The following is a 52,157-nucleotide window of genomic DNA, read 5'->3' on the forward strand; positions in this document are numbered from 1 at the left end:
CCAGGCATTGGCAGCGAAACGCCTAAAGGAACTTACAGGTTGGATAACCCTAATAAAGCTTTTTACGACGACCGTAACAAACTGCTGGCTTATTTCCCGCTTAACCTCAAAGGGCAAAAGGTTTACAAGAACGCTCCCTTTGATGTTACCGAAAGCCGGCTGGATAATACCTTCTTCACCCGTTGGGATAGTATTAAAAATAATGTGATACTGAACTGGGCAGATGTTACTGATAAAGATGGCCAATACGGCATGGCCCTTTTTACCGACCATACCACCAGTTACGCACATGGTGAAGATTTCCCGCTGGCGCTCAATATCCAATACTCGGGCATGGGGCTTTGGGGCAGGGATCATCAAATAACCGGGCCAACCACTATCCACTACGCCCTCGTACCTCATACAGGTAAATGGGATAAAGCAGGCATCGAAGCAGAAAGCGCTAAATGGAACGAGCCATTGACGGTCGTTACGTCGCAAGGCCGACCAGTTGTTGCCGGCAGATCGCTGATACAAGTGCCCACCGGATACGAGATCTCTGCCGTAAATTTTGAAGGCGACGATATGCTGGTACGGTTATTCAATACAGGCGCGGGCAATGTTAAAAGTAAAGTGGTTTTCAATTGTAATGCTGATAAAGCTACGTTGGTGGAGTTGGATGGCAGGGTAGGGAAGACCCTGCAATTACAAAAAACAAAAGCAGGCGAACTGAGTACCGATATCGCTATGCCAAAGTTTGGCATCCGTACAATAAAACTGCTGAATGCAAGACGGTTTTAAGGCCATATAGTGTTGTAAGTACATCAGCAAAAAATAAGTTGGCTAAAATTTGCTAAATCGTTTTTTCTTATATAATATTGGGTTTATTTATAAACCATTTACCAAGTACAAGCCTGTATTTGTACGTTTTTAATTTTTAGATGATCGCGGGAGTAACGGTAATTACAAGCTAATTTAAGTAGTGTAATGAGTTATTTCTGCCAACCAATTATAGTACCCAACCATGTTTAAACCTGTAGTAAAATATTTTGCGTTCACCCTTGTGGCGAGTTTTGCGTTTATGCCGGTGCTGTGTGCCCAAAGCCCGGCATCGTATGTTAACCCTTTCATCGGCGCAAGCACCAGCACGGCCGACGCAGGTGTTTATCACGGCCTTGGCAAAACCTTCCCGGGGGCAGCTACACCTTATGGGATGGTGCAGTTGAGTCCGAATACCATTACCGGCGGCGATAACGGCTCGGGCTACAGCTATGAACATACCAGCATAGAGGGCTTTGCCTTTACACAAATGAGCGGCATAGGCTGGTACGGCGACTTGGGTAATTTCCTGGTAATGCCAACCACGGGCACACTAAAAACAAAGGCTGGCACCATTGCGCACCCTGAAGGCGGTTACCGGTCCATGTATGCTAAACCAAGCGAAAAATCATCGGCAGGTTACTATAGCGTGCAACTTACCGATAACAACATCAAGGCCGAAATGACCGCCGCGCCGCATAGCGGCATGTTGCGCTTCACTTTTCCGCAAAACAAGCTATCGCGCATTCAGATAGATTTGGCCCGCAGGGTAGGCGGTACCTCCACTTTGCAATATGTAAGAGTGGTAAATGCCAACACCATCGAAGGTTGGATGAAATGCACACCCGACGGCGGTGGCTGGGGCAACGGTGATGGCCATGCAGATTACACGATTTACTTCTACGCGCAATTTAGCAAGCCACTTAAGGATTACGGCGTTTGGAGCGCCGATATCCCGGATGACTGGACGCGTAAACGCGAAGAAGTTGGCAGCGATAAATACCAGGAACGGGTGGGTAAATCCGCTATCCTCAAAGGCATTAAAGAAAAACAAGGCAAACATTTGGGCTTTTATACAAACTTTGCCACAAGGGCAAAAGAGCAGGTGCTGATGAAATCGGGCATCTCCTTTGTAAGTATCGCCGGTGCAAAAGGCAACCTTGCCGCAGAAATTACCGACTGGGATTTTGACGCCCTCCACAAGCGTACGGTAGCCCTTTGGAACAAAGCATTGGCCAAAGTTGCTATACAGGGCGGCACGCTGGAGCAGAAAAAGGTATTCTACACCGCGCTGTACCACACCATGATAGACCCCCGCATCGTAAACGATGTAGATGGTCATTACCCCGGTGGCGATGGCAAGGCGCACTTAAACGCGGCCTTTAAAAAACGCACCATTTTTAGCGGCTGGGATGTTTTTCGCAGTCAGATGCCGCTGCAAACCATCATCAACCCCTCGCTGGTGAACGATGAGATCAACTCGCTGATTACCCTGGCAGGCGAAAAGAACAAAAACTACCTGGAGCGCTGGGAACTGCTCAACGCCTACAGCGGCTGCATGTTTGGCAACCCTGCCGTATCGGTGATAACCGATGCTTACGCTAAGGGCATCCGTAATTACGATGTAAATAAGGCGTACGAACTTTCAATAGGTTCTGTAGAAAAATTTGGCAATGGCGATAAGGGCTACACCTCTGGCGGTAACAGCATCGCTTTAACCTTGGAGTACGCCTATACCGAATGGTGCGCGTCGCAGCTGGCGCGCTGGTTAAAGCACCCGCAGGATGCCGCCAAATATGCGTCGCGAAGCAAAAGCTATAAAAATATATGGGATAAGGATAAGGGCTGGTTTCGCCCCCGCGAGGACGATGGCAGCTGGAAAGTCTGGCCGGATTCGGGCCGTTTAACGCAATGGTACGGTACCTTTGAAACCAACCCTTACCAGCAGGGCTGGTTTGTACCGCAGGATGTGGATGGCATGGTGCAACTGATGGGGGGCAAAGAAAAAGTATTAGCCGATTTGAACAAACTCTTCGCCAAAACGCCGGAGAACATGATGTGGAACGACTATTATAACCACGCCAACGAGCCTGTACACCATGTGCCGTTCCTGTACAACCGCCTTGGTCAGCCATGGCTTACACAGAAATGGACCCGCGAGATTTGTCGCCGCGCTTATAAAAACTCGGTAGAAGGTTTGGTAGGGAACGAGGATGTGGGACAAATGTCGGCTTGGTATGTGCTGGCAGCCAGCGGCTTGCACCCGGTTACGCCGGGTGATACCAGGCAGGAAATTACCAGCCCGGTGTTTGATAAGGTAACCTTAAAGCTCGATCCAAAATATGCTAAAGGACAGTTCTTCAGCATCATCGCCAAAAATAATTCAACAAAAAATATATACATACAAAGCGCTAAACTAAACGGCAAGTCCTACAGCAAATGCTGGCTGGATTTTAAAGACATCGCCGCAGGCGGAACGCTTGAACTAACCATGGGTGCCGAACCAAACAAAAGCTGGGGCACAAACTAAAACGATATGAAGAAAATTTATTTATTATTGGCAGGCATAGGTTTATATACGGGCGTTTTGGCCCAAACTGTGGCGCCATTTAAGGCGGGCGATAGGGTGGTCTTTGTGGGTAACAGCATTACCGATGGCGGGCATTACCATTCGTACATCTGGCTGTATTACATGACGCATTTCCCCAACCGCCGTATGCAATTTTTTAATGTAGGCATTGGCGGTGACGCCATAGGGCAAATGGCCGACAGGATTGATGCCGACGCGTTGAGCAAAAAGCCAACCGTGCTCACCCTCACCTGGGGCATGAACGATACCGGCTATTTTGAATGGTACCGCAAGGATGGGCAGACATTTATTGAAAACCGGCTGGCTGGTAACTACAAAATATACGCCGCGCTGGAAGATAAGCTGAAAAAACATACCGAGATCCGCAAGATCCTGATCCTGGGTTCGCCGTATGACGAAACCAGCAAGTTCACTACCAAAAATATCTACCCCGGTAAAGCTGCTGCTTTCTCTAAAGTGATAGATTATCAGAAGGCGAGTGCCGAAAAGAACAACTGGGGCTATGTGGATTTTTACCACCCGATGGATGCCATCAACAAACGCGAACAGTTAAAGGATACATCCTTTAGCCTTACGCCAAACGACCGTATCCACCCGGATAACGATGGGCATTTGGTAATGGCCTACCTGTTTTTGAAAACACAGGGACTGTCCAATGCCGTGGTGGCCGATGTTGCCATCAACGCGGCATCAAAAAGCATATCAAAAGCGGTAAACAGCAAGGTGTTAAATTTATCTGTAATTGCTAAATCGATATCTTTTAACTATTTAGCTAACTCCCTTCCTTATCCTTTAGATACCGTTCCACGTGGCTGGGGCAACCGAAAAAAGCAGTCGGAAGCACTTAAGGTGATCCCATTTACCAATGATTTTAACCGCGAAATGCTGACCGTAAAAAGCCTTGCAGCCGGCAAGTACGACCTGCTGATAGACGGTGAAAAAATGGGCAGCTGGAATGCGGACGACCTCGCCAACGGTATCAACATGGCCGAGATTACTACCACCCCGCAATACCAGCAAGCCATACAGGTGCGCGAACTAAACGAAGAGCGCTGGGAAATAGAGCGCCGTTTAAGGAATTATATGTGGATGGAATACGACTTTTTAAAAGAGAAGGGTCTGTTATATAAGGACAGTAACGCCGCTATGGATACGGTATCAAAATACGCCCGCACAAATATTTTTGTGAACGGCAACAAGGACAACTACAGCCGCGCCCGTTACAAAAGCCTGCGCGATGCCTGGCAGAAAGAGATGGATGTATTAACCGACCAGATCTACGCCATTAACAAACCGCAAACCCATCACATCGAGATAATCGCTTCAAAATAATACCAGCTAATAACATGAATACCAAAAGAATTATAACGTTACTGCTTATTTGCGCGGCATCGCTTGGCTTAAAAGCAACCGCTGCTACAATAGACACCGCCATTACGCACAGCGCGAGCATGAATAAGGATTTGAAGGCCGTAATTATTAAGCCTGCCGACTATTCAACCGCGCAAAAATACCCGGTGATGTACCTGCTGCATGGTTTTAGCGGCAATTATTCCGATTGGATAAAAAAGATCCCCGCCATTACTAAACTGGCCGATACCTATCATTTTATCATTGTTTGCCCCGATGGCGCTTTTGCCGGTTGGTATTTTGATAGCCCCGTGAATAAGGATTTTAGGTACGAAACCTACGTGGCTAACGAGTTGGTGAGCTATGTAGATAAACACTACGCCACCATTGCCAACCGTAAGGGGAGAGCCATTACCGGGCTAAGCATGGGCGGGCATGGTGCTTTGTTTTTAGCCTTTAAACACCAGAATGTTTTTGGTGCCGCGGGCAGCATGAGCGGTGTGGTAGATATCCGCCAGTTTGCGGATAGTTACGGTATTGAGGCGTTGCTGGGCAAGTACAGTGAGCATCCCGACGTATGGGAGCAGCACTGCGTGGTGAGCCTGCTTTACCTGGTAAAACCAAACGCCCTCGCGCTTACATTTGATTGCGGTTACGATGATGGCATGTACAGCGGCAACCAAGAACTGCACGAGAAATTACTGGAGCGCAAAATACCGCATGATTACACGGTGAAGCCCGGCGGCCATTCCTGGGAATATTGGGGTAACTCGATAACCTACCAGGGGCTGTTTTTTAGCAGGTATTTTAACGGTGAAAAGTAGGAGCGGGGAGTATTGTTAAAAACATTGATTATAACCCATTTAAAGCTTATTAAAATGTTAAATAATAGCGGGTTGGGATTGCAAATTATTAAAAATAAAAAAAACTTGAAAAAAGTTTGCTAAATCGTTTTTACAGCTTATATTAGCAGTATAAATTAATGCCAGAATTATAAACCAATTATTCGATCAGCAAACAGACCCTTAAAAATGTGTGTTTTCGTTCGATTTGCTAAAACGATTTTTCAATCCAAAAAAAAAATAAAATGCTGAAGCTTAGCCGCTTTGGTACATTAACCCTATAGTATGAAAAAAATTTACTTTCAGTCGGTTGTTTATTCTTCTCTCCTGCTGCTTTTCCTGTTGGCATCCTGTAAAAAGGATAGTTTCCTGGGGCAAACCACCACCTCAAACCTTACAGAAGAAACCGTATTTAAGGATAGCGCCAATACGGTGAGCTTCTTAGCGGGTATTTATACCAATGTGGGTTTCAGCGCGTCGGCCAGCAGGTTTACTTATGGTTTCGGTACGCCAAATGGCGGTATTGATGCCTCTTCAGACGAGGCGGAGGTGTTCAATTCCGGCGGTTCTACAGCGCTGGCGTGGGAGAGCGGAACCATTAACGCGGCAGTAGTTACCGATGATGCTTACAAAAAGCCGTATGTAAACATCCGCGCGGTAAACCAGTTGTTAAAAAACCTGCCCAAATCGCCCATCAACGCATTTGTTAAAACGCAAATGAAGGCCGAGGCCCGTTTCTTGAGGGCATGGTACTACGCCATTCTGTTGAAGCATTACGGCGGTATTCATTTGGTTGGCGACAGTATTTATAACTATACCGATAAGATCCCCGCAGCGCGTAACACCTACGAGGAGTGTGTGAATTATATTGTTGCAGAATGTAACGCCGCAGCGCTCGATCTGCCTACCACACAAAGCGGTGTAAACTATGGTCGTGCGTCAAAAGGCGCTTGTCTGGCTTTAAAATCAAGGGTGCTGCTTTATGCTGCCAGTCCGTTATTCAATGGCGAATCGCTTACCGGAAGTAAAAACGACGCTGTTTTAGGGTACACTTCTTTCAGCCGTGAGCGCTGGAAACTGGCCGAGGATGCCGCTGCCGCGGTAATAGGCCTTACTACTTATAATTTGTATGTTGATAATGGCACCAGCCCCGGCTTTGGCTTTCAATCCCTGTTCACACAGCGTTTCAACAGCGAGTATATTTTTCAATTTATGAGCTCGGCCGGCAATTACGACCTGGAGGCGTTGTTCCAACCGCCATCACGTACCGGGCAAAACGGAGCGTTCCCATTGCAGGGTTTGGTTGATGCCTTCCCGATGAGTAATGGCAAAGCCATCACCGATCCTACATCAGGTTACGACCCTCAAAAACCATATCTCAACCGCGATCCGCGCCTGGATTATACCGTTATCCGCGATCAGACACCTATTCAAAACAGGCTTTCGGCCGGGCTTTCCCCTGTAAATATTTACCAGGGTACGTTCAACGGCATATCTACCGGACCCGATGCCGTACATATTGGTACTTCAACAGGTTATTACACCAATAAAATGCTGGCGCCAAACGCGGTTGCTAATGATTTTACCCACCGTACAGATCGTGTTTTACCGTTGATACGCTACGCGGAGATCTTACTGAACTATGCCGAAGCTGCTAACGAATATGATGGCCCCACCAGCCAGGTTTATGCCGCAGTGCAGGCCATCCGCCAAAGGGCAGGTTTAAACCCTTACCAGTTACCTGCCGGTTTAAGCCAGGTAGCTATGCGCGACGTGATCCGCAACGAAAGGCGCATTGAGCTTGCTTTTGAAGAGCACCGTTTTTGGGATGTACGCCGCTGGAAGATAGCGGAAACAACCGATAACATCCAAACCATGGGGATGGAAGTTAACCGCAACGGTGCAGCCGTTACCTATACACAGTTTCCGGTGCGTAAACGCAACTTCCGTACGGCTATGTACCTGTGGCCGTTGCCGCAAAGCGAAGTGGCTAAATCCACAGATCTGATCCAAAACCCTGGTTATTAATAGGATACCAACATATAATATGAAAAAGATATATCAAATAAAAGCGCTGCTACTGGTTATGACGATTGCCGTATTAGCCACATCATGCAAAACCGAAAAGGTGCTGCCGCAAAAAGAAGCGTTGAAAGATATTACCGGCAGCTGGCAGGTGATAAAAGCCACCCGCAACGGTACCGATCTGACTTCGATCATCGATTTCAGCGCATTTAAAATAAACTTCGCTTCGGGTGGGTACACGCTGGTGAACAGGCTGCCTTTTTTGGTTAACCAGGATGGCGCCTTCGCGCTCGACGACCCGCAGTATCCATACAAAATAACTTTTACCGCCGCCGGGAAAACGCCGATAGCAACCGCGTTTACTTACCCTATAGTAAATGGCAAAAGGCAGCTGAGCTTAACCTTCAGCCCGGGCTGTACTAATAACTCTTATGTGTACGTACTTCAAAAAGTTAACTAACCACTGCCTTAAACCGAATACAGACAGATTATGAGAACATCATTACATATAAAAGGCAAAAATTTGTGGCGGGCATGCGCCTGCCTTATCCTGGGCATTGCACTGGCCTGCTGCGGCGAAGTAATTACCGGGGTAGACCAGCCCTCAACCGCTAAAGTTGGCGATATAGTGCCTATCACGGTGCATATTTCTATCCCTACGGCAGGTAACGGCGGGCCCGATTACCTGGTATTGGGTATACTGGTGCCAAAAGGCTGGAAAGCCGCGCAAAACACAACCATTACCTACACCAGCCCGCAAGGCGATGGCACCATGAGCCTGATACCGGATGGATCGCTGCCAAAAAACGGCGGAGGGTTAACCTGGTCGGCTTACATGAAGAAAACCTTTGGCAACGCGGGTAACCTCATAGATGATATGGAATGGGTAGCCTACCAAACCGATAAGGCTTACATCCACGAAGGCGGGCACACCATCAGCGGCGATCTGCTCATTAAAATGAAGGTAGCTGCCGATGGTAACAACACCCTTGTAAAATTAGGCTATGTAATTACCGATACCGGCAACGGCTTCATCAGCGATGGCAACGGGACATATTTCAGCCAAAAATCGACTGATTGTTTTGAAGTAACCGGCGGCACCGGCGACATTATAGATTTTTGTAACCCTCAGCTCACCATTGTTGATCCGCCGAAATCGCTTGATAATGATTTTGTTACGCTAACATTTGACGGCAACGTGGTAACCACCCCGCTTAGCGGCGCAAGTGAAGTTTACCTATGCGCGAAAGCCTATACCAGTGATGGCAAAGTCATTACCCTGTGCGAACAAACCGCCAAAACATTGATGAAACAAACATCGGCGACGAGTAAGCGGTACCAGCTTACGTTTTGGCCAAAATCGTTTTTTAACACAACAGACGCGCAAACCATAGTGAAGATGGAATACTTTGTCACCAACAAGGCCAACACCGAAAGTGTGGGCTATGGTAACACTAAAGAGCCATTTGTGTACACCTTTAAATGCGGATAATCAGCTTATAATATAAAACAGTTGGCGCCATCAAAGACCGAAGTGTGCCCACGTTAAACCGATATTTTAATTTTTGCCAACAATTTAAACTTTATACAATGGCTAATTGCTACTTAAATAAATATTTTACGGCTTTGGTTATACTGATGCTGGCACTGGCTACAAGCAGCCACGCCATGCAGCAGGATACCACCGCCAAGGGTAGTACCCGTCCGGGTATGGCCGGCGGGCTTGTGCTCGACGAGTACGGCAACCCCCTTAAAGGCGTAAAGGTTGCCGTAAAAGGCAAAGCCGATACCACCCGTACCGATAAGAACGGCCGGTTTGAGATAAGCACCGCAGCCAATAATACGCTGGTATTTAAAGCCCCTAATTATAATACCCGCGAAGCCACTTTTAAAGGCAGCGACCTAACCGTAAGGCTGGTAGATGCCTACATTAAAGCGCCATCGACCATTAACGTGCTGTACGGCACTGCCGCTGCTGATAAGAGTTTAGGGGCCATATCTACCATTTACACCAACCAGCTAACCAGCACACCCGCTACGCTTTACACTTACGCATTACCAGGGCAACTGGCGGGTTTATATACGCAGCAACGTGGCGGTTTTGCTATCCCACAAACCTCGGGGCAAACCGTTGGCGATTTTATTGGTAACGTGGTGTTGCACAACAACTACCAGGCAAATGATAATACCGAATTTTTCCTGAACCTGCGCGGCCAGTCGCCAATTACCATTATAGATGGAGTACAGCGTGAGATCTCCTCCCTCGATCCGGAAAGCATTGAATCTGTATCGGTTTTGAAGGATGGTTTATCCACCATTTTATTAGGCGTAAACAGCTCACGCGGTATCATCTTAATTACAACCAAACGTGCGCAGGCGGGTGCGCCGCGCATCTCTTTTACCGCGCAAACTGCATCGCAAACACCACTGGGCCTGCCAAATCCGCTGCCTGCATACCAATATGCTTATTTGTATAACGAGGCCTTGCAGAACGATGGTAAGCTGCCGATTTATAGCGCTACTGATTTTGCCGCATACCGCGATGGCAGCGACCCTACACGCCACCCGGATGTGAACTGGTACAAAACTATCCTCCGCAAAAACTCACCAATGACCAGCTATAAGCTGAATGTGAACGGCGGCAGCGAGATTGCCCGCTACAGCGTATCGTTGAACTATATGAACCAGGACGGCATGTTTAACACCGCGCCGGATGTAACTTACAACACCAATAACAACCTTAACCGCTACATCATCAATACCGATGTTACGGTAAATGTAACCAAGAAATTTGTGGTAGACCTGCAGATGTTCGGGCGCATTCAATCGCTAACACAACCGGGCTCGGGATATTCAAACATTTTAGGCGCTTTATACAGCACACCCGGCAACGCTTACCCGGTACGTAATCCCGATGGTTCTTTCGCGGGTACCACTACCTATACCAACAACCTTTTAGCGCAAACAGAGTATTCGGGCTACCAGCGCGCAAACGCCAACGACGTGCTGGCCAACCTCGATCTGACCTATGATATGAGCAGCATCACCAAGGGGTTGTCCGGCAAGGCAATGGGTAACCTGGCGCTATCATCACAAAGTTTGGTGAACAGATCATTACAAAACAATGTGTTTTTAATAAAGGCCGATGATTCTTACGCGGGCGTTGGCTCACCATCGCAGCAGCAGAATAACTTTAGCAGCGTATCCAGCGCGCGTTATTTTTACGGTCAGCTTGCTTTAAATTACGACCGTACTTTTGGTAAGCATAACTTCACCGGTAAGCTGATGTACGATACGCGGTCGATGAACCTTAACTTCGACTTAACCGCAACCACCACCAACGAAGCCCTGAAGGCTGGCTACAATTACGACGGAAAATACTTTATAGAAGGTGCCGTAAACCGCAGTGGTTACAGCCGCTACGCGCCGGGCAGGCAGTTTGGCGTGTTTTTCGCGGGCGGCCTGGGTTGGCAAATGGGTAAGGAAGATTTTATTAAAGATAACCTGAGCTTTATCTCCTCGTGGAAATGGCGTGCCACCTACGGCCGCAACGGTAACGGCAATGTAGACAACTATGGTTATTACAACTTTATTCAAACCTACGGCTCGCCAAATGGCTACCAGTACAGCACCGGCACCAGCCGCAGCGATGTGCAGGGGATATTTGCCAACTCGCTGGCTAACCCGCTCATCAGCTGGGAAAAAGCTGATAAAATTGATGTAGGTGCCGATATCTCCCTGTTCAATAATCACCTCGGTATTACTGCCGATTACTACCACGACCGCTATAAAGACCTGTTGCAGGTACGCGGCCGCAACATACTGCTGTTGGGTACACCGTATTCTGTAGAGAACATTGGCGTGGTATTAAACACCGGTACCGAACTTACTTTGACGTATCAAAACAACATCAACAATTTCAATTACTTCTTTTCGGGTAATGCATCGGTACAAAAATCTACCAGCGTTTTTAGCGACGAAACACCAACGCCTTACCCATGGCTGCGCCGCACGGGCCAGTCTACAAACGCTATCTATGGCTACCAGGCTTTGGGCTTCTTTAACAACGCCCAGGAAGCAGCGGCAAGTGCTACTACAACCGGCTACACCGCGCAGGCAGGCGATGTAAAATATGCCGATCTGAACAACGACGGCATCATCAACCAGTTTGATATCACCAACATTAGCAACAACAAGGCACTCATCTTTTACGGTGCATCGCTTGGGTTCAACTACAAATGCTTTGGCTTCAGCATGATCATCCAGGGGGTAGAGAACAGGCAGTTCCTGTTTGATAACGCTATGGTGAACGGCTTCGCGGGCATCGGCTTCCTTGGCCTTACCCAGGCAGGGCAGGGGTATGATAACCTTACCGGCCGTTGGACGCCAGAAACCGCAGCGACAGCAACATTGCCACGCTTAACAACAGGTAACGCCAACAACACCGCATATAGCAGCCTGTACGTTCGCTCAGGCGATTACATCAGGCTGAAAAACGCGGAAGTAAGTTATAACCTGCCCTACAGTTGGGTAAAGAAACTAAGATTAGCGGGCGTACGCTTATTTGCCAATGGCGAAAACCTGGTAACCTTTTACGGCTATAAAGACATCGACCCGGAGGTTAGCAACGGCGCGTATCCTATACAAAGGATAGTGAACGCAGGGTTTACCGTTAAGCTTTAATTTTTGGCCATCATAAAAAATACGATCATGAAAAATCACAAAAATATTATAGCGGCCCTGATACTGATACTGGCAATTGCCGGCTGCAAAAAATACGAGCAGTTCCCTGTGGACAAGGTAGGGATCGACAAGATCTTCGATAGCCGCGATTCTGCCGGTGTAAACGCGCAGCATTACCTGTACGGTATTTATTCGATACTGAAGAACGGGCAAAACAGGGTAGGGGGCGATTACCTGGATGTCGCATCAGACGATGCCATCTCATCAGCCTCGGGCCCAACTAACGCATCAACCGTGCTGGCTACCGCATCGTACAACTCCTATACCATCCCTAATGAGGAAAACTTGTGGGGAACCTATTACGCGGGCATCCGCCAGGCAAACGAGTTTGTAAACAACATTGGTGTAGTGCCGGTACTGGCCAAATACAATGGCTACTCGCAAAAATTTGTGTGGAAAAGCGAAGCACGCTTTCTTAGGGCCATGTTCTACTTCGAATTGGTAAAACGCTACGGTGGTGTACCGTTGATGGGTAACAAGGTATATACCATTACCGATGATATATCGCTGCCCCGCAACACTTTTGATGATTGCATAAAATACATTGTAAGCGAGTGCGATGCCATAAAAGATTCGCTGCTGGTTTATCCGTTAGCTTTACCGGCCGCCAAGGAAGCAGACAGCCACCGCCCTACAAAAGGATCGGCCCTGGCATTAAAGGCCAAAGTGCTGTTATATGCTGCCAGTCCGCTGTTTAATGGTGGTAATATTGATGCTGCAAACCCATTAACCGGTTACACCAGTTTTGATGCCAACCGCTGGACGGCCGCTGCTGCCGCTTGCAAGGCTGTGATGGATTTGAACACCTATTCGTTACTGTCAAACTATAAAGATATTTTCATCACCCAATACAACCCCGAGATCATATTCTTCCGCCAGGGTGGCAATGGCAACGGAGTAGAAACTACAAACGGCCCGGTAGGTTTTACCGGTGCCACAGGCAAAGGGCAAACCAGCCCAACGCAGCAGTTAGTAGATGCTTTCCCGATGGCGAATGGCCTGGCCATAACCGACCCTGCATCCGGGTACGACCCAAACAACCCGTACAATAGCCGCGACCCGAGACTCACTTATAATATTATTTACAATGGTGCACAATGGCTTAATACCTCTATCCAAACTTTTGAGGGCGGGCAAAGCAAACCAAATACAACGCTGCAGCAAACCAAAACGGGTTACTACATGCGCAAGTTCATGGGCAATTTCGAAAGCACAAACGCTTACAGTTCGCACAGTACCGATTGGGTGATCTTACGCTACGCGGATATTGTCTTGGGCTACGCCGAGGCACTTAACGAATCTGCCGGGGCAACGCCCGGGGTTTACAACGCAGTGATCAAGATCCGCCAGCGTGCGGGCATAGCGGCAGGCTCGGGCCAGTATGGCTTAAAAGCGGGGATGACCAGGGCCGAGATGCGCGTCATTATACAAAACGAAAGGCGCGCGGAATTCGCCTTTGAGGAAAGCCGTTATTGGGATATTCGCCGCTGGAAAATTGCCGAAACCGTGATGAACCAGCCGCGCACCGGCGTAAGCATTGTAAAGGTGGGCAGCAGCTTAAACTACAACCCCATTAATGTGCTGACGACCAAGTTCGACTCGCCAAAAATGTACCTGTACCCAATACCTTATGATGAAGTGCAGAAGAACCCGAATATGAAACAAAACCCCGGATGGTAATACCTGAAAGAATCAATTAAACCAATTAATTAAGAAGTTATGAGAAAAATAATACTTTTCTTTCAAATCATACTAACATTGTTTCCGGCGGCTTTGTATGCTCAAAATACAGCCATAACCGGCAAAGTACGCGATATTACAGGCGTGCTGCCCGGGGTAACTATTGTAGAGAAAGGATTGCCAACCAATGGCGTTACTACCGATGTGAACGGCAGGTTCTCGCTTACGCTGAGAGGGCAGAGCAAGGTAGTTATTGTACGCTTTATAGGCTACAACACACAAGAAGTAAAAGTGCAGGACGGGCAGGTGCTTGATCTGATCATGCAAACCAGCACCAACAGTATCGACGAGGTATCGGTGGTGGCCTACGGTACCCGTAAACGTATTACCAATACCGGTGCGGTAAGTTCTATATCGGCCGGCGAGATCCGCACCGTACCAACAGCCAACGTGCAAAACGCGTTAACAGGTAAATTACCGGGCTTCTTTTCGCAGCAGGGTTCGGGCCAGCCGGGTAAGGATGCGTCAGATTTTTACATCCGTGGTGTAAGCTCATTAAACGCGGCAGGTAACCAGCCCCTTATTATTGTTGATGATATTGAGTACAAATACGATCAGTTACAGCAGATAAACGTAAACGAAATTGAAAGTATCTCCATCCTGAAGGATGCATCTACCACGGCTATCTACGGTATTAAAGGTGCCAACGGCGTGTTGGTGGTTACCACTCGTCGCGGTAAAGGCGGCACACCCAAAATTAATATCAGGGTAGAGGGCGGTATGGCCCAGCCAACAAAAACGCCAAAATTTTTAAACTCCTACGATGCTGCCGTGCTGATAAACGAAGCACAAGTAAATGACGGCCTTCAGCAGAGTTTTAGCCAAGCCGACCTGAACCACTTTAAAAGCGGCGACGACCCATACGGCCACCCGGATGTGAACTGGTACGAGAAGATCTTTAAGAAACAAAGCTATCAGGCTAATACCAATTTGGATATTTCGGGCGGAACAAACGCACTAAAATACTTTGTATCCGGCGGTGCCTTAAACCAAAACGGTTTGGTGCGCGATTTTAATGACCCACAGGCTATGGTGAACACCAACTATTACTTCCGCAGGTATAATTTCCGCTCGAATTTAGATCTCCGGGTAAACAGTACTTTAGACCTCCGTTTGGATGTAACCACCCGCTTTAGCGATTTAAACCAGCCCTACAACCAAAATGCGGTAGGGGAGATCTACGACTTTACAAAAGAAACGCCATTTACAGCGCCTTACTTAAACCCTAATGGGACGTATAGCTACGCGTATTCGCCCTTTAACCCCAACCACCTGCCAACGTTGAATGCAAGGCTGGCTACAGGTGGTTACCAGCACTCGCGCAGAACAGATTTTAACTTCCTGTTTGGTGCCACCCAAAAACTGGACGCGCTTACCGATGGCCTGTCATTAACCGGCCGTATAGCGTATTCCAGCACCGAGCAGTTCACCAAGCAGATCTTCAACGAGGGCATCCCTGCTTATCATTACGATGCGGTTACGCAGCAGTATTCGCTGCGCCCGGGTGCAACCTATGTTTATCAGAATTACGGTCTTACCGGTAATACCGATATTAACACCAATAATTACAACCTGCAGGTATACTTGAATTACGACCGCACCTTTAGCAATGCACACCACTTTTCGGCGCTGGCCTTGTTTAACCAAACATCAAACACACTATATGCCGCTCCGTTTTTAGCCGGTAATTTGGTAGCTGTTCCGCAGAAATTCAGGGGAGTATCTGGCAAGGTGGCGTACGATTACAAACAAAAATACCTGGTAGATTTTAACATGGCCTATAACGGAACCGACCGTTTTGCCGCCAATCACCGCTTCGGTATCTTCCCGGCTGTAAGTATTGGTTACAACTTAGTGAAGGAGGATTTCTTTACGGATGCGCTTCCAATGTTCAGCCTGTTTAAACTAAGGGCCAGCTATGGTTTGGTAGGTTCTGATGCCGCGCCGGGTAACCGTTACGTATACAACCAGGTTTATAACAATAGCGGCGGCTACAATTTTGGGCAATCGCAGCAAAACTATGGTGCCATTGCAGAAGGCTCGCTGGGTAATAGCGAAGTTGTTTGGGAGCGCGCCAAAAAGCTCGACATTGGTTTGGATATGAACTTATTTAAGGATAAGGTATCGGTAACGGTAGACTATTTCCACGATGTGCGCTACAACCAGCTCATCACTCCCGGCAGTGTGCCATTGATCTTAGGTGTAGATCTTCCTGCCGTAAATATCGGTCGTACCCAAAACCAGGGTTTCGACGGGCAGATCAGCTATCATGGCAATACAGGCAAACTGCAGTACAATGCCGGCCTGGTATTCTCTTACGCAAAAAACAAAATTTTATTTAAGGACGAGGCCTCGCCTGCCTACCCATGGCTGGCACAAACCGGCTACTCCATTGGTCAGCAACAAGGCTACCACTTTTTGGGCTACTACACTGCCGACGATATTGCCGCCATTACCGCCTACAAAGCCGCGCACCAGGGTTCTAACGTGGGTAACGCGCTTGCCCTGCCGGATAACGGCATCCCCCTGCAACCCGGCGACCTGAGGTACCAGGATCTGAACGGCGACGGTATCATCAACGTATTTGATAAACGCGCCATTGGTAACCCCAACCTGCCGAACACCATATTGGGTTTATCGCTGCAGGCGGTTTACAAAGGCTTTAGCGTAAGCGTGCTGTTCCAGGGATCGTTCAATTACAGCTTCGCGGTACTGGGTACCGGTATCGAGCCATTCCAGAGCCAGTTTCAGCCTATCCACCAGGAGCGCTGGACACCGGCAACAGCAAGTACCGCTAATTTTCCACGCTTAGGCTTCAACCCGACATCAATAAACAGCCCTACCGCTTACTTTAGCGATTACTGGCTGGTTGATGCCTACTACATCCGTTTAAAAACCATCGACATTGGCTACCAGCTGCCAAACAAACTGCTGCCGTTTAAAATAAACAACGCCCGTATTTATATGAGTGCATACAACCTGTTCACCTGGGACAATTATAACAAGTACCAGCAGGATCCGGAGATCTCTACCAACACCGCGGGCGATGCCTACATCAACCAGCGTGTAGTGAACCTTGGGATCCAGTTAGGCTTTTAAATTTGATTGAAATTTAAGGCAACAGGGTTAACATCGATAAGGTGTTAACCCTTGTTGTTTTTAAGGAAAAAAAAAGCGTAATAAGGGACTTTTTTGCCTTTTTACAGGTTTTCTGCACACAGTCCATCACAGTTATTGCCCCGGTATTTTTTACATTAGCAACATGTTTCCAACTATAGGCGACCTGGTTTACTATCTCTTTCACATACGGTTTTCGTTCCCCATACAAACGCTTGGCTTGTTTATCGTTTTGTCGTTTTTGCTGGCTTATGTAGTTTTTACTTCAGAATTTAAACGCTACGAAGCGAATGGAAAGATCCACGCATTTAAACGTAAAGCGCTTGTAGGGCAACAGGTTACCGTATTGGATGTTCTGGTGAATTTTACGCTGGGGTTTGCTTTCGGCTTTAAAGTTTTTGGCGCGGCGCTCAACTACAGCAAGTTCCAAACAGACCCGAGGAAATATATCTTTTCCACGCAGGGCAACCTCCTTGCCGGGATTCTGCTGGGCGCTGGTTTTGCCTTCTGGATCTACCTCGACCGTAAAAAACAAGCCCTGCCCCAACCCAAGGTAGTGGAGCAGACCCGCCACCCCTACCAACTGATGGGCCTCATCGTTTTTAGTGTTGGCTTTTTTGGTTTCATTGGTGCCAAGCTGTTTGATGCACTGGAGCATATAGACCAGTTTATGTATGATCCGCTTGGGGTATTTTTCTCCGTAAACGGCTTTGCTTACTATGGCGGACTGATATTTGGGGCGCTTACCTACCTTTATATCGGCTACCGCTACGGTATGAAACAGGTACACCTGGCAGACATTGGCTCGCCCGGTATGATGCTGGCTTACGGTATTGGCCGCATAGGCTGCCAGCTGTCCGGCGATGGGGATTGGGGTATCATCAACCGGCACATTAAACCGAACTGGCTCAACTGGCTGCCAGATTGGGCCTGGAGTTTTAAGTATCCGCATAACTCTATCAACGCGGGTGTATCCATTCCCGGCTGTAGTGGCAATTACTGTAGCCAGCTGGTGCAGGGCGTATATCCAACCCCGCTTTACGAACTGGTGCTGTGCATCGGCATGTTCGGGCTGATGTGGGCCTTCCGCAAAAAGATAAAAACACCAGGGCTGATGTTCTCTATCTACCTTATCCTCAACGGAGGAGAGCGGTTTTTGATAGAGCATATTCGCATAAATTTTTATTACAGTTTTTTAGGCCTTACTTTTACACAAGCCGAACTAATAGGCGGGCTGATGTTGCTCGGCGGATTGGCTGGACTAACAATTATTGGCTGTAAGCGTTACATATCACCAAAAAAAACTGCATAAACCCATTGATGATGTATCCTATTCCCTATATGAAAAGGCTTGTGCTATTATGTTTTATTTGCTGCGCGATGCATAAAGGCATGGCTCAAACCAACCCCGTAAACCTTACAGATATAAAATTTACGGTGACCGAAGCGCCGGAATGGTCGGCATTGCTGAAGCGGAATACCGGCTGGTTTGGCGGGGATGGCATTTATACTATTCCGCTAAGTGGGGTAGAGAGCAGGCAGTCGAAACCAAAGGATAAGATCTTGTTCATCTTCAGCGATAGCATGATAGGCGAAGTGCGCGATAATACCATGATGCCGGGCTATAAAATGATCCATAATTCGGTTGCGCTGTTCAACGGGAACAAGCCACTGGCTAAGCAAATGAAGTTTTATTGGGATAAAGACACGAAGGGCAATGCCGAATCGCTGTTCATCCCCAAAACCCCAAAAACCGACAGCAGCGACTACTACTGGCTGGGCGATGGTTTTGTAAACCAGGCGAATAATGCAACCTACATCTTCGGGTACCGGGTGCGGAATGTGAGCAGCGGGGCATTTGGTTTCAGGGAAGTTGGTAACACACTCATCAAAATTCCTGCAGGCAGCAAACCGCCCTACAAAGAACTGAAACAGATGGACACACCTCTTTACCTGCTGGATGACAAGAATGATATCGGGTCATTTGGCGCGGGTGTTTATGTAAATACCAAAGCCGCCGGCGCACCAAAACCCGATGGTTATATTTATACCTACGGCGTGCGCGGCATGGTAAAAAACCTGATGGTGGCCCGCGTGCTGCCAAAAGATTTTGAAAATTTTGGCAAATGGACCTATTGGGATGGCAGTGCCTGGGTAAGCGATATTGGTAAGGTAGCCAACATTACCGACGGCGTTTCTAACGAGCTAAGCGTATCTGCCCTGCCGGATGGGCGCTACGCGTTAATTTTTCAGCAGGGTGGCATGAGCACTATTGTAGGGATGCGAATAGGGGCGAGCCCCGTGGGTCCGTTTGGCCCCATCATTAAGCTATGGGATTGCAAACCCGACCTGGTGGAGAAAACCTTTGTAGTGTACAACGCCAAAGCGCACCCAAGCTTATCTAAACCGGGGGAGCTGATCATCAGCTATAACATCAACTCTGTAGAGTTTATTAAGGATCTTAAGGTACATCCCAACCTGTACCGGCCCCGGTTTATCAGGGTAAAGTTTCAGTAAGGTTTCGGGCTGGTGTGGCGACACTCACCAGATGACGAGGTATATATTTCTTCTTTTTTCCGCTGACGGGGTACGATAAAAAGGTTTACAAAAGTTAACACAATTCAAAATATATATTTATAATTTATTGGTAATCAATTTGTTGTGTTTTTACAGGGTTTACATAAAAAGTACTTTTTTATTAATGATTTTGTTTGTGTGTAGCGTCTTCCAAATCCTTATTCAAAACGTTTTAAAAGGCTCTTATAGCTTTTTGTCCGCTCTTACATATTCCCTTGAAAGGTAACTACCCGTTTGCGGTGCCTCACTCCAATAGCGTGCTAATTTGTTTAAATCGTGAGATCCCGCTTTTTCTCACATATAATTTGTTACTTTAAAAATAATATATAATTTAGCTAAATCAATTTAGCATTTACCACTAATTAACTAAAATGAAGAAATTATTAATGCTTGCCGCAATTGTGGTAATGTGCAGCTTTCAAACAAAAAAGCCCGTTAAAATTGTGTTCTTCGGCGATTCTATTACCGAGTACGGCGTACGCCCCGATGGCTACATTACCCTGTTTCAACAAAAATTAAAAGATAATAACAAGGCTGCCGATTACGAAGCCGCCGGAGCAGGCATTGGTGGTAATAAGATCTATGATCTGTACCTCCGTTACGAAGACGATGTGCTGACCAAGAACCCCGATGTGGTTGTGATATGGGTAGGGGTGAACGATGTTTGGCACAAGCGCATGTTTGGTACCGGCACCGATTGGGACAAATTCGGTAAATTCTATACCGCGCTCATCAAGAAATTCCAGGCAAAGGGTATTAAGGTTACCATTTGTACCCCGGCTTCCGTAGGTGAGAAAACCGATTTTAGTAATGAACTGGACGGCGATCTGAACAAATACTCGCAGATCATCCGTGATATAGCGGCACAAAACAATTGCGGGTTGATAGATTTTCGCAAGACATTCCACGAGTACGGGTTAAAAAATAATCCGCAGAACAAAGACAGGGATATCCTCACCGTAGATGGCGTGCACCTGAATGCCGAGGGCAACAAACAAGTGGCTGATATCATGTATCAAACACTGATAAAATAGTATTTTTGGTTTATTTTTGGTTTGGAGGAGGCGGTGGCGCCTCCTCTTTTTTTAACAATTGCTAAAACGATTTTAGCCGCCAATTAGATAGATTGTCGATAAATTGAGTTTACAAATGAAGAGAGTTTTACATATCTGCACAGCTTTAGTACTTATTACCCGCATGCTTTCCGCACAGGAAGTAAACCTGGTTAAGTACGTAAACACCCGGCAGGGTACCAATACCAAGTACGAATTTTCATACGGTAATACCTATCCTGCCACCTCGCTGCCTTTTGGTATGAACACCTGGACGCCCCAAACCGGTAAAAACGGCGACGGCTGGAAGTACCAGTATTTTGAGAAAAAGATTCGTGGGTTTCAGCAGTCGCACCAATGCAGCTCCTGGGTGAATGATTATGCGGTGTTTTCGCTGATGCCTGTTACAGGCGACCTCGTGGTGAACGAGGATAAACGCGCGGCATCCTTTAGTCATGCTAACGAAATTGCCCAGCCCAGCTACTACAAAGTAAAGCTGGATAACAATATTACCACCGAAATGTCGCCCACCGAGCGAGGCGCACACCTTCGTTTTACGTTCCCCAAGGGGGCAAGTTCTTATCTTGTACTGGATGGCTACACCAAAATGAGCATGGTGAGCATCGATCCAAAAACAAAGACGATCACCGGCTATGTAAACAATTGCCGCTGGGCACCGCAGGGTTTTAAAAATTACTTTATCATCACTTTTGATAAGCCGTTTACCGCTTTTGGTACCTGGGAAAATAAAAAGAACACCACAAAAGCCGGCATTAAAACTGCCGAAGGCGATGGCGTTGGTGCTTACATCAAATTTAAAGATGGCGAAACGGTGCAGGCTAAAGTAGCATCATCTTACATCAGCCCGGCGCAGGCCGCGCTTACTTTAAAAACAGAATTAGGCGGCTATAAATCATTCAATGATACCCATAAAGCGGCTGATAAAATTTGGAACGCACTGCTTGGCCGCATGGCGGTTGAGGGCGGTACCGAAGAAGAGAAGGCGACCTTTTACTCCTGTATGTACCATGCCAATTTGTTTTCGCATCAGTTTTTTGAATATGGTGAAGATGGCCAACCGCACTACTATAGCCCATATGATGGTAAGGTGCACGATGGTTACATGTATACTGATAACGGTTTTTGGGACACGTTCCGCGCCCAGTTTCCGCTGAATACTATTTTGCATCCAAAAATGGAGGGGCAATTGGTCCAGGCCCTTCTGGATGCACAAAAACAATGCGGATGGTTGCCCTCATGGTCGTTTCCTGGTGAAACGGGCGGGATGTTGGGCAACCATTCCATATCGTTATTAGCCGATGCCTGGATGAAGGGCATCCACAGTTTCGACCCAAAACAAGCCCTGGAAGCCTATTACCACGAGGCTACCAACAAAGGCCCATGGGGCAGCGCCAACGGTCGCCCTGGCTGGAAAGAATATTATGCCGATGGCTTTGTGCCGTACACCAAACAAACCGAGGGCGCTACCGCCTGGACCCTGGAATTTGCTTATGACGATTTTTGCGCCTACCAACTGGCAAAAGCAACCGGCAACAAATATTACGAAGACGTTTTTGCACGCCAGATGTATAACTACAAAAACTTGTTCGACCCGAAAACCCGTTTTATGCGCGCTAAGGATGCTAAAGGCAACTGGATAGAGCCTTTCGACCCGATGGATTGGGGCGGCCCGTACACCGAGGGCAACGCCTGGCATTGGACCTGGTCGGTTTTTCATGATACGCAGGGGCTTATCAACCTGATGGGCGGCGATAAAAATTTCACCGCTAAAATAGATTCGGTATTTACCGAACCGGGTACCATTAAGGTTGGCGGCTACGGGCAGGTTATCCATGAAATGACGGAGATGGCCGAGTTTAAAATGGGCCAGTTTGCCCAGGGGAACGAACCTATTCACCACATGCTGTACATGTACAACTACGCCGGCCAGCCCTGGAAAGCCCAAATGCACCTGCGCGAGGTAATGGACAAAATGTACAACGCTACCGAGAACGGCTACCCCGGCGATGAGGATGAGGGGCAAATGTCGTCGTGGTTTGTACTGAGTGCGGCTGGTTTTTACAGCGTTTGCCCGGGAACCGATCAGTACGTGATCGGTAGTCCGCTGTTCAAAAAAATGACTATAGCGCTGGAAAATGGCAACAAATTTACCATTGAGGCTAATAACAACAGCAAGGCTAACGTATATATCCAATCGGCAACGTTAAACGGCAAGCCGTACACCCATAATTTTATTACCCAAACGGATATTATGAATGGCGGCGTGCTGCATTTAGAAATGGGCGCTCAACCGAATTTAAGCCGAGGATTGGCACCGGAGGATAAGCCATTCTCTTTATCGCGCGCTGAGCGGCCTTAATGAATGATATAAGCGAAAAACAGTCGGAATTGGGCGAAGGCTATTTGGTACTTGCAAAACATTTGAGTTAATTTACAGCACCAATATAACCCGAATTTAAACTTTGCCGGATGGACGCCAAACCCAAGTTTACCGAACGGAAATACCTGTTAGTGCTGCTTTTTGTTACCTCCTTGTTTTTGATGTGGGGGATCTCCATGACGCTGGGCGACGTGCTGAACCGCCATTTTCAAAACGTACTGCACGTGAGCAAGGCCCGTTCGGCCTATGTGCAGTTCTCCATCTTTGGGGCGTACTTTGTAATGGGGATACCGGCGGGGTTGTTCATGAAACGGTTTGGATATAAGAACGGCGTTTTGCTGGGGCTGCTGCTTTATTCCGTAGGGGCATTCCTGTTTATACCGGCTGCCGATGCAGAATCGTTCACCTTCTTCCGGGTGGCACTGTTTATTTTAGCTTGTGGCATGGCAACCTTAGAAACTGTAGCGCATCCCTTTGTAGCGTCACTCGGTGACCAGCGTACCAGCGACCAGCGCATTAACTTTGCCCAGGCATTTAATGGGGTAGGAGGTATCATCGGGCCAATTATTGGCAGTTCCGTTATCTTCGCCGGCGAGCAGGATCTCGTATCGGTAAAGCACCTTTATATCACCATTGGCGCGGTAATTGCCGTAATAGCTATCGCGTTTGCATTTGTAAAAGTCCCCGCGCTTACCGACCCGCATATAGTGGCAACCGACTCTTATTCGGCCGCAGAAGCGCCCCATCCCGATAAAAAGCTTTTTCATCATAAGCACTTTGTTTTCGCGGTGATAGCGCAGTTGTTCAATGTAGCCGCGCAAGGCGGTACCTGGGCCTTTTTTATCAACTACGGGCACGAAGTGATGCATTTTAGCGATGCTAACGCCAGTAGATTTTTTGCACTAAGTATGGTGATGATGATGACAGGCCGTTTTGCCGGTACGTTCCTGATGCGCTTTATCGCTCCTTATAAATTGTTAGCTGCTTTTGCACTTGCCAATATTGTAATGTGCCTTATTGTAGCGCAGGGCTTTGGATGGGTATCGTTTGTTGCGCTTTTGTTCATCAATTTCTTTTTCAGCATTATGTTCCCGACCATATTTAGCCTTGGGTTGAAGAACATGGGTAAGCAAACGCAGCAGGCCTCATCGTTCATTGTGATGGGGGTTGTAGGTGGTGGCTTATTCCCGCTGCTGATGGGTTTAGTTGCCAACCACAGCGTGGCGCATGCCTATTATTTGCCCATTATTTGTTATGCGGTTATCTTCCTTTTCGGCTTTAATTACAAGCGCTTAAATAAAAGCACAGTTGCAGCATAATTTTACGGCAAAATAGTATTAGGATGATTGAGTTTTATTGGAAATCTTTGCAATAAATCGATTTAATGGGCATTTATTGCTCAGCTTGTTCGTGATATTGATTATATTTGAATTTATAAAAATAGCACGTGAAAAAACTCTCCATAGTTGATATTGCCAACCACCTAAACGTTTCTAAAACCACCATCTCATTTATACTGAACGGGCGCGCGCAGGAGAAACGAATTGGCAAAGAACTGGTAGACCGTGTACAAAAATTTGTAGACGAAGTAGGGTATAAGCCCAATTCACTGGCCAAGAGTTTGCGCACCGGTAAATCAAATATTATTGGCCTTATGGTGGAGGATATCTCCAACCCCTTCTTCGCGGCTATAGCAAGGCTCATTGAAGACAGGGCCTACAAAAACGGTTATAAAATTATTTATTGCAGTACCGATAACGATACCTCTAAAACCAAGGACCTCATCAATATGTTCCGCGACAGACACGTGGATGGCTATATTATTGCCCCGCCCGAAGGCATAGAGGAGGACATTAGCTCGCTGATAAAAGACGGGATGCCCGTGGTTTTGTTCGACAGGCATTTGCCAAATGTAAGCACCGATTACGTGGAGATTGACAACCTGTTCAGTACCTACAATGCCACTATGCATTTAGTGCAGCAGGGGTATAAAAACATTGCCTTTGTCACTTTCGCGTCGCATCAAACGCAAATGCAGGCGCGTTTGCAGGGCTATAAAGACGCCATAAAAGCCAGCGGATTAAAACCGGTGGTGCAGGAGATCGTGTTCGATCAGAACGAAGAACTGATCATGGGGCCCATAGCTACCTTCCTCAAAAAAAATAAAAATCTCGACGCGGTGTTCTTTGGTACCAACCATGTAGGCACCTGCGGGCTAAAAGTGATCAATAATCTTGGGCTAAAAGTACCCGGGGACCTTGCGCTGATCTCCTTTGATGATTACGATGTGTTTAAACTGTTCTCACCACCTGTGAGCGCGATAGCCCAGCCTATCGAAGCAATTGCCGATAGCGTGATCACTGTGCTGCTTAACAAACTAAACACTTCATCCCAACATATCAGTTCTCAATCCATCGTGCTAAAAACCGATTTCAATATCCGGGGTTCCTCTAAAGCAAAATAAACCTTGGTCGGTGTGGCCACAAATTCCCAGTTTTTGGTGCTTTTCTCTTGAAATAAATTTTTAACAAAATTTAACACAGAATTGTCATAGAATTATCATCTGGTATTGATTATATCCCTATCTTAGGGCAAATCAATATAACATATGCCAAGAGGAAACCAGCACCTGCGCTTTGTTAAGTTATTTTTATCATTGTTGATGTTGTTAGCGGGTTTTAATGGCCTCGCTCAATCTATCCCGTTGGCAAATGCCTTCGCTCATAACGATTATTGGCATAAACGCCCTTTGTTTGACGCGCTTGATAATGGCTTTACACACATGGAAGCTGATATTTACCTGCGTAACGGCAAGCTGATAGTAGCCCACATTTTGCCAATGCTGGAAAAAAGCCGCACGCTGGAAAGCCTTTACCTTGCGCCGCTGATGGATTGCATTAATGGCAATAGCAAACTGGCGGCCCGCCCCGTGGCTCCCATTACCCTGATGATAGATATTAAATCTAACGCCAATAAAACTTATTCGGCTTTAGAGGTGCTGCTGAATAAATACAGATCGGTGATCTCCGGGTACGAAAACGGTGTTTACGTACAGCGACAGATAAACATTGTTATAACGGGTAACAAGCCGTTTAAAATGTTGAAAGCAGAGCAAAATCGCCTTGCTTTTATTGACGAGGATCTGATGAAAACCTATCATGATACGCTTGCGACCAACGTGTACCAAACCGCAAGCTGCAAATACGGTAAAATGCTTAAGTGGAGCGGCAAAGGCGAAATGCCGGCAAACCAAAAGCAGAAGCTGAGGGCCTTTGTGAACATGGCCCATAAATTCGGCAAAAAAGTAAGGCTGTGGGCTTCGCCGGAAAACGAGGTGGTTTGGACACAGTTACTAAATTGCGGCGTAGACCTGATAAATACCGATAAACTGGAAGAATTGAAAGGTTTTTTACTGGCGAGACAAGGCACCTATGCAAATGTAGACCTACCTTAAACGGAAATTAAAAGCATAAAAAATCATCTACAGCCATGCTTTTTAATCAATACAATTGTTTTATCGTTAGATCACGTCCTCCGAATCGCGCGGATACTGCTAAAGAAGTCCTCTGAGGAACTGGCATTATGCACATATCCATTATTGTCGGCTGCTGCCCGCGCGTTGGTAAAACCACTCAATATTACACACGCACACAGCAGTGTTATGATTTTTTTGAACTTAACTGTGCATTTTTGCACCAAAATACTACAAACGTTGGGCGAACCAGAAAGTAAAAGTGTTTCCATATACTTTATATTGGTAGAAAATTAGTAGTAGTATAAATTGGAGATATTGCAAAAACGATACAAAATTACACGCACGAAATAATATTTATTCTAATCAATCAAATATACTAAGCATATTTCACTAAAGTATAAAGTGCTGTATTTTAATGATAAACAAAATGATGAGTATATGTATCTATCATGTGGTATAGCTAAGGGCTCTGTCGACTTCAATACCTTTGCTAATTACTTTTCCCTATTAAAATGAAAGAATTTCATAGAAGATTCAGGAGTGCTTGTGAAAACATGCGGAGAGGGATTCAACGAAAACAAAAAACTCTTCAAATATCCAATATGTTATAAGTGTTTTCTTCCTTATTCACCAAAATACTCACCACTGTTTAAATACAGATTAACTTAGATAATGTTCAGTTATCCTATGTTGAGCATTACTGAATGGACATATAAAACCCATTCTGGAGCGTTTAGGGACGCAAACCTAATCTCCTCCTTTTCTCTCCCTAAAAACACCTGTTAAAAAAGCTATTTATACCCTGTAACACCAATAGTTTTTATACGCACATTTGGTAAGCATTTAATTACCACTTTACAAAACAGCCTCCGCTTGCTACAATGCAAAAATATTGCAAAAAAGCGTAGTTCTTTATCGCCAAGCACCTTTTTATTAACTTTTGGTAAAATAAATATAATAGGTTTAGGTTCTTTAAAATGTGATTTATGCTATTATATTTAGAAGAAATTTTTTGCAAGTAAAAGCATAACCTATCTGCTTCCGCGGTTGATCTTGTGAGGGTAATATAAAGCTTGAGTTAAGCCCTGTTTCGCCGGTTGGCCTGCCTATTGGGTCAACAAACCAACAATAAATCAATTATTTCCAAACCTTCATAATTACAATATCATGCCCGGACCAAAACCTCCAATTAATCCGTACATCACTAAGGCTAATTCAATAGCAGAATCTACCCTTCTCCATGAGGTTGACGAGCAATTAAAAGCCGAGGGGTTCCCTTCTTACATCAGCTACTCGTTTTTGGAAACCGCCAAGGCCACAAAAAGCATTGTTTTGAGCCGGCTGCCCGGTTCGGTTGGTGTAGACCTGATAGAGCAGGGATACGATCTTAAGGGCTTCCATATTAAGGCAAAATCGTGCAACTGGGGGCCTATGCAGGGTTTTATTTGCCAGCTGCCGGTTTTTAATAAGCAGGGTACCGCGCGCATAGGCTATAATGCAAAAGAGATACTGCACTATTTGAAACACCTGGAACACTTTGAAGGAGTCAGGGAAAAAATATCTAAGGCAAAAGAGATTTTGGATGATAACGTAGGCGGTATCCCTGAAACGGCATCCCCGGCCGATAGGGAGAAGTCCACTAAGGAGTTTATAACCACTTACGACAAAGCGGTATTAGCTATTTTACGTGAGGAGCGAATTAATGAAGAGAAAACCGGAGAATGGTCTGGCGAGAACGGCCTGGGTGGTGCCAGCCCTTTTATCCCCCTTAAAAGAAAGTTTGATGTTGCCAATTTGTCCCAATTGCGGGGGGTACGTAAGCCTACCCGGATAGATGAAACAACCTGGTATGGTATTGCCGAGAATGTTACCGATGAAACACCCGGCGCTACTAACAAGCCTACCGTAATAACCGAATTTTTGTTGAAAAAAGATGAAGAAGGAGACTTATGGCAGATATACCATGGCCGCATTAAATATAAAACCTTAAAAGAACCTGCCGACCCATACGATAATAACTTTACAGGCGGCTTTAAAGGCGCTATATGTACCCTGGTTGACAAAGACCTGTATGAAGAGGACCCAAAAAAGGTTTACAATGAAAAAGAGAAAAAAACGATAGCAGACAACAAAAAGAAATTAAACGAAATATTCACTTTTGATGAGGTGGAGGCATTAGAATTTACGGAGGCTGAAGATCTCGAAAAAATGTTTTATGCGGATGCTAACGAAAATATAATATTTGGCGTACCGCAAGGCGAAAATAAATTTTACCCTGTAAACGGTTTCGTAAACCCTTTCCCGCCGTTTCAAACAGATGATGAGTATTACAAAAACGCCGTTTCCGGCGATTACGACCTTTTTGCCATTTGGCCGCACGAAAATGTAGGCTACAACGAACTCATCAGGCAATCAGAATACGTTAAGGGCAGGTTTAATCGCATGGGGGGCAAAATTTTTACCACGGCCATGGGCAACAGCAATAATTTCGCTATAGAATTTGTGCCCGGGTTTAGCGAGTTAAACCCCGATAAAAACAACCCGATGGATGTGCTTAAAGAAAGCGCCGAATTTGGTAACATGAACAGCCTTTGCCACCTGGTATCGGGCCTGCTTAACAGCTTTGCAGCAACTTTTATCTCAGACCCCGATGTACCCGAAGAGAAACGCATTTATTCTACAGCCAATAAAGGTTTCCATAGTGATGAAGGTGGTCGCCCCGGCATTATGGAAGTAGAATTCCCCATAGCGGTATATATGCCTGTTAACTTTACAACCAGGGCCCTCAATAATTTTTCTTCAGGTGCCAGAATTCCGGGTATAGCCGGAAGAGGCCCCGTAGAAACCTGGGCGGGGCTTATAAAGTCTCCCGAAGAACTGGTTTTGTTTATAAAAGAGTGCATGGAAGCAGATTACCGCGTGTTTATGCATTACCGCTGGATGATACACCTGCTGTATAACACCCTGGGCCCCGAGGTGAATAAAAAAGAGATGTTTGATAAAATTATAGCAGACAACCTGGCTACTATAACGCTATTGAACAAGAAATTTAAACTGACCGATGACAACCTGAAAGAGTTTACCGCCATTGACGTTAACAAGGGAATTATTGATGCCAGAATGATTACTGCTAACCAGCCCCTGTTTATCACAAATTTAAAGGATATACTGAGGATAAAAGAAACCCCGGCTGACAAGGATTTGTTTAACAATATCGTCCTCCTGTTTTTAACCTTTACCTTTATGGCAGAGTTGCCATCGCAAAAAAAGCGCGAAATGTTTGAGGATCTTTTGAAATTTCCTGCATAATGGCCACCATGAAGATAAACGATATTCCGGCCAATTTTAGCGATGCGCTAAAAAGCCATATGAAAGCCTACCTGGGCACAGCCACCCCGGATATTTTGGATGGCGAATACCAGGGCGAAGGTGATGTGTACAAACTAACCCTTGATAAGACTAAATTTTTAAATGTAGAAAGCGGCCTTACTGCCTATATATTTAAAGAAGGCAATGACGCTGTTTTTTGCATCATCCCCAAAGAAATAACCGTTAATAAAAAGTTTGCGGAGTATTTTCCGCAGATGGTGCCCAAAACACCATGGCTTAGCGAAAAGGACAGCAAGCTGCCTTTCCCAAACCTGCCGGCGGTAACGGTTACCAAAATTAAATGGTATTACCTTTACGCCTCTGCCGGTAAAATAAGCGATGCCCTTTGGAAAACGTTTTACGAAGGGATAGGAGCAGACGAAAACTTGCTGCCTGCCTTAAAGGCCGTATCCCGGGGCGATGGCATGGTTGATGAAAACGAAGGCTGGCGAGGCGGTTTGTTCTATACCGGCACTTTACCCGCCTTGCCATCATCAGACATGATACCCGACTTTGCCGGCAGCGCCTGGGAGTTTGTTACCAACAACGTAGTGATACAGGGTTGTGTTTACCACGTGCCGGTTGTGCCCAGCTTGCGGTTGATGGTACCCATTTTAAAACCACCACGCCAGTTTGAAGGAAGCATAGTAAAAACCATCGAACTGGGCCTGGTATTCAGTTCGCCGTTAAAGGCCGAAAAACAAACCCAGCCTAAGATAGATGCAGATGACGACGATGAAAAAAAGCCGGCATTATTGTACAACCAACTTACAGGGGATGACAAGAAGGCCAAACTAAAGCAAAAGCGCGAGATAGGGTTAACGGGTGCTATTCTTTTCAATTCGGCTGCGCAAAGCGTAAGGCTATCCGGCGTTTGGGCTATGGACGAGGATTCGTTTTTAATACAGGCCGATTGCAGCCTCGATGACCTGCACGAATACCTGGACGAATCGGGCCTGGTAAGCCAACTAAACATAACCAGCATTAATGCAGGCGTTGCTTTCCGCATATCAAAATCAAAAAAATGGTTCGAATCGATAAGCTTTTATGCCGGCGCAAAAAACCTTCCTCTTATTAATAACATTATAGAGTTGCAGGAACTGAAGCTCAGCTGCATCGTTCGCCAACCTATACGAATGAACCTGGTTACAGCCAAATTTTCGGCCATTGCCCGGTTAGGTCGTGGCGATCTGCGGTTACTGTGCGATGGCAGCTACCCCAAAGGTGCCTACAACCTGTATCTCGACCCCGAACGCCCGCTGAAACTTACCGAAATAGTAGATGTGTTTAATAAAGACGCCGGTTTTAAAAGCGATATGGCAATTATCGAACTTTCGGGCCAATACGATTCGGGCAATAAATCCATCTCTTTTAACATGACTGTTGCCGATGGCGCGGAATTGGATATGGATAGCGATGCGGCAGCGCCTGTCGGCTTTAAAATGACCAACCTCAGCATTGGCGTTTACGGTAAAAGCAGCTACAGTTTTAATATTGAGGCCGATTTTGAATACAATACCAAAAGCGGCAAAAAACTGGTATTCAACGGCAGCGCCCAGTACGACGACGGTTGGCAACTATCGGCCGGATACGCGGGTAACGTAACGCTAAAAGAAATTGCCGATTCGTTTAACCTGGGTAACTCACCTAAACAATTAAACGCCGTTACCTTTAAGGGCCTTGATCTGGTGTATAGCAGATCTACCGAAACCGATGAGGAAACGGGAATAGCTACCATTACCACGCTAAAGGGTTTTACCGGCACAATAAAAGTAAACTTATACGGCCGTACCGGGCTCGATATGGTTTTGCAGGTGCAAAAGATAAACGAGGCTACTTATTTTTCGGGCGATTTTACCACCCAGATACAAGGGAAAGACACCAGGTTTTTTGTTGAATTTGCAAAAGACGGCGATACCTTTAAACTGGATCTGCAGCTGCTGTTTAGTATTGGCGGTGCCGATATTTTCTTAAAAGCCACCCGCCAAAAAACCGACGACGAAGAAACAGGCGACGGCCTTATCAAAAACGTGTTCAAAGGCGGGGCGAGGGGCTTGTCGGTTTCGCTTGGGGCATTGCTTGGCGGCTTTACCGATATGGCCTTCGGCACCAAACTGCCCGAGGGTTTTGTGCCCGAGCTTATTCTAACCGATGTTTATGTAAGTTACGATGGCGCAACAAAACAAACCGATATTATTGGCTTTGCAACGCTTGCCGGCCAGCGCATCAGAATATTTATACAACGTTTCTTTAAAGAAGGCACCACCGATGCCGTTTATGCCTTCGGCGTAGATACCGATATTACCTGCCTTAACCAATTACCGCTGGTAGGCCCCGAGCTTAACGATGTAAGCTTTACCGATGTTGGTTTTGTGTACTCGTCGCAGCCCGCTCCTTATGCTTATAAACTACCATACCTTGCCGAACCGAAATTGGGCCAGTTGCCGGAAATAGCCTACCCCGAAACAGCAACTGAGTACAGCAGCGGCGCAACCTTATCTGGCACCCTAAACCTGCCAACGCAGGATGACCCTATAGTACTTAGCCTACCGGTTACCAAACAAACAAAACAATACCTGCTACTGGGCGAAAACAATATTTACGCGCTAACAGATGGACCAAAATCTTTCGACCCAGCGGTTAAATGGGTAAACATAAACAAAAAAATGGGGCCGGTGGCCTTAAATAAGCTCGGCTTTAAGTTCGAGAACGGGCGCTTATCGCTGCTTATCAGCGGTGCTATTTCCCTGGCCGATCTGTCGGTTAGTGTAGAAGGGCTGGGCATGTCGTTCTCGCCGATAAAACTCATCCATGGTGAAAATATCGAAGCCAAATTCAACCTGGATGGGCTTGGTTTATCGCTCAAAAAGAGCCCGCTGGAAGTTAGCGGTATGCTGCTGCGTGCGCCAAATCAGGCAGGCGAAGAACTATCCTTTTACGGCGGCGCTCAAATATCAACATCGGGCTTCAGCATAAAAGGCATAGGCGCGTATGCAAAGCTGCAGGATAAGTCAACCTCGATGTTTATCTACGGCTTTTACAACGGCCCAATAGGCGGGCCTTCGTTCTTCTTTGTAACGGGTATCGCCGCGGGCTTTGGTTATAACCGCACGGTGCGCATACCCAAGCTGGAAGAAGTGAAGGATTTCCCGCTGGTATCTATGGTGCTAAGCCCGCAAAAAGAGAAAAGCCTGATGGAAATCCTGGGCGACTTGGTGGAGAACCAATGGATACCCTCATCGCCCGGCGATTACTGGCTGGCCCTGGGTATCAAGTTCACCTCGTTCAACATCCTCGAATCGTTTGTACTGGTTACCGCAAAATTTGGCAACAAGCTGGAGTTTGCCATTATTGGCCTATCGGTATTGAAATGGCCAAGCAAAAGCCTAACACCTATCGTATACATTGAGATGGCGTTGCTGGCCAAGTTTGGGCCTGATAGCGATGTTATTGCCGTTAACGGTATGCTTACCGATAACTCGTACATCCTTAATAAAAACTGTAAGCTTACAGGTGGTTTTGCCTTCTACAGCTGGATATCGGGCGAGCACGAAGGTGACTTTGTGATCACCCTTGGTGGTTACGCGCCGGGCTACAAAAAACCCGCCCATTACCCCAATGTAGATAGGCTTGCGCTCAACTGGAAATTCAGCGATGAGCTATCCATATCGGGCGAGATGTATTACGCCCTTACCCCGCGCGAAATTATGGCCGGCGGTAAGTGGGAGATTGCTTACGGCCTATCCTTCCTATCGGCCCGCGTACTTATCTGGGCAGATATGATGATCAAATGGGCGCCGTTTGAGTATAATCTGGTGGCAGGCATCATTGTTCGTATCGAAGCCAACATCAAAATACTGTTCATCCATATCCACTTTAAACTGCAGTTGGCCTGCGTTATTAAAATATGGGGGCCGCCGTTTGCCGGCGAACTGTTTGTAGATTGGAGCATCTTCTCCTTCACCATTGGCTTTGGCGCCGGCGCACCAAATGATAAGAAAGCCCTTATTTGGGATGCCTCGGCAACCAATAGCGACGAAGCCGGTTTCCAGGAATCATTTGTACCCAAAAAGAATGCCAACCCTTGTGTGCTGGATATGAGGATCATAAAAGGTATCGAAAATAAAACCGATGATATAAACCCCGCACAGGCAAGCAAATTAAAGACCGGCCAGGGCGATACCAATCAAAAGCCCGATACCACCTATGCCAACGGGTATGATGTGGTAGTGGCCATCGATTCGTTCTTCCCGCTTAATGGCATCAGCGCGCCCACAGCTTCGGCCCATAAAACATTGCTGCGGGCAGGGGCAAAGCCTGATGTTAAGCCCTTGGCCGAGACCACCCTGATGGAAGTTGCCGGTGCAGATGTGCCGCTTACCCTGGGCAACCGCAAAAAGGATATTGGTGTAAAACCAATGGACATAGAGAGCCTTGATGCCAGGCTTGATGTATGGCTCACCCGGGATGACGGCACGCTGGTGACAGAAAACATTGTGATTATTGGCAGCGCAAAAGGTGTTAATAATGCTTTGTGGGGCAACAGCGGCAGCACCGGCGATGTGCTTAAAGATACCCTAACCGGTATTAAGCTGCACGCTGTAGAACCATACGACCGTAAGATGGAAAGCAAAGATCTTAACAAATGCGAAGAGCAGCTCCCTGAAAAAACCCTCGACCTGCTTACCTCCGCCGATCCCGAATCGATAGATGCCGATGTGGTGAAAACCATCAACAAGGTTTTAGGCAAAAAACTGGCTGTTAACGAGGCGCTCGATCTTAAGGGTTATGGCTTTAACCTTTATGCGCCAAATGAGACCGAATTTGACGATGCTCTTTACAACGTTCCCGATTATCTGGCTTCAATAGGGCAGTTATTGCCTACAAACTCAATGTAATATGCTAAGTAGTAACGATAAAATAGACAAAGGCACTTTAAAGCTGCAAAGCTCGTCGCGGCCCCCCCTGCCTGCGGGCGTTTATACAGTAAATGCACAGGTAATGGTTGATACAAAGGGCAGTTCGATACCCACTCAAATGCCCCAGGCCGAGCTTAGTTTTACCATTACGGCACCCCGGTTTTCGCTCGATCTGGCGCTTATCCACAGCACTTTCCCGCTGGCAGGCTCTAAAGGCGCCTATGAAAATGCCATGCCGCACATTATTCTCACCCGCAAAACATTGCCTTGGGAAAGGGTGATAACGCGCAACACAGACGAAAAACGCCCCTGGCTTTATGTGTTGCTGCTGAACGAGGATGAGCTGCCAAAAGATGCTGTTAAAGAAATAAAGCTAAAAGATGTGCTTACAGGCGCCAGTGGTCTTATTGTGCCCGCTTACCCTCGGCTCGACGAGAAAGAACAAAAAATAGAAGAAAAAATTAAGGTGCTGGAGATACCGGGCACCTTGTTTAAAAGCATAGCCCCGCGCAGCAAGGAACTGGATTTTTTGGCCCATACCCGTCAGGTAGATACTACCGACAGGTTTAATAAAGATAAGGAACTAAAAAAAGATAACGATGCCGGGTGGCTATCGGTGTTAGCCGCCAACAGGTTGCCCACAGCCGGTAAAACAAACACCGCTTTCCTGGTATCGCTGGAAGGGCATGGCGATGTAATTGATGATAAAGTGGATGTAACCAACCGTAATATAAGGCTGGTGGTGATGAAACAATGGTCGTTTAAAGTAGAGGGCGCGTCGTTTGCGAGTTTGCTGCAAAAGCTGAATGAAAACGCCCAGCCCATGCAAATGGAGTTTAAGCAATTAATTGGCAAGCCTATATCACAAGCGGCCCTAAAAGCCATCAACTATGGTTATACCATCATTAATCACGATAAGCGCGATGGAAAAAAAGCAGTATCGTGGTACCGCAGCCCCCTGGTGCCTATACAAAAACCCGTACCGTACCTACATTCGTACCAATCGGCAGATAAGGCCATGAGGCTTGATGTGGAAACCGGCGTATTTGATATCTCTTATGCCGCGGCCTGGCAGCTTGGCCGCCTGCTGGCGCTGGAGAACCCCGGCTTCTCTGGCGCTATAAGCGATTGGAAAAACACCAGCAAAAGCCAGAAACCGATAATGATAGCGCTGGACCTGCTAACCAAACCACAAATGGTTGGCCAGACAAAAGTGGATGCCATTTTAAAACCCGAGCAATTAGACCCCGTTATTAAAGAGATAGAGAGTGATGAAGTGCTAACCGATTTTGTTTTAGACCTGTGGAAAAAAAGTAAAAAATAACATGAGCGAACCGATATCATTTAACCTCTTTGCCGACGTTAAAACAAAATTAGATAAACCCGCCACAACACCTACGCCCCCTCTGCCCGATACTGCAGGCGAGTTTTTGGGTAAGCTAAGTATGCTACAAGGCGTGCCTGTGCATTACCTTATACCCAATGAGCGCTTTTTACAGATAAACGAGGTGGTGGTTAACCTCAATAAATTCGGCAACATCATCCCCGAAGAATCTGCCGAGAATGCAGCAAGCACCATAAAAATAGAGCAGGGCGCATTGAAACTGTTTTATATCGACCCCGAATGGGTGCAATGCCTGCTCAACGGCGCCTTAAGCGTATCTGCCGATGATGGTAAAGAATTGCTGGGTATGGCCATGAAAGGCGATTTTGCCGCCCTGGTACACTACAACGAGGTAAAAGACGGCATTTTAAGGCAAATTAGCAACCGGTACACACCTGCCGAGCTGGAAGAAGAACTGAAAAAACGCCTCGAAGAACGAAATCTGGTGTACAAAAGCCCTACGCCATCGGTAGCGCAAACAGATTGGCGTTACAGTGGCTTCATCATTCGCTCGTCGATTATCTCCAGTTGGACGGGGGTAGAAGTGATAGCCAGCGGTAAACTGAAAGAAACCGATACCACCGTAAGCCCGCGTCGCGTAATACGTGTAGATAAACTGGCCAATAACACCGTATTGTGTATTTGCGAGGGCATAATAACCGACGTGGAAATAACCCAGCCGGGCGAAACCATTTACATGGATACAAAACAGCTTACAACCGGCGCCCCGCAACGCGAAAGAATAGGCGTACTGGATATCAGCAAAATAATAAATCCTACGCCGCACCTGCTGCATTCGCAGGTAGAGAACTCCGCCAAACTTACCGAGAGTTTACTATCAAAACCGTTAAAAACCAAACTAACCATTACACGCAAAATAACATAACAATGGCTACAGATGATGAAATATTAAACTTGCTTGTGCCCATCCACCTGGAGGCTATAGTGGTTAACGGAAATAACAATTACTGGAAAAGTACCGCTCAGGATCTTACCGCCCTAAATGCTGCGCGCTACAAAAGCAGCGCCGCCCTTGGTTTTTACCTGGAGAAAAGGATAGACGAGGCCGGTAAAAAAACAGACGACAACCAGCCCGTGCTCGAAAAAGGCATCCACCTGCATTGGATAATGCCCGATGCTTTACGCAAAGGGAAACACCTGGCCCATGGCGAGTTAGATTTCCCCGCCGTACCAAACCGCTGGCTTATTGTGCGTACCGATGACAGCGGTGCCTGGCGCGCCTGGGTGTTGCAAAGCGATTTTCTGCAACCCGATAACCCCATAGCTTGCAATTATATCAAAGAAGATGCTGTGGAGAACACCATCAAACCCATCGTAATGGGCAAAGCCTGGAACTTGATAGACTGGAAGGAGGACGGTACACAAACAGCCATAGATAAGCTTACTATTATAGCACCCGGCAATTCGGAGTTTGCGGCATCGTACGTGCATTGTAAAAACATATTTGGCTTTCGCGATGATATGAAGGATGCTGCCGGCAACCTGCTGCCCGCAGGCGCCTCATTTACCTACCAGGTAAGCGGCTGGTATGCCAACAAAACGCAGGACCCCCTAAGCGGTGTAAGCGATAATGAATCGCTGCAGGCAAAGTTAAAAGAGCTTTCCTGGGCCTTGGAAGGTGACGCCGCTATGGGTGCCAGGATACCCACCGGCACAGTTTGCTACGCCATGGTGCATAGCATACCCTGGGTAAGCAATCCTCAAAAAAGCATACCTCCGGCAAGCAGTATACAAATAGGCATAGGCAACACTACTTCAGAAGCGCTGGCTTCTTTGCTCCACAGCCAGGTGCAGCCCGCTAACGATTATCTGCGCAAGAAATTACTGGCCACTTTTCAATTCAAATCGTTGCTGGATAACGGGCTGGAAGGCAACGGGCTGGATATTTTGAACAAAAAAATGCACGCCAAAACCTTTTTGCCTGTTGAGGCAGGCGTGGTTTGGGTAGTGCAGCCGCCCGAAAGGGAGCCCGGAGATAATCGGGTAGATAAGAGCCTCGATCCGTTCGACGGCGAAGTATCTGCCCAGTTGCTTAAGCTTAACGATTTGCAGGGCGACTATAATAAAATAGCCGACAAACTGGCCTCGCAGCAGGCCGAACTTTATGCCCTTAACTTTAAAAAGAAATTTAGCGGCACCCGCGACAGCGGGCAGGGCAGCTATATTGCCCAATGGCCCGCAATATTAGCAAAACTGGATAAAGATATACCGGCTTGCGTAACCGCGGTAAACAGCCTTAACCAGCAACTCGGAGCGCTTTTAAGGCGCCCGTTATCTATGCACCTGGATAAGCCCGATATAGAGCCCCAATGGCCAAAAGACTATGTGGGCAAGATAGTAATGCAGTACCAAAAACTGCTTGATGCTATGGAAAGAGCAAAGATGGCCGGTTATGAGGCCAAAAGAATAGCAGCCCCACAATATTACGAACCGGTAGACCCTGCCGTGGTAATAACCGGCCTCATACCTTCGCCAGTATACCTTAAAGGTCCGGCCCACAACTTACAAAGCCAAAATGCCGACGATGGTAAACTAAAATGCCGTACAAAATATGTGGTGGCAAACCGTTTGTATAACGGCTCGCAAAAAATTGGTGCCGAGTTGATATTCGCCAGATCGATGGGGCCTATATACGCCATGATAGACAGAAAAAACATACCGGCGGGCATTAAAGATCTGGTGATAGAGTCGTTGGTGACCAACCCGTTAATGAAAACGGGGATAGCGACCGCTTCGTCCTGGAAGCCCGAGGTGGTTGAGAAGCTGTTAAATGATATGGACCCAAAATGCTTTAAGCGGGTTGAAAAAGTGGTAGGGAAAGAAGAAGCAGAAGTAGATGCCTGCCTGCCCCCTGCCGATGCACGGGCCAAATGGAAACAGCCCTGGAACCCGCTTTACCTGGAATGGGGCGTAAGTTGGCAGCCCGAATCGGACCCTACACGCGCCGATGTACTGTCCGGATGGAAATTCGGCGGCAAAAATAACCGTATCGATTTTAATTCGGGCCCTTCGTTAAAAAACAGCCAGGGAGTGGCAACAACCTATTATGGCCGCACGCTGCTTTCGTTTCAGTTTGCGGGTAAGGTAAAAGCGCTCAACGATACGATAAAGCAATTATTTAACCTCGAGGCATCTAACCCGAAAATGTTTAATGAATTTTCACCTATGTCGCAATCGTTGGGTGGTTTTGGGTCGCAGTTGATACAACGCTACAACGGTGTGCAGTTGCCCATGGTTAACGTAAAGGGCGACAAACTAATGGTAGATGACAGCCATTACCTTATGGGTAATCAAAACTCCTGGCAGCCAAAAATAGTCGACTGGCCATTTACGCCGGTACGCGCCGGCATTATAAAGGTAAATATGCTGCGCGTAATAGATTCTTTTGGGCAGGTGCTTAATGCTTACCCGGCCGATACCTTATTAGGTGCCAAAAAAAAGGCGTTCAAACATTCGGCCGGCATGCAGGTAGCCGGGGTGGTAAACGAGTTTAAGCTGGGCCCGCGTATTATACAGCCGGCGCGGCTAAGGTTTGATTGGCTTAGCGCCACAGAACCCACCCGCGTTACCGACTCTGACCCGGGTACCAGTCCCGTATGCGGCTGGCTGCTTTACAACGCTTTGGATAAAAACCTGGTAGTTTACAGGGCATCGGGCCAGGAGGTGGGCTATTTTGTAAAAAGAGCCTCTGATAAAACCGTGCAGCTTTTAACCATTCCGGGCAGCAACGCGGCCAGCGGGTTGATAGGGTTGCCAAACCTAAACCCAACCCTGCTAAGCATCATGAACTTTATCCGCGAAAACCCGGCCAATTTTGATGGTATTTGCAACCAGATAGATACCGTTACTAAAAGGATACAGGCCAAATACTCGCGCCAGCAATTAACTATGGCTCTGCCAACAGGCTTCCCCATAGCTATACTGAACGCGCGGTTCCTGATAGAATTGAAAGGGCCGGCCGCAAGAGACCAATCATGGATAGGCGGCCTCGAAGACAAAAAATTCGAGCCTATTAGGTACATGCCTGCCATTGGTAGTGCAGCTACCACAACCGATGGCTTGGTTGGTTATTTTGTGAATGAAAATTATAAGCGCTTTATGGTATCAAACGGCGAGAAAAATGTACCCCTTAAGTTTAAAAGCGCCCCGGAGGACAAGTTTTTTACCGAACAAACGCAGAAGCTTACCATTTTGATGGACCCACGCACAATGGTTACCCTTACAACGGGCTTGTTGCCAATGGGCACGTACGAACTGCCGCAGCACACTATAAAAAAAGCATTGAAAAAAATAAACGTGAGGGTATTGGCCGCCCCAGTGCTTACTCCGGTTAGCCTGCTTAAAATGCCGCTTTATAAAGGCAACGATGCCGATTGGGATTTTGTGAGCCCCCTAAAGGCAAAACCACCCCTTGTTGCCGAAGAAGCCACCAGCCCTTTAAACTTTGAAGAGGTAAAGGCTACCGAAGGCTGGTTAACACTGGTAAGCAAAAACCCCGAAAACGAATAATTTAAGGCGCAGAACACATGATTGAACCGATAGTAGATATTGCCGTTTCGGAAAACCCGGAAACATGGGGTAAGAATATTACGTTAAAAAGGGGCCTAAAAGCCTCTGTTTATTACCGCGTAACAGTTAACGATGCCAGCCTCATCAAGTTTATAATACCCGTGTGCGAGGATAATGCCACCACCGAAACCGCGTTGATGAACAGGACAACCTGGGACAAACTGGAGTTCATGGTAACTGATAAAGATGATGAGGGCAAGTGTCTTTTCACTAAAGACGGCAACCCGGGTATATTTGCACTGAATTTCGAGTCGTACCTGCCGCCCTCTCAGGAGGTTACCCTGTGCATACAATTTGCGCCGGTAGATACTAAAGCGCGCATTAGTTGCGGGTACGAATACAGGGTAGATACAACTTATAACAAACCCGACCCGCAATTTAAAATACAACTGCCTTTAGACCCCAAACAAGCTACCATTGAAAGCTTTACTACCGATTACGCCGCGTTGCTTCTTTCTGAAAAATATGCGCTCACCTGGTCCGTAAAAAATGCGGAGAAGCTTTTTATCAAGGTAGGGGACCAGAAAGAGGAGGAGGTGGAAATTGTGCAGACAAAACCCTATGAACTGCAACCTAATGCAGGCCCAAGGGTGGTAAAGCTGAGTGCACAGAGCGAGTACATCGATGAAAAGACACCCATCGTTCGCGTTGAAAAACAAATTAATATCATTGGCGCGCAAAGCTCAATTATAATACCCGTGGAGGGCGCTATCGCCAAAAGCAGCCCTTTTGGCGATAATTTACTGGTAAACCTGGTAAAAACCGATGAGAATACAATGTATGCGCTGGTAACCGATGCCGCCAAAACCAATATATGGCTGTGGAAAACAAACGACGGTGTTAACTGGGAAAACACCGGCATTGCTTCTGATGGCAGCATACCGGCCAAAGCAGCTTGCAGTAGCGGCATTTTTTATAAAAACAGGATATACCTTATAGGCGGCAGCCGGTTTGATTCAAATGAACAAAGCGATACTACTTATTACTATGAATTTGGTCCTACGCCAACATCCGGAACATGGGGCAAAATTAATGTCTCCACCTTCTCGCCGCGTATGGGGCAGGCCGTGGTTATCGTAAAGTCCGACGCTGCCAGCGCCGGGCAAATTTACCTGCTGGGCGGCTATGGCCAGGATGGCCCGCTTGCCGATATACATACTTTCAACGGTGACAATAACGGATGGGCACCATTTGGAAGCATAATGGATGCCTCCCTGTGCATGCACACTGCCTATTTTGCAAACGGGGAATTACAGGTTTATGGCGGAAGCAGCTACGGTCCAAACCACCCCGAAAGGAAGATGGCAAGCGCAAGATCCATCAATGTACTGGACGATATCAAAAGCTGGAAGGGATTGGGCTGGACCATACAGGCCAACGTGCCCCAGCTTGCCTTCAACATCGTAAGCTGCGCCCTGGCTAAATGTAAAAATGAATTGTTCTTTTTTGGCATATACCAGGTTGGGGAAAATTTTGAAGAGGTGATATCGAGAATAGACGCCAGCGCCCCACCCGTAATGAAGAAGATGCCGGGAAATGCCGGCTTCAAAACCGAATATTGCGGCAGTTTACAGGCCGTAGAATTTAAAAATGCCATTTGGATAACCTACGTATCTGATAACGACACTTTATATAGTGCCGGGCTTAATTGCTATTTATCTATTCCGGCAACCGTTACCACCCCACAATCATGATGAAGAAAGCATCTTTTTATAAAACAGCGATCCGCGTTTTTTTGATAGCCCTGTTTACCGGTAATTACGCGCAGGCACAAATAAAAACCGTAATACCCGCAAACGATGTTACCCAGGCCAGCCTCAGCGTATCAACCGGGGCCTTTGTTCAGCTCGATTTTAATTTAAGCACACTGCCTGCAAATTGCAAAGTTACCCGGTGCGAGCTGCAGGTAACCAGCGAACGGCCGATTAGCCGGGCCGCGCAGATAAACGTTTTTAATGCCGGTAACCAAGGCATAGCCAATTGGGGGTTAAAGCCCAGTAATACATCCAATGGTTTTGTTAGCGTTTTCGCCATAAGGGAAGGTAACCGCCCCGTGCCGGGAAATGCCACATTTGTGCTCAAACTAAAGCTGGACCATTCCGAGCCCATATTCGCAGATTTTTACGTGCCAAGGGGGCTTTTTAATAAAAACCAAGGGTATGCGCCCCGGCTTATTATTACCTATGAGTACGACGCAGCCACAAAGCCGGCCGCCGTTACCGATTGGGCCTCTACCTACGCCAACTATCAGCATACCTCGCAAAGCCCGGTGGCCCTGAAGGGGGCCATCCCCAGCGAATTTGAGAAAATTACCATTCCGTTCCCCAATGCCGGTTTAGTACAGCAGGATATAACCATGTACCGGGATAATATTTACGCCGTTAGCACTACCGATAACACCCTTTACTCGGTAGGCCTTTCCACCTATAAAACCAGCGTGGTATCCGCCGCCCTCCCCGGCGATAAACAGGTTAGCAACCCCGCCATTGATCCCTCCGGGCGGTTTTATCACGTAGCTGCAAGCCAGTTTGAGGCTACCAACCTTGCCGATAACCAAATTACCGGCCTTAAAAACACCAATGGCAACGTTAAAAACGCGTTTACAACCGGGCCTGATGGAAGCTTATATTTTTGTACCGATAACGGTATTTTTGCTTATACTCCCTTCCCGCAAAATGCCTTGATGTGGGATATCAACCTGGGCGGCCGCAAAAGCGCAGTAACGCTTAATAAAGAGGGCAGTGTGGCTTATGTTTTAAGCTATGAAGCTCCGGACTCCGCAAAACTGATAGCCATTGACGCCAACACCGGTAAAGAGATAAAGCGGGCCAATATAGATATTGATGTATCCCGCTTATCCGACGATAGTTTTTTATCCACCCCCATGGTTGATGATAACGGATACGTTTACCTGGCAAACAAAATACTCGCCCCCAATAAATTATATGTTTTTAGCCCGAAACTGGCCGGATTGAAAAAAAACGAAAATGGGCAAATGTCCGCACCCGCCGGGATGACGGTGGGCCTGGCCACAGCAGGTGCCTATTTTATAAAAGACAATATGCTGTTTAGCTATAACCCGGCCGATGCAGCAAACCAAACAACGTTTATATGCAATGTGCAGGGCGGGTCTGTACGCTCGTTAATAACCGATCGTAGCAATAATATTTACTACGCGCTGCGGGGTGATGGCGCACTGTATTACAAACCGAGCAGTGCCGACTCATTTACAAAAATAGATATTGGTGCCAACTTTGATAAAAACCTGGTGATGGGGGTTGATGGTACATTATACACGGGTACCGCCAACGGCCTTATAGGCTTAAGGCCAAAAACATACAATGACGATAGCAGGCTAATGGCCAACGAAACCGACGAAAACCCCAACAACCTTAGCTTTGTGGGTAATAAGGTGCGGATTCAAAGCAATTTTACGTTTAGCAACTATAAGTACCTGCGCGGCATTACCGGTATCACTTTCGAAGGAAAAGCCAGGCTTGATAAAAATGCCGATGTATTACTTAAAACCGGCAGCACCGGCGACGGCGTAACATTTTCTAACGATTTTACGGTTGAAAAAGGCGCAACGTTACAGGTAAAAACGGGCAATTAGAACAGTACAAGCCGATCCACGTTCGCCCCCTATAAACCGGGGCTATCATAAATAAACCTATACAGGCGCAGCGCACAGCAGTGCTTGTATGCAAATTACATGCAATTAAATTAAACTATATAAACTTATCATGAAGCCATCCAAACTGTTCAAGCCCCTTACACGCGTAGAATTTGCCCGTATCCTTACCTTAATTGTATTGATGTTGGCCATGCGGGCCGGCCCCGCGCTTGCGCAGCAGAAAAAAACGCTTAAAACAAGCAACGATGGCACAACTGCGCTATCTATAACACCAAATGGTAATGTAGGTATTGGTACGCCTACCCCGCAGGCAAAGTTGGATGTTCAGGGTAAGATAAAACTAACCGGCGACAGTATTAACTTAAATACTAACAACACCAACGGTAGTATAAACTTTAATGGCGCTATTAATCTTAACGGCAATGTTAAGCTAAATACAAGCAATCTTTTATTAAAGCTTAGTACCGATTCTGCCTTTATCTCATGGGGAGCGAGGCAAAAAGGCACTATCAGCGATAGCAAAATTGCTATAGGAGGTCGCCATGGTGTTAATATTGGAATTGTAGACAGCAATAAGAATTTTTTTGAGGCGCTTAGGGTTGGAGACTTTTACCAAAGCGCCATGGTTGATATAAGGGGCCAGGCGAGAACGGGCGATATGCCAACCGGATTAACGATGCTGGTTACGGGTGATTTAAATACAGTAGGTAAGGGCATCGAATTTAAAAATTCTGACGGCCTGGAGGGGATAGGATTTACCAAAAACACCATATATGGTACCAATAAGGGTGAAACCTTAAACTTTAAAGTATCGGGTTTGGGTAATATGACATTCTCGGCGCCAAAAGAGCGTATGTTTATCAATAGTAACGGTACCGTAGGCATTATGGAAGAATTATTTGTTGGTAGCGACCCTTCTCCCACATTTATAGCATCGCACAAGGGCTTTGTAGGCATAGGCGTAAAGGACCCGCAAGCTCCCCTATCGGTATATAAAAAGATGGGAAATACCTTTTATAACCAAACGTATACTAAAGACAATCGTAAGGCTTTTGATATAAGGTTAGAGCATAATGGTAATAAGTATAATGCTGGTGGCCAATTTTCTGACTGTAGTATTTATGCAATTGGTGATATTGTAACTGCAACAGCCTTTGTGGGCGCACAAAATAACTCGTACTCCGATATCAGGCTGAAAAAAGATTTCAGGGCGAGTTCCCCGGTGCAGGACCTGGAAACACTACGCAAGGTACAGATCACTGATTATAAGATGATAGATACCATCGAAAATAACCGCAGTTACAAAAAAGTAATAGCGCAGCAGGTGCAAAAAGTTTACCCTATGGCCGTAAGCACCAGTTTCCGCACCCTGCCTGATGTTTTTCAGCATGCTGTTAGTGTTACCAAACAAGCCGATAGCCTATACACCATCACCCTGGCCAAATCAGCCAAATTAAAAGCAGGCGAACAACTGGAGCTAAAATGCCCCGAAGCAGGCGATGTTAAAGTAAACGTTGTAACCCTGTTTGGCGATAAAAGCTTCACCGTGAACGCCGCTACCGATCTTACCAAACAAGCTGATGTATTTGTATATGGCCACCCTGCTACCGATGTGCTCACGGTTGATTATGATGCCATCAGCATGCTCAACGTATCGGCCACGCAGCAACTGGCAAACATCGTTGATGAGCAGCAAAAGCAGATAGATAACCAACAAAAGCAGATAGATAAACTAAGCAAACAAAATGCCGACCTGATGCAGGCCGTGCAGGGAATGACGCTGGCTATGGAACGCTTTCAAAAAACAAACGACAGCAAAACACAAACCATAGCGGAGGTAAATGCATCTGCCGGCAAATAAACAAACCTTTTGTAATGAAATATCCCTTATCATTTACTTCAAAAAAAGCTGCGCTGCTACCAATGCGGCTTAAGTTTTTTTTATTGGCCGCAATATTGGTGGCACAGGGTACAGTTGCCTTAGCACAAAAAAAGCCCGTTAAAAAAATTTTAAAAGCAGCAAATGATGCGGATAAGCCAGCGCTCTTTATAAGTAGCGAGGGTAATGTAGGCATAGGCATTTCTGGCGCACCCAAACACAAACTTACCCTGGGCGGCACCCTGGATGTGCTTGGAAACAGCATACTGTTTAACCCCGATCCTAATAATTACAGTTCGTTTATTCAATGGAATCTTCCGGATGATTTTGGTGTGCCGGCCGGTCTGCGAGATCAAAGGATGGCCATTGTTGGCAACCAGGGCGTTAAACTCGGTACAATGGAAAATTTTGGTAAGTTTTTCCCTATACTTAGGGTCGGCTTTAGCAACCAGAATGGCGCGGTAGATATCATGACCTCTGCGCGCACCGGCATCCACCCCGGCGGCCTTATACTATATGGCACCGGCATGGGCGATAAGGGCAGTGGCGTAGAATTCCGCACCAACGATGCCACAGAAGGCATAGGTTTTAGCAAAAACCTTATTTACCAAACCAACATCGACAAAAACCTGAGCTTTGAAGCAAGGGGAACGGGCAGACTGGTATTTCATACAGGAGATCAGCAGCGGATGATAATAGATGGTGGGGGCAACGCAACTTTTAAAAATAACCTGGATATCGCTGGCACTACGCAAATACACAACCGCCTGCATATGGATGGCAACGCTATATATTTTAGGCAGGGTGTAGATGATGTTGCCGATTATATTGCCTGGAAACCAATGATAGCGGGAGATGTTACATCAGACAGAATGCGCTTAACAGGCTGGCAGGGGGTAGAACTGGGTTCCACCCGCGATCAGGGCGGCAACACGCGCACTACCCTTACTGTGGGCTATACCGGCTTTGTAGGCATTGATAATAACAACCCGGAATTTCCGCTTGATGTAAGAAGCATACGCGGAACAGGTGATGGTTACACAGGCAGGGAATTTACTTATGTTGGCGTTAACGGCATTTACCCTAACCGAGGGTTTGCTACTTGCAGCGTTTTTGCCAATGGCGATTTTGTTACCAAGAATGCATTTGTTGGCTCAAACAACAGCACTTTTTCTGATATCAGGCTAAAGAAGGACATAACCTCAAGCTCCCCAAAAGATGACCTGGAGAAACTGAACGCCATACAGGTTGTAAACTATAAAATGATAGATACAGTAGCCAATAATCAGGCGTACAAAAAAGTGATAGCCCAGCAGGTACAGCAGGTTTATCCCATGGCGGTAGGTACCAGCTTCGGTTCTTTGCCCAATGTTTTTCAAAGAGCAAGCTCGGTAACGCTGCTGCAGGATAGCCTTTACGTAATAACCGTGGCCAAGCCCCATCCTTTAAAAGCCGGAGATAAAATTGAGCTGAAGATTGCCGGCGCTGCCGATGCCACCGTATTGGTTATTCAAATAAACAGCGATAAAAGCTTTACCGTTGCATCAAAACTGGCGCTGGATAAGCAACAGGTTGTTTTTGTGTATGGCACCGTTGCAACTGATGTACTAACGGTTGATTATGATGCCATCAGTATGCTCAATGTATCCGCAACCCAGCAGTTATCCAAAACTATTAACCAGCAGCAACAGGAAATTGCCCAGCTAAAAAAGCAAAACACGGAGCTGCTGCAAGCCATGACGCTGGTAATGGCCCGCCTGCAAAAGGTAGAAGATAATAAACCGCAAAATGTAACTACAACCGAGGCCTCGATAGGTAATAAGTAAAACAATTATAACCCCATTATGAAAAAAACACCGTTAATGCTAACTCTTAAAGCGTCGTTATCAACAACCGGCATTAAACTATTTATAATACTTGCCTTAATTGCGGCACAAAGTATCACGGTTTTTGCGCAAGAAAAACCAGCCAAAAAGACCGCTAAAAAAGCAGTTGGCGGGGTGTTAAGAACTACAAATAGCAACGATGCCCCGGCGCTTTACATCAGCCCCACAGGCAACGTAGGCATCGGCACAAACGACCCTCACCATAAGCTGCAGATGAACGGCAATTTGCATATGGATGGTAATTACCTTTTTTTTCCATCCAGGTGGACGGACAGCTCGGCATTTATTAAATGGCGCTACCCCGACACCTTTACTGGCGGCGTTGACGACGAATACAGGCTATCCCTGGTATCGTACGATGGTGTCGGCCTTGGCGATATCCGAAGCCATGCTAACTATTTCCCCATACTACGCGCCGGGTTTAAAAACCAGGCAGCGGCTGTAGATATTATGGGCGAAACACGTTCGGGTTCACACCCAACCGGTGGCTTAGCCATGTACGTTACTGGCGCAATGGACAGTCGCGGTAGGGGGGTGGAATTCCGTAGCAATGATGGCTCCGGGGGCATCGGTTTTACCAAAGACACTATATACCAAACTGCAGAGAGCCGTAATATCAATTTCTTGTTAAGGAAACTGGGCAAATTCACCTTTACTGCCGGCGGCGAGGAGCGCATGTTTATTAACAGCGCAGGCCACGTGGGCATCGCGAAAACCCTTGGTATTGGTGGTGACGTTACCGTTGGCGGCATGATATACCTGGGCTCGCCCTACAGCTCTTACCGAAACATTGCTGCTATAAACAATGGCAGCGGCATTTACATGGAATTTAAAAATGCCAAAGACGGCAACGGAGCAAACCGTGGTTTTAGGTTTACAGAAGATGCCGGAGGTACTGCAATTATGCGCATGAGAGGCACTTTTGTAGGCATAGGTATCGACGACCCGGAGTTTCCGCTGGATATTCGCGGCGAACGCGGCTCGGGTGTAGGTTACGCGGGCTCGGAGTTTACCAGGTATGGTAGTAACGGTATTAGTTCGGGCCGCGGTTTTGGCACCTGCAGCGTGTATGCCAGCGGCGATTTTGTTACCAGGAATGCTTTTGTTGGCTCCTACAACGAGAGCTTTTCCGACGCGCGGCTAAAAAAAGATATACATGCCAGTTCACCGGGCGAGGATCTGTCCACCATACGCCGTGTGCAGGTGGTAAATTATAAAATGATAGATACTATAACGGATAGCCGCACTTACAAAAAGGTGATAGCACAACAGGTGCAGCAAGTTTACCCCAACGCGGTGAACACAAGTTTCAGGGCGCTGCCGAATGTTTTTCAAAAAGCCCTTTCGGTTACGAGTCAGCAGGACAGCCTTTACCTCATCACCATGGCTAAACCCCATCATTTAAAACCGGGCGATAAAGTTGAACTGAAACTCTCACCCGCGGCCGATGTAACGGTACCGGTAACCCAAGTAAACAGGGATGGCAGCTTTACCGTGGCAAGCACCGTAGCGCTTGATAAGCAAAAAAGTGTATTTGTATATGGCACTTTTGCAACCGATGTATTAACGGTTGATTATGATGCCATCAGTATGCTCAACGTATCGGCAACGCAGCAGCTGGCTCAAACCGTTGATGAGCAAAAGAAATTAATACAGCAGCTTACGCTGGAGAACGAAAAACTGCGCAAAGAGCAGGCCGAATCTAAAACCACAGTGAATGCCATTTTAGTGCGCTTAACCCAGATGGAAGAAAGCAAAAGCAAACCGCAGGGTGCTGTTACAGCACAAGCGCTCAGAAATAAATAAGAACATAAATCCCTATATACCATGAAAAATACGTCACCCACCCAATCTGCAAAGGCCACATGGTTGTCGGCCTGCGTTAACCTATTTATCTTAGCGGTTTTAATTGTAGCGCAAACCAGCATAGCTTCGGCACAAAAAAAACAGGCGGCAAAACCTGTAAAAAAGGCGCTTAGTGCCCCGTTAAGATCGATAGCCGGTACTGATGTACCTGCGCTTTATATAAGCCCTGACGGCAACGTAGGCATCGGTACAAACAACCCTGTTAACAAACTTCAACTGGGTGCCGATATGCACGTAAACGGCAACGCCATTTATTTTAGGCAGGGCCCGGATGATAAATACGATTTTGTACAATGGAACCGTCCACAGGCTGAGTTTCCGCTACAGCAGGACGATAAACTGGATATGGGTGGCTATCGCGGTGTAAGGATAGGCGATATGATGAACAGCGGCAGGTTTTTCCCGGTTTTAGCCGTTGGAAGAACCTGGAGTTTTAACAACGTGGATAGAACAACACCTGCGGTAGATATAAAAAGGGAGGCGAGACCGGGGGATCCGCCGCAGCTGCCATTGGCGCTTTATGTTACCGGGCCTATGAACAACCGCGGCGAGGGCGTTGAATTCAGGAATAACGATGGCAGCGAAGGTTTAGGCTTCACCAAAAACCAGATGTACCAGACAGCTGATAACCAAAATATTAATTTTGGTGTAAGGGGAGATGGCAATATTACTTTTAGCACCCGCAACGAGGAGCGGCTGTATGTTAATAGCCTTGGCCTGGTAAACGTAAGCAAAGATTTGAATGTTGATGAAGGCTTTAACGTTAAGGGCAACTCCGTTTTAAAAAACCTGAATATTACCGGTCAGATAACCCTTGGCTGGCACGACAGGAATATTACCGCGGTTGATTACGGCGGTGGTATTTACATGGAGTTTAAAAACACAAATAACGGTAACGGCAATCGTGGTTTCAGGTTTACCGAGGATAACGGGACATTCCCTATTCTACGTATAAAAGGCAACTTTGTAGGCATCGGAACCGATGACCCAAAGATACCCTTGCATGTGGTAACGAAAAAAGGTGGTGATGCCTACGATTATCAGCATGGCATAGACAATGAGAACTCCCATGAACTTGACGCCGACGGTGTCATACGCCAAACAGCAAGCACGGGCAGAAAATATTCGGGCTGCAGTATTTTAGCCGAGGGCGAGATAGCGAGCAAAAGCGCGGTTATAACCACTTATTCATCCATTTATTCCGACCTAAGACTGAAAAAAAATATCAGGCCAAGTTCCTCCGCGCAGGACCTCAACACCCTGCGGCAGATACAGGTTGCCGATTATAAAATGATAGATACCATTGCCGATAACAAAGCTTACAAAAAAGTGATAGCACAGCAGGTGCAAAAGGTTTACCCGCTGGCGGTACGCAGCTATTTTAACACCCTGCCCGATGTTTTCCAAGCCGCTACGCAGGTAGCTAAATTAGGCGATAGCACTTACCTTATAACCGTTGCCCGGCCGCAAAACTTAAAAGCCGGCGACGAGCTGGAACTTAAATGCAAACCCGCAAGCAGTGTTACTGTAAGAGTTACAAAAATTAATACTGATAGAAGTTTTGTAGTAACATCGACCATAAAGTTAGACGAACAGGAGGGGGTATTTGTTTATGGCCGCCCCGCAAACGATGTGCTTACGGTTGATTATGATGCCATCAGCATGCTCAATGTATCGGCAACGCAGCAGCTGGCTCAAACCGTTGATGAGCAAAAGAAATTAATACAGCAGCTTACGCTGGAGAACGAAAAACTGCGCAAAGAGCAGGCCGAATCTAAAACCACAGTAAATGCCATTTTAGTGCGCTTAACCCAGATGGAAGAAAGCAAAAGCAAACCGCAGGGCAGCGTTACAGCGCAGGCACCCGGAAGTAAATAAGAACATCAATGCTCATACGCCATGAAAAACACATCATTCAAC

Annotated in this window: 28 protein-coding genes (1 of these 28 cut by a window edge); all 28 read left to right on the top strand. The window is 46.8% G+C overall.

Going from position 1 to position 52,157, the window contains the following annotated elements; genetic code table 11:
- A protein-coding gene (locus ABIX36_RS24930; protein ID WP_348084884.1) for a glycoside hydrolase family 38 C-terminal domain-containing protein crosses the window boundary here: on the top strand, window positions 1-780 show its 3' end. 1,791 nt of this gene lie to the left of the window's left edge; 780 of the gene's 2,571 nt are visible here — the last part of the coding sequence; its start codon lies off the left edge, out of view; it ends in the stop codon at window positions 778-780.
- A 223-nt stretch (window positions 781-1,003) separates the two neighbouring features.
- Window positions 1,004-3,328, top strand: a complete 2,325-nt coding sequence (locus ABIX36_RS24935) for a GH92 family glycosyl hydrolase (protein WP_348084885.1) — start codon at window positions 1,004-1,006, stop codon at window positions 3,326-3,328.
- A gap of 6 nt (window positions 3,329-3,334) precedes the next feature.
- Window positions 3,335-4,720, top strand: coding sequence for an SGNH/GDSL hydrolase family protein (locus ABIX36_RS24940; protein ID WP_348084886.1), 1,386 nt, complete (start codon window positions 3,335-3,337; stop codon window positions 4,718-4,720).
- Window positions 4,721-4,734: 14 nt separating this feature from the next.
- Entirely contained in the window at window positions 4,735-5,562 is an 828-nt protein-coding gene (locus tag ABIX36_RS24945) for an alpha/beta hydrolase family protein (RefSeq protein WP_348084887.1), read from the top strand.
- A 303-nt stretch (window positions 5,563-5,865) separates the two neighbouring features.
- The gene (locus ABIX36_RS24950) at window positions 5,866-7,608 is read left to right on the top strand and encodes a RagB/SusD family nutrient uptake outer membrane protein (protein WP_348084888.1); all 1,743 of its coding nucleotides are present in this window, start codon (window positions 5,866-5,868) and stop codon (window positions 7,606-7,608) included.
- A 19-nt stretch (window positions 7,609-7,627) separates the two neighbouring features.
- Window positions 7,628-8,065, top strand: a complete 438-nt coding sequence (locus tag ABIX36_RS24955) for a DUF5004 domain-containing protein (RefSeq protein WP_348084889.1) — start codon at window positions 7,628-7,630, stop codon at window positions 8,063-8,065.
- Between the two features lie 30 nt (window positions 8,066-8,095).
- On the top strand, window positions 8,096-9,097 hold the full coding sequence (locus ABIX36_RS24960; RefSeq protein WP_348084890.1) for a DUF4961 domain-containing protein: 1,002 nt from the start codon (window positions 8,096-8,098) through the stop codon (window positions 9,095-9,097).
- Window positions 9,098-9,195: 98 nt separating this feature from the next.
- Complete coding sequence (locus tag ABIX36_RS24965) at window positions 9,196-12,288, top strand: SusC/RagA family TonB-linked outer membrane protein (protein ID WP_348084891.1); 3,093 nt, start codon at window positions 9,196-9,198, stop codon at window positions 12,286-12,288.
- 27 nt (window positions 12,289-12,315) lie between these two features.
- Window positions 12,316-14,028: a RagB/SusD family nutrient uptake outer membrane protein gene (locus ABIX36_RS24970; protein WP_348084892.1), complete on the top strand. Its 1,713-nt coding sequence runs from the start codon at window positions 12,316-12,318 to the stop codon at window positions 14,026-14,028.
- Window positions 14,029-14,067: 39 nt separating this feature from the next.
- Window positions 14,068-17,187, top strand: a complete 3,120-nt coding sequence (locus ABIX36_RS24975; RefSeq protein WP_348084893.1) for a TonB-dependent receptor — start codon at window positions 14,068-14,070, stop codon at window positions 17,185-17,187.
- A 163-nt stretch (window positions 17,188-17,350) separates the two neighbouring features.
- Entirely contained in the window at window positions 17,351-18,517 is a 1,167-nt protein-coding gene (locus ABIX36_RS24980; RefSeq protein ID WP_348084894.1) for a prolipoprotein diacylglyceryl transferase family protein, read from the top strand.
- 80 nt (window positions 18,518-18,597) lie between these two features.
- Entirely contained in the window at window positions 18,598-19,722 is a 1,125-nt protein-coding gene (locus tag ABIX36_RS24985; protein ID WP_348084895.1) for a DUF4185 domain-containing protein, read from the top strand.
- A gap of 431 nt (window positions 19,723-20,153) precedes the next feature.
- Window positions 20,154-20,816 carry an SGNH/GDSL hydrolase family protein gene (locus ABIX36_RS24990; RefSeq protein WP_348084896.1) on the top strand — a complete coding sequence of 221 codons (663 nt, stop codon included), beginning with the start codon at window positions 20,154-20,156 and terminating at the stop codon, window positions 20,814-20,816.
- 115 nt (window positions 20,817-20,931) lie between these two features.
- Window positions 20,932-23,214, top strand: a complete 2,283-nt coding sequence (locus ABIX36_RS24995) for a GH92 family glycosyl hydrolase (RefSeq protein WP_348084897.1) — start codon at window positions 20,932-20,934, stop codon at window positions 23,212-23,214.
- Between the two features lie 110 nt (window positions 23,215-23,324).
- Window positions 23,325-24,554, top strand: a complete 1,230-nt coding sequence (locus tag ABIX36_RS25000; RefSeq protein WP_348084898.1) for a sugar MFS transporter — start codon at window positions 23,325-23,327, stop codon at window positions 24,552-24,554.
- Window positions 24,555-24,682: 128 nt separating this feature from the next.
- Window positions 24,683-25,699 (top strand): substrate-binding domain-containing protein, encoded by a 1,017-nt coding sequence (locus ABIX36_RS25005; RefSeq protein WP_348084899.1) that lies wholly within the window; start codon window positions 24,683-24,685, stop codon window positions 25,697-25,699.
- A gap of 144 nt (window positions 25,700-25,843) precedes the next feature.
- Window positions 25,844-26,689 (top strand): phosphatidylinositol-specific phospholipase C/glycerophosphodiester phosphodiesterase family protein, encoded by an 846-nt coding sequence (locus tag ABIX36_RS25010; RefSeq protein WP_348084900.1) that lies wholly within the window; start codon window positions 25,844-25,846, stop codon window positions 26,687-26,689.
- Between the two features lie 1,188 nt (window positions 26,690-27,877).
- Window positions 27,878-30,019, top strand: coding sequence for an anthrax toxin-like adenylyl cyclase domain-containing protein (locus tag ABIX36_RS25015; RefSeq protein ID WP_348084901.1), 2,142 nt, complete (start codon window positions 27,878-27,880; stop codon window positions 30,017-30,019).
- A gap of 8 nt (window positions 30,020-30,027) precedes the next feature.
- Window positions 30,028-34,977: a DUF6603 domain-containing protein gene (locus tag ABIX36_RS25020; RefSeq protein ID WP_348084902.1), complete on the top strand. Its 4,950-nt coding sequence runs from the start codon at window positions 30,028-30,030 to the stop codon at window positions 34,975-34,977.
- A gap of 1 nt (window position 34,978) precedes the next feature.
- On the top strand, window positions 34,979-36,322 hold the full coding sequence (locus ABIX36_RS25025) for a hypothetical protein (RefSeq protein WP_348084903.1): 1,344 nt from the start codon (window positions 34,979-34,981) through the stop codon (window positions 36,320-36,322).
- Window position 36,323: 1 nt separating this feature from the next.
- Complete coding sequence (locus ABIX36_RS25030; protein WP_348084904.1) at window positions 36,324-37,268, top strand: hypothetical protein; 945 nt, start codon at window positions 36,324-36,326, stop codon at window positions 37,266-37,268.
- Window positions 37,269-37,270: 2 nt separating this feature from the next.
- On the top strand, window positions 37,271-40,912 hold the full coding sequence (locus tag ABIX36_RS25035; protein ID WP_348084905.1) for a hypothetical protein: 3,642 nt from the start codon (window positions 37,271-37,273) through the stop codon (window positions 40,910-40,912).
- Window positions 40,913-40,929: 17 nt separating this feature from the next.
- Window positions 40,930-42,666, top strand: coding sequence for a hypothetical protein (locus ABIX36_RS25040; protein ID WP_348084906.1), 1,737 nt, complete (start codon window positions 40,930-40,932; stop codon window positions 42,664-42,666).
- Window positions 42,663-44,585, top strand: a complete 1,923-nt coding sequence (locus ABIX36_RS25045) for a hypothetical protein (RefSeq protein ID WP_348084907.1) — start codon at window positions 42,663-42,665, stop codon at window positions 44,583-44,585. The genes ABIX36_RS25040 and ABIX36_RS25045 overlap by 4 nt, the downstream gene beginning before the upstream one ends.
- Before the next feature lie 130 nt (window positions 44,586-44,715).
- A complete protein-coding gene (locus ABIX36_RS25050; RefSeq protein ID WP_348084908.1) occupies window positions 44,716-46,467 on the top strand; it encodes a tail fiber domain-containing protein in 1,752 nt (583 codons plus the stop codon).
- 14 nt (window positions 46,468-46,481) lie between these two features.
- Window positions 46,482-48,311 (top strand): tail fiber domain-containing protein, encoded by a 1,830-nt coding sequence (locus tag ABIX36_RS25055; RefSeq protein ID WP_348084909.1) that lies wholly within the window; start codon window positions 46,482-46,484, stop codon window positions 48,309-48,311.
- Window positions 48,312-48,347: 36 nt separating this feature from the next.
- Entirely contained in the window at window positions 48,348-50,177 is a 1,830-nt protein-coding gene (locus ABIX36_RS25060; RefSeq protein ID WP_348084910.1) for a tail fiber domain-containing protein, read from the top strand.
- A gap of 21 nt (window positions 50,178-50,198) precedes the next feature.
- A complete protein-coding gene (locus ABIX36_RS25065; protein ID WP_348084911.1) occupies window positions 50,199-52,115 on the top strand; it encodes a tail fiber domain-containing protein in 1,917 nt (638 codons plus the stop codon).
- Window positions 52,116-52,157: the final 42 nt, after the last annotated feature.

Source organism: Mucilaginibacter sp., assembly GCF_039925265.1.
Taxonomy (GTDB): Bacteria; Bacteroidota; Bacteroidia; order Sphingobacteriales; family Sphingobacteriaceae; genus Mucilaginibacter.

Coding starts and splice junctions, on each gene's coding strand:
- ABIX36_RS25060 (WP_348084910.1), top strand. CDS start 48,348: ATGCTAACTCTTAAAGCGTCGTTATCAACAACCGGCATTAAACTATTT.
- ABIX36_RS25010 (WP_348084900.1), top strand. CDS start 25,844: ATGCCAAGAGGAAACCAGCACCTGCGCTTTGTTAAGTTATTTTTATCA.
- ABIX36_RS24970 (WP_348084892.1), top strand. CDS start 12,316: ATGAAAAATCACAAAAATATTATAGCGGCCCTGATACTGATACTGGCA.
- ABIX36_RS24980 (WP_348084894.1), top strand. CDS start 17,351: ATGTTTCCAACTATAGGCGACCTGGTTTACTATCTCTTTCACATACGG.
- ABIX36_RS25035 (WP_348084905.1), top strand. CDS start 37,271: ATGGCTACAGATGATGAAATATTAAACTTGCTTGTGCCCATCCACCTG.
- ABIX36_RS24940 (WP_348084886.1), top strand. CDS start 3,335: ATGAAGAAAATTTATTTATTATTGGCAGGCATAGGTTTATATACGGGC.
- ABIX36_RS25040 (WP_348084906.1), top strand. CDS start 40,930: ATGATTGAACCGATAGTAGATATTGCCGTTTCGGAAAACCCGGAAACA.
- ABIX36_RS25050 (WP_348084908.1), top strand. CDS start 44,716: ATGAAGCCATCCAAACTGTTCAAGCCCCTTACACGCGTAGAATTTGCC.
- ABIX36_RS25045 (WP_348084907.1), top strand. CDS start 42,663: ATGATGAAGAAAGCATCTTTTTATAAAACAGCGATCCGCGTTTTTTTG.
- ABIX36_RS25065 (WP_348084911.1), top strand. CDS start 50,199: ATGAAAAATACGTCACCCACCCAATCTGCAAAGGCCACATGGTTGTCG.
- ABIX36_RS24965 (WP_348084891.1), top strand. CDS start 9,196: ATGGCTAATTGCTACTTAAATAAATATTTTACGGCTTTGGTTATACTG.
- ABIX36_RS24995 (WP_348084897.1), top strand. CDS start 20,932: ATGAAGAGAGTTTTACATATCTGCACAGCTTTAGTACTTATTACCCGC.
- ABIX36_RS25015 (WP_348084901.1), top strand. CDS start 27,878: ATGCCCGGACCAAAACCTCCAATTAATCCGTACATCACTAAGGCTAAT.
- ABIX36_RS25020 (WP_348084902.1), top strand. CDS start 30,028: ATGAAGATAAACGATATTCCGGCCAATTTTAGCGATGCGCTAAAAAGC.
- ABIX36_RS25000 (WP_348084898.1), top strand. CDS start 23,325: ATGGACGCCAAACCCAAGTTTACCGAACGGAAATACCTGTTAGTGCTG.
- ABIX36_RS25025 (WP_348084903.1), top strand. CDS start 34,979: ATGCTAAGTAGTAACGATAAAATAGACAAAGGCACTTTAAAGCTGCAA.
- ABIX36_RS24975 (WP_348084893.1), top strand. CDS start 14,068: ATGAGAAAAATAATACTTTTCTTTCAAATCATACTAACATTGTTTCCG.
- ABIX36_RS24950 (WP_348084888.1), top strand. CDS start 5,866: ATGAAAAAAATTTACTTTCAGTCGGTTGTTTATTCTTCTCTCCTGCTG.
- ABIX36_RS24985 (WP_348084895.1), top strand. CDS start 18,598: ATGGCTCAAACCAACCCCGTAAACCTTACAGATATAAAATTTACGGTG.
- ABIX36_RS24955 (WP_348084889.1), top strand. CDS start 7,628: ATGAAAAAGATATATCAAATAAAAGCGCTGCTACTGGTTATGACGATT.
- ABIX36_RS24990 (WP_348084896.1), top strand. CDS start 20,154: ATGAAGAAATTATTAATGCTTGCCGCAATTGTGGTAATGTGCAGCTTT.
- ABIX36_RS24960 (WP_348084890.1), top strand. CDS start 8,096: ATGAGAACATCATTACATATAAAAGGCAAAAATTTGTGGCGGGCATGC.
- ABIX36_RS24945 (WP_348084887.1), top strand. CDS start 4,735: ATGAATACCAAAAGAATTATAACGTTACTGCTTATTTGCGCGGCATCG.
- ABIX36_RS25030 (WP_348084904.1), top strand. CDS start 36,324: ATGAGCGAACCGATATCATTTAACCTCTTTGCCGACGTTAAAACAAAA.
- ABIX36_RS24935 (WP_348084885.1), top strand. CDS start 1,004: ATGTTTAAACCTGTAGTAAAATATTTTGCGTTCACCCTTGTGGCGAGT.
- ABIX36_RS25055 (WP_348084909.1), top strand. CDS start 46,482: ATGAAATATCCCTTATCATTTACTTCAAAAAAAGCTGCGCTGCTACCA.